45 protein-coding genes (1 of these 45 running past the window's edge) are annotated in these 57,136 nt (G+C 74.9%); 26 read left to right on the forward strand and 19 right to left on the reverse strand.

Translation table 11 applies throughout. The features are described 5' to 3' along the window. Positions 1 to 209: 209 nt before the first annotated feature. The gene (locus tag ACFCY1_RS16105; RefSeq protein WP_375874951.1) at positions 210 to 2,618 is read right to left on the reverse strand and encodes a LuxR C-terminal-related transcriptional regulator; all 2,409 of its coding nucleotides are present in this window, start codon (positions 2,616 to 2,618) and stop codon (positions 210 to 212) included. A gap of 138 nt (positions 2,619 to 2,756) precedes the next feature. Between ACFCY1_RS16105 and ACFCY1_RS16110 the strand changes: the two genes are divergently transcribed. After that, positions 2,757 to 3,671, forward strand: a complete 915-nt coding sequence (locus ACFCY1_RS16110; protein ID WP_375874952.1) for a hypothetical protein — start codon at positions 2,757 to 2,759, stop codon at positions 3,669 to 3,671. Positions 3,672 to 3,697: 26 nt separating this feature from the next. Here the strand turns inward: ACFCY1_RS16110 and ACFCY1_RS16115 are convergent, their stop codons facing one another. Beyond that, complete coding sequence (locus tag ACFCY1_RS16115) at positions 3,698 to 4,615, reverse strand: LysR family transcriptional regulator ArgP (protein ID WP_375874953.1); 918 nt, start codon at positions 4,613 to 4,615, stop codon at positions 3,698 to 3,700. Positions 4,616 to 4,684: 69 nt separating this feature from the next. On the opposite strand from ACFCY1_RS16115, the gene ACFCY1_RS16120 reads away from it, so the two are divergent. Next, positions 4,685 to 5,308, forward strand: a complete 624-nt coding sequence (locus tag ACFCY1_RS16120; RefSeq protein WP_049651185.1) for a LysE/ArgO family amino acid transporter — start codon at positions 4,685 to 4,687, stop codon at positions 5,306 to 5,308. A gap of 159 nt (positions 5,309 to 5,467) precedes the next feature. Here the strand turns inward: ACFCY1_RS16120 and ACFCY1_RS16125 are convergent, their stop codons facing one another. Then, on the reverse strand, positions 5,468 to 6,463 hold the full coding sequence (locus tag ACFCY1_RS16125; RefSeq protein ID WP_375874954.1) for a hypothetical protein: 996 nt from the start codon (positions 6,461 to 6,463) through the stop codon (positions 5,468 to 5,470). Continuing rightward, the gene (locus tag ACFCY1_RS16130; RefSeq protein WP_079272352.1) at positions 6,460 to 6,792 is read right to left on the reverse strand and encodes a PadR family transcriptional regulator; all 333 of its coding nucleotides are present in this window, start codon (positions 6,790 to 6,792) and stop codon (positions 6,460 to 6,462) included. Before ACFCY1_RS16130 ends, ACFCY1_RS16125 begins: the two co-directional genes overlap by 4 nt. A gap of 230 nt (positions 6,793 to 7,022) precedes the next feature. Here ACFCY1_RS16130 and ACFCY1_RS16135 point away from each other — a divergent pair, with 230 nt between their 5' ends. From ACFCY1_RS16135 to ACFCY1_RS16145, 3 genes are read left to right on the forward strand one after another with little or no spacing between them, the layout of a single operon-like run. Continuing rightward, a complete protein-coding gene (locus ACFCY1_RS16135; protein ID WP_375874955.1) occupies positions 7,023 to 8,486 on the forward strand; it encodes an amidase in 1,464 nt (487 codons plus the stop codon). Then, the gene (locus ACFCY1_RS16140; protein WP_375874956.1) at positions 8,483 to 9,724 is read left to right on the forward strand and encodes an MFS transporter; all 1,242 of its coding nucleotides are present in this window, start codon (positions 8,483 to 8,485) and stop codon (positions 9,722 to 9,724) included. Before ACFCY1_RS16135 ends, ACFCY1_RS16140 begins: the two co-directional genes overlap by 4 nt. Positions 9,725 to 9,734: 10 nt before the next feature. After that, the gene (locus tag ACFCY1_RS16145) at positions 9,735 to 10,436 is read left to right on the forward strand and encodes a FadR/GntR family transcriptional regulator (RefSeq protein ID WP_049657443.1); all 702 of its coding nucleotides are present in this window, start codon (positions 9,735 to 9,737) and stop codon (positions 10,434 to 10,436) included. 86 nt (positions 10,437 to 10,522) lie between these two features. On the opposite strand, the gene ACFCY1_RS16150 is transcribed toward ACFCY1_RS16145, so the two are convergent. Further along, positions 10,523 to 11,821: a styrene monooxygenase/indole monooxygenase family protein gene (locus tag ACFCY1_RS16150; RefSeq protein WP_375874957.1), complete on the reverse strand. Its 1,299-nt coding sequence runs from the start codon at positions 11,819 to 11,821 to the stop codon at positions 10,523 to 10,525. Between the two features lie 145 nt (positions 11,822 to 11,966). After that, complete coding sequence (locus ACFCY1_RS16155; RefSeq protein ID WP_375874958.1) at positions 11,967 to 12,719, reverse strand: thioesterase II family protein; 753 nt, start codon at positions 12,717 to 12,719, stop codon at positions 11,967 to 11,969. A gap of 167 nt (positions 12,720 to 12,886) precedes the next feature. Here ACFCY1_RS16155 and ACFCY1_RS16160 point away from each other — a divergent pair, with 167 nt between their 5' ends. Next, entirely contained in the window at positions 12,887 to 13,093 is a 207-nt protein-coding gene (locus tag ACFCY1_RS16160) for a hypothetical protein (RefSeq protein WP_375874959.1), read from the forward strand. A 19-nt stretch (positions 13,094 to 13,112) separates the two neighbouring features. On the opposite strand, the gene ACFCY1_RS16165 is transcribed toward ACFCY1_RS16160, so the two are convergent. Beyond that, complete coding sequence (locus tag ACFCY1_RS16165; protein WP_375874960.1) at positions 13,113 to 13,850, reverse strand: AAA family ATPase; 738 nt, start codon at positions 13,848 to 13,850, stop codon at positions 13,113 to 13,115. A gap of 178 nt (positions 13,851 to 14,028) precedes the next feature. On the opposite strand from ACFCY1_RS16165, the gene ACFCY1_RS16170 reads away from it, so the two are divergent. Next, positions 14,029 to 15,579: an AMP-binding protein gene (locus ACFCY1_RS16170; protein WP_375874961.1), complete on the forward strand. Its 1,551-nt coding sequence runs from the start codon at positions 14,029 to 14,031 to the stop codon at positions 15,577 to 15,579. 167 nt (positions 15,580 to 15,746) lie between these two features. Continuing rightward, on the forward strand, positions 15,747 to 15,929 hold the full coding sequence (locus tag ACFCY1_RS16175; RefSeq protein WP_049658969.1) for a hypothetical protein: 183 nt from the start codon (positions 15,747 to 15,749) through the stop codon (positions 15,927 to 15,929). 21 nt (positions 15,930 to 15,950) lie between these two features. Here ACFCY1_RS16175 and ACFCY1_RS16180 read toward each other — a convergent pair whose 3' ends face one another. From ACFCY1_RS16180 to ACFCY1_RS16190, 3 genes are all read right to left on the reverse strand, one after another. After that, complete coding sequence (locus tag ACFCY1_RS16180; RefSeq protein ID WP_049658967.1) at positions 15,951 to 16,940, reverse strand: ABC transporter ATP-binding protein; 990 nt, start codon at positions 16,938 to 16,940, stop codon at positions 15,951 to 15,953. Positions 16,941 to 17,073: 133 nt separating this feature from the next. Beyond that, complete coding sequence (locus tag ACFCY1_RS16185) at positions 17,074 to 19,920, reverse strand: hypothetical protein (protein ID WP_375874962.1); 2,847 nt, start codon at positions 19,918 to 19,920, stop codon at positions 17,074 to 17,076. After that, on the reverse strand, positions 19,917 to 23,258 hold the full coding sequence (locus tag ACFCY1_RS16190) for an ABC transporter permease (RefSeq protein ID WP_375874963.1): 3,342 nt from the start codon (positions 23,256 to 23,258) through the stop codon (positions 19,917 to 19,919). The genes ACFCY1_RS16185 and ACFCY1_RS16190 overlap by 4 nt, the downstream gene beginning before the upstream one ends. 430 nt (positions 23,259 to 23,688) lie before the next feature. Here ACFCY1_RS16190 and ACFCY1_RS16195 point away from each other — a divergent pair, with 430 nt between their 5' ends. Continuing rightward, positions 23,689 to 24,420: an ABC transporter ATP-binding protein gene (locus ACFCY1_RS16195; protein ID WP_049656422.1), complete on the forward strand. Its 732-nt coding sequence runs from the start codon at positions 23,689 to 23,691 to the stop codon at positions 24,418 to 24,420. A 123-nt stretch (positions 24,421 to 24,543) separates the two neighbouring features. On the opposite strand, the gene ACFCY1_RS16200 is transcribed toward ACFCY1_RS16195, so the two are convergent. From ACFCY1_RS16200 to ACFCY1_RS16210, 3 genes are all read right to left on the reverse strand, one after another. Further along, positions 24,544 to 26,166 carry an FAD-dependent oxidoreductase gene (locus tag ACFCY1_RS16200; RefSeq protein WP_375874964.1) on the reverse strand — a complete coding sequence of 541 codons (1,623 nt, stop codon included), beginning with the start codon at positions 26,164 to 26,166 and terminating at the stop codon, positions 24,544 to 24,546. A gap of 355 nt (positions 26,167 to 26,521) precedes the next feature. Further along, positions 26,522 to 28,141, reverse strand: a complete 1,620-nt coding sequence (locus ACFCY1_RS16205) for an alpha/beta hydrolase (RefSeq protein WP_198959396.1) — start codon at positions 28,139 to 28,141, stop codon at positions 26,522 to 26,524. Between the two features lie 406 nt (positions 28,142 to 28,547). After that, positions 28,548 to 29,153, reverse strand: coding sequence for a TetR/AcrR family transcriptional regulator (locus ACFCY1_RS16210; protein ID WP_375874965.1), 606 nt, complete (start codon positions 29,151 to 29,153; stop codon positions 28,548 to 28,550). Positions 29,154 to 29,353: 200 nt separating this feature from the next. Here ACFCY1_RS16210 and ACFCY1_RS16215 point away from each other — a divergent pair, with 200 nt between their 5' ends. The 9 genes from ACFCY1_RS16215 to ACFCY1_RS16255 all read left to right on the forward strand — a co-directional run bounded on the left by ACFCY1_RS16215 (position 29,354) and on the right by ACFCY1_RS16255 (position 41,972). Continuing rightward, on the forward strand, positions 29,354 to 30,619 hold the full coding sequence (locus ACFCY1_RS16215) for an FAD-dependent monooxygenase (protein WP_375874966.1): 1,266 nt from the start codon (positions 29,354 to 29,356) through the stop codon (positions 30,617 to 30,619). Positions 30,620 to 30,676: 57 nt separating this feature from the next. Then, complete coding sequence (locus ACFCY1_RS16220; RefSeq protein ID WP_375874967.1) at positions 30,677 to 31,198, forward strand: MarR family winged helix-turn-helix transcriptional regulator; 522 nt, start codon at positions 30,677 to 30,679, stop codon at positions 31,196 to 31,198. A 114-nt stretch (positions 31,199 to 31,312) separates the two neighbouring features. Continuing rightward, on the forward strand, positions 31,313 to 31,801 hold the full coding sequence (locus ACFCY1_RS16225) for a hypothetical protein (protein ID WP_375874968.1): 489 nt from the start codon (positions 31,313 to 31,315) through the stop codon (positions 31,799 to 31,801). Continuing rightward, on the forward strand, positions 31,798 to 32,664 hold the full coding sequence (locus ACFCY1_RS16230; protein ID WP_375874969.1) for an NmrA family NAD(P)-binding protein: 867 nt from the start codon (positions 31,798 to 31,800) through the stop codon (positions 32,662 to 32,664). Before ACFCY1_RS16225 ends, ACFCY1_RS16230 begins: the two co-directional genes overlap by 4 nt. Positions 32,665 to 33,055: 391 nt before the next feature. Next, entirely contained in the window at positions 33,056 to 37,018 is a 3,963-nt protein-coding gene (locus tag ACFCY1_RS16235; protein ID WP_375874970.1) for a Pls/PosA family non-ribosomal peptide synthetase, read from the forward strand. 47 nt (positions 37,019 to 37,065) lie between these two features. Further along, positions 37,066 to 38,391 (forward strand): M1 family metallopeptidase, encoded by a 1,326-nt coding sequence (locus ACFCY1_RS16240; RefSeq protein ID WP_049658093.1) that lies wholly within the window; start codon positions 37,066 to 37,068, stop codon positions 38,389 to 38,391. 141 nt (positions 38,392 to 38,532) lie between these two features. Then, a complete protein-coding gene (locus ACFCY1_RS16245; RefSeq protein ID WP_375874971.1) occupies positions 38,533 to 39,912 on the forward strand; it encodes a serine hydrolase domain-containing protein in 1,380 nt (459 codons plus the stop codon). 405 nt (positions 39,913 to 40,317) lie between these two features. Further along, positions 40,318 to 41,154, forward strand: coding sequence for a GNAT family N-acetyltransferase (locus tag ACFCY1_RS16250; RefSeq protein WP_375874972.1), 837 nt, complete (start codon positions 40,318 to 40,320; stop codon positions 41,152 to 41,154). Continuing rightward, positions 41,151 to 41,972 carry a lysophospholipid acyltransferase family protein gene (locus tag ACFCY1_RS16255; RefSeq protein WP_375874973.1) on the forward strand — a complete coding sequence of 274 codons (822 nt, stop codon included), beginning with the start codon at positions 41,151 to 41,153 and terminating at the stop codon, positions 41,970 to 41,972. Before ACFCY1_RS16250 ends, ACFCY1_RS16255 begins: the two co-directional genes overlap by 4 nt. Before the next feature lie 76 nt (positions 41,973 to 42,048). On the opposite strand, the gene ACFCY1_RS16260 is transcribed toward ACFCY1_RS16255, so the two are convergent. Continuing rightward, a complete protein-coding gene (locus ACFCY1_RS16260; RefSeq protein WP_375874974.1) occupies positions 42,049 to 43,614 on the reverse strand; it encodes an MFS transporter in 1,566 nt (521 codons plus the stop codon). A 124-nt stretch (positions 43,615 to 43,738) separates the two neighbouring features. On the opposite strand from ACFCY1_RS16260, the gene ACFCY1_RS16265 reads away from it, so the two are divergent. The 3 genes from ACFCY1_RS16265 (at position 43,739) to ACFCY1_RS16275 (ending at position 46,601) form a co-directional block, all read left to right on the forward strand. After that, a complete protein-coding gene (locus tag ACFCY1_RS16265; protein ID WP_375874975.1) occupies positions 43,739 to 44,437 on the forward strand; it encodes a TetR/AcrR family transcriptional regulator in 699 nt (232 codons plus the stop codon). Positions 44,438 to 44,567: 130 nt separating this feature from the next. Beyond that, positions 44,568 to 45,530, forward strand: coding sequence for a prolyl aminopeptidase (gene pip, locus ACFCY1_RS16270; RefSeq protein ID WP_375874976.1), 963 nt, complete (start codon positions 44,568 to 44,570; stop codon positions 45,528 to 45,530). Positions 45,531 to 45,602: 72 nt separating this feature from the next. Continuing rightward, a complete protein-coding gene (locus tag ACFCY1_RS16275; RefSeq protein ID WP_049654556.1) occupies positions 45,603 to 46,601 on the forward strand; it encodes a YdcF family protein in 999 nt (332 codons plus the stop codon). Positions 46,602 to 46,778: 177 nt separating this feature from the next. Here the strand turns inward: ACFCY1_RS16275 and ACFCY1_RS16280 are convergent, their stop codons facing one another. Further along, positions 46,779 to 47,327 carry a PaaI family thioesterase gene (locus ACFCY1_RS16280; RefSeq protein WP_375874977.1) on the reverse strand — a complete coding sequence of 183 codons (549 nt, stop codon included), beginning with the start codon at positions 47,325 to 47,327 and terminating at the stop codon, positions 46,779 to 46,781. Positions 47,328 to 47,527: 200 nt separating this feature from the next. Here ACFCY1_RS16280 and ACFCY1_RS16285 point away from each other — a divergent pair, with 200 nt between their 5' ends. Then, a complete protein-coding gene (locus ACFCY1_RS16285) occupies positions 47,528 to 49,009 on the forward strand; it encodes a PHB depolymerase family esterase (protein WP_375874978.1) in 1,482 nt (493 codons plus the stop codon). 113 nt (positions 49,010 to 49,122) lie between these two features. On the opposite strand, the gene mca is transcribed toward ACFCY1_RS16285, so the two are convergent. Both mca and ACFCY1_RS16295 read right to left on the reverse strand, forming a co-directional pair. After that, positions 49,123 to 50,052, reverse strand: coding sequence for a mycothiol conjugate amidase Mca (gene mca, locus ACFCY1_RS16290; protein WP_375874979.1), 930 nt, complete (start codon positions 50,050 to 50,052; stop codon positions 49,123 to 49,125). A 28-nt stretch (positions 50,053 to 50,080) separates the two neighbouring features. Continuing rightward, positions 50,081 to 51,526 carry an MDR family MFS transporter gene (locus tag ACFCY1_RS16295; protein WP_375874980.1) on the reverse strand — a complete coding sequence of 482 codons (1,446 nt, stop codon included), beginning with the start codon at positions 51,524 to 51,526 and terminating at the stop codon, positions 50,081 to 50,083. A 195-nt stretch (positions 51,527 to 51,721) separates the two neighbouring features. Between ACFCY1_RS16295 and ACFCY1_RS16300 the strand changes: the two genes are divergently transcribed. The 3 genes from ACFCY1_RS16300 (at position 51,722) to murQ (ending at position 54,428) form a co-directional block, all read left to right on the forward strand. After that, a complete protein-coding gene (locus ACFCY1_RS16300) occupies positions 51,722 to 52,369 on the forward strand; it encodes a TetR/AcrR family transcriptional regulator (RefSeq protein ID WP_074003609.1) in 648 nt (215 codons plus the stop codon). A 118-nt stretch (positions 52,370 to 52,487) separates the two neighbouring features. Then, positions 52,488 to 53,168 carry a DUF6445 family protein gene (locus ACFCY1_RS16305; protein WP_375874981.1) on the forward strand — a complete coding sequence of 227 codons (681 nt, stop codon included), beginning with the start codon at positions 52,488 to 52,490 and terminating at the stop codon, positions 53,166 to 53,168. 354 nt (positions 53,169 to 53,522) lie between these two features. After that, entirely contained in the window at positions 53,523 to 54,428 is a 906-nt protein-coding gene (gene murQ / locus ACFCY1_RS16310; RefSeq protein ID WP_375874982.1) for an N-acetylmuramic acid 6-phosphate etherase, read from the forward strand. 58 nt (positions 54,429 to 54,486) lie between these two features. Here murQ and ACFCY1_RS16315 read toward each other — a convergent pair whose 3' ends face one another. Next, positions 54,487 to 54,999 (reverse strand): isochorismatase family protein, encoded by a 513-nt coding sequence (locus ACFCY1_RS16315; protein WP_375874983.1) that lies wholly within the window; start codon positions 54,997 to 54,999, stop codon positions 54,487 to 54,489. 50 nt (positions 55,000 to 55,049) lie between these two features. Beyond that, positions 55,050 to 55,763 carry a TetR/AcrR family transcriptional regulator C-terminal domain-containing protein gene (locus ACFCY1_RS16320; RefSeq protein WP_375874984.1) on the reverse strand — a complete coding sequence of 238 codons (714 nt, stop codon included), beginning with the start codon at positions 55,761 to 55,763 and terminating at the stop codon, positions 55,050 to 55,052. A gap of 127 nt (positions 55,764 to 55,890) precedes the next feature. Between ACFCY1_RS16320 and ACFCY1_RS16325 the strand changes: the two genes are divergently transcribed. Continuing rightward, positions 55,891 to 57,136 carry the 5' portion of an MFS transporter gene (locus ACFCY1_RS16325; RefSeq protein WP_375874985.1) on the forward strand. The gene runs 104 nt beyond the window's last position, so only the first 1,246 of its 1,350 coding nucleotides appear in the window; it begins with the start codon at positions 55,891 to 55,893; the stop codon falls past the right edge of the window.

The raw sequence follows: 57,136 nt of genomic DNA on the forward strand, positions 1-57,136 counted from the left end.
CTCGGTCCACCGACTCGGTCTGTCGGCTCGGTCCACCGACTCAGTCTGCCGGCTCGGTCCACCGACTCGGACCGTCGGCTCGGTCTGCTACTTCAGTCCGGCGGCTGGGTCGAGCAACCCAGTCCGGCGGCTGGGTCGAGCAACCCAGTCCATCGGCTGGGTCGAACGACAAAGTCCGGCGGCTGGGTCGAACAACCCAGTTCTCCGACTCAGTCCGCCGGCGACCGCTCCGCGGGCCCCCGGCGCCGCGGGCCCCGGGCGGGACCGCCTCGCTGCTCGTACGTCCACACCGCCAGCTGCGTGCGCGAGGCGAGCCCCAGTTTACCCAGGATGCGTTCGACGTGGTTCTCCGCGGTCCGCTGCGCGATGGTGAGGCGCGCCGCGATGTCCTTGTTGGTGAGGCCCTCGGCGACCAGTTCCGCGACCTGGCTCTCGCGCTTCGTCAGGCCCGGCACCCCGGCCGGGTCGTCGAGGACGTGGGCCATCGCCTCGTCCACGGTGGCGCGCGCTCCGCGGCGGAACTCCCGGTCGAAGGCGGCCGCGCCCAGCGCCTCCCGTACCGCGGCGTCCAGGCGCAGGTGCTGGGTGCGCATGAACGGCGCCGCGCCGAGCCGCCCGCCCAGTGACTCCCACAGCAGGTGCAGTACGCCCAGGAGCCGGGCAGTGCGCCGCGGGTCGTTCCGGGTGCTCCAGGCGACGACCTCCACGCACATGGCCACGTCCCACCAGTCCTGGAACGGGCGCAGCCGGGCGATGGCCGCCCTGGCGTGCGTGGTCGCGTCGGCGGGCGCGTCCGCGCGCAGGGCCAGCAGGGCGCGGGCGAGCAGGGCCATGCCGTGCAGCCATGACTCGCCGTGCGTGCGGGCGGCCGCCTCGACCTCGCCGCACGCCTCCTCGGCCACGGCGGCCTCGCCCCCGCAGGCGTGCGCGATGGCGAACTTGACCCGGCACTCGAGGGCCGCGTCGAGGCAGCCCAGCGCGCGGAACTCGGTGCGCGCCCGCGCGAACAGTTCGGCGGCGCTCGCGTAGTCCTCGCGCCAGACGGCGAGGATCCCGTGGTGGTGCCACACCCACGCCGACTCCCGCCGATGGCCGCCCTGTTCGGCCGCCGCCTCGCACGCGGCGAGCGCCTGCCGTACGTCGGCGTCCGGGTCGCCCTGCAGGATGCGCAGGTACGTGTCGGTGACCCGGGCGAGGACACGGACGGCCGTCTCCGGCCCCGTCGCGCCGTCACCGCGACTGTCACCGTCACCGCCGTCCTGCGCGTGGTCGGCGGCGAGCAGCTGCGACAGCCAGTGGCGCCCCTCGGACAGCAGGCCCGCGGTCATCCAGTAGTGCCGGGGCGACACGGCCAGGGCCAGACCGGCCCGCGCCTGCCCGGGCCGCTCCAGGCAGAATCCCAGAGCGGCGCGCAGGTTCGGGTGGTCCAGGCGAAGGCGCGTGAACCAGTCGACCTGCCGGGGCCCGAACCACTCCCGCGCGGCTCGTGCGGTCAGTTCGGCGTACCGGTCCCGGTGGCGGCCGCGCAGGGCGTCGAGCGAGCCGGACGCGGCCAGCCGCTGGTACCCGTACTCCCGTACCGTCTCCAGCATGTGGTAGCGCGAACGTCCTTGCACATGGCGGCAGTTGACGATCGACCGGGCCACCAGGCCGTCGAGGGCGTCGAGCAGGGCGGCGGGCGACAGTTCGGCGTCCGCGCAGACCCGTTCGAGGCTCTCCAGGTCGAAGCCGCCGCGGAACACCGAGGCCCGCGCCCACAGCAACCGCTCGCGCTCCGTGCACAGTTCGTGGCTCCAGTCGATCAATGCGCGCAGGGTGCGCTGCCGGTCGGCGGCGACGCTGCTCCCGCCGGTGAGCAGCGCGAACCGGTCCGTGAGCCGCTCCAGGATCTCCTGCGGCGTCAGGCTCCGGATGCGGGCGGCCGCCAGTTCGATCGCGAAGGGCAGCCCGTCCAGGCGGCGGACAAGCTCGGCGACGGCGGCGGCGTCCGGCCTGGTCAGGGTGAAGCCGGGCAGCACGGCGGCGGCCCGGTCGACGAACAGCGCGACGGCCGGATTGCCGTTCAGGTCGCGCAGGCCGTGACCCGCGCGCGCCTCCGGCACCGGCAACGGCTCCACGGGGAAGACCTGTTCGCCCGCGATGCCGAGCGGCTGCCGGCTCGTCGCCAGGACGCGCAGTCCGGGCGCGGCCCGCAGCAGCGCGTCGGTGAGGCGGGCGCACGCGTCGACCAGGTGCTCGCAGTTGTCCAGGACCAGCAGGGCGCGCCGCTCGCGCAGCCGGGCGGCGAGGACGGCCGCCGCGCCAGCGCCGGGGTGCCCCGGATTCGCCACGTCGAGGGTGCCGAGGACGCTCGACGCGAGCAGCTCCGGGTCCCGGAGGTCGGCGAGTTCGGCGACGTACACGCCGTCGGGGAAGGCGGAGCGCGCCGCGTCCGCCGCCACGCGCAGCGCCAGCCGGGTCTTGCCCACGCCTCCGGTGCCGCTGAGCGTCACCAGACGCGCGCCGGACAGCAGCCGGGCGATCCGGACCGTGTCCGCCCGCCGCCCGATCAGCGGCGTCAGTTCGGCGTCGAAGCCGCCGAGGCCGGCGAACGTCCCCGCGGCTGCCCCCGTTCCCATGGGTGGTCATCCTACGGACGCGCGCTGACGGTACCGGCACGGAAAGCGTGCGGGAATTGAGTAGTTCTCCCGTTGTCCCCCGCACGCACCCGCCCGAGACTCGACGACGCGGTATCGGACGGCTATGCGAGGTGTGTGGTGACGGCAGGCACGGCGGCGGGGTCGGAGCGGAGCGGGCGGCTGCTGGGGCAGCGGGTGTGGACCTACCAGGGGGCCTACGTACGCAGGCCGACGACCGCGCTGGTCGTGCTCCTCATCCTGTTCGGCGTGCTGTGCTCCCTCGTCGGCAAGTACTACGACGAGGACTCCTCGTTCCGCCTCGCGTTCTGGGCCCTGCCCGTGGCGGCCCTGGGGTGCCTCGCCCTGTGCGTGCGGCACGCCCGGATCCGGATCCGGGAGTACGAGCACGGCTTCGAGCTGCGCCGGCCGGGGCGCCGCACGCTGCGGTACGCGTGGCAGGAGATCGCCTCCGTCGAGTCGACCCGGGTGTCCGTCCACTTCAACTCGGCGCACTCGCACGACGTGCTCAAGACCGTGATCCGCCCCTACGCGGGCGGCCGGATCCGCCTCCGGGGCCTGGACTACATCAGGGTCCAGGAGGAGTGCGGCTTCTGGCGGATGATCACGAAGGCGCACCCCACCACCGGCGCGCGCTTCGTCTCGGACGCGACGCAGTCCGTCGCCGTGGCCCGTGCGCAACGCCTCCTGGACGAGCTCGGCGCGGGCGGGTCGTTCCGCTGGGGCGCCCTGACCTTCACCGCCGAGGGGATGACCCTCTCCCCGTTCCCCGCGCCGATCGCCTGGTCCCGGATCGCCCTCGTCTCCGCGCGCCCGGCGGACGGTGTCCGGCTCGACGTCCGGGGACTGGCCTCGCACGTCGGCAGCCGGGCCCTGTCGGGGCGCGCGACGAAGGCGGGTTACCGCACCGAAGGGGACCGGCTGGAGGTGTTCGTGCCCGTCCGCCGCCCCGGATCGGACTACGTGGCGCTGAGCGTCCTGCTCGCCCACGGCGCCGCCCTGCGGAACGGGCAGGACCAAGGACACGAGGGATAGCGAGGGCGGGCCGAGCCCCAAGCGGTCTACGGCCGGCGGCGGGTGGGCCCGGGCCGCAGGGCCTCGGCGGCGGCCGCCGCGACGGCCTCGGCGACCGTGGACAGGGCGGGCGAGTCCAGCTTCCACTGCTGCCAGTACAGGGGGACGTCCATCGGCCGGGCGGGTGCCAGCTCCACCAGCCGCCCGGAGCGCAGCAGCGGCTCGGCCTGGGGTTCGGGCACGAGGCCCCAGCCGAGACCGGCGGCCACCGCGTCCCGGAACCCGTCCGAGGCGGGCACCAGGTGGCGGATCCGCCCGGCGCCCGACCGCCCCCGGGTGAGGGACCGGACGAACTCGTCCTGGAGCTCGTCGCGCCGGTCGAAGGCCACGGTGGGGGCCCGGCCCAGATCCTCGGCCAGGTCCCCGGTGAGATGACGGGTCGCGAACTCCGGTGTGGCCACGGCCAGGTAGCGGGCCAGCCCGAGCCGCCGCACGGTGCAGCCGGCCACCGGGTCGGGCGAGGAGGTGACGGCGGCCATCACCTGGCCCTCGCGCAGCAGGGCGGTGGTGTGGGCCTCGTCCTCCCGGTGGAGCTCGAAGCAGATCGGCGGGTCCTGCGGCACCCGGGTGAGCGCGGGCAGGAACCAGGTCGCGAGGGAGTCGGCGTTGACCGCGATCGGGACCCGGGCCGGGCCCTGCTCGGCCGCCAGGCCCAGTTCGGCGCGGGCGTCGCGTTCCAGCCGGGCCAGCTGGCGGGCGAACCGGACCACCACCTCGCCTGACTCGGTGGGCCGCACCGGCTTGGTGCGCATCAGCAGGACCCTCCCGGTGCGCTGCTCCAGGGCCTTGACGCGCTGGCTGACGGCGGAGGGGGTCACGTGCAGTGCGGCGGCCGCGGCGTCGAAGGTGCCCTCGTCGACCACCGCGAGCAGGGTCCGGACCTGGTCCAGGGGAAGCTCGTCCATAAGTACGGCTAAGGTTACTTTAGAATCTTTAGCTGTACTCATCTATACGCGGTCCATACGGTCGGACCCATGACCAGCAGCACCATCGCCGCCGCACTCGCCGGATTCGGTACCGGACTCTCCCTCATCGTGGCCATCGGGGCCCAGAACGCGTTCGTCCTGCGCCAGGGCGCCCGCAGGCACGCCGTCCTCGCGGTCGTCGCCATCTGCGCCGTCTCGGACGCGGCGCTGATCGCGCTCGGCGTGACGGGGGTGGGCACGGTGGTCACGGCCTGGCCCGCGGCGCTGACCGCGGTGGGCCTGGTCGGCGGGGCGTTCCTGCTCTGCTACGGCTTCCTGGCGGCCCGACGGGTGCTGCGCCCGGATCCGGCGGCCGCGCTCACCGGCGGCGGACCGGAGACCGGGTCCGTCCGGCGAGCGGTCCTCACCTGCCTGGCGATGACCTGGCTGAACCCGCACGTGTACCTCGACACCGTGCTCCTACTGGGCTCGCTCGCCTCCGACCGCGGCGACCTGCGCTGGGCCTTCGGCGCGGGCGCGGCGCTGGCCAGCCTGTGCTGGTTCGCCGCCCTGGGCTTCGGCGCCCGGCTGCTGAGCGGCGTCCTGTCCCGGCCGAGGGCCTGGCGGGTGCTGGACGGACTGGTCGCGGCGACCATGCTGGCGATGGGCGGGATGCTCCTCGCCGGGGCGTAGGGCGCCCTGACCTACCGGCCCCGGCTGCCACCCGCGTGGGTGGCCGGCCATGGTGGCATCCGACCCGACCAGGCCGGATGCCATCCTTCGTCCGACGCCATACGGACCCGCGGGCGTACGCGCGGGTTCACGACGCGGGGCCGGGGCCGTGCCCGGGGGTCAGGGCTGCTGCGGGTCGGTCCGCGGGCCGAACCGGCCCGTCAGCCGGACCGCCGCGAGGGCGACCGCGTACCCGACGGTGAACAGCACCACCAGGAACAGGACAGCGGTCGCGTTCATGACGTAGTAGCCCGTCAGCGTGGGGGCGACCACGGGCGGCACCCCCAGGACGACGGCCGTCAGGGCCGCCGAGCGGACCGTACGGGTGGTGCAGGCGACGGCCGCGCCGACGACCACTGGGGCGACGAGGGGGAATCCGGTCCGGAAGAACACTCCCTCCCCCGGGCCGGAGACCAGGACGAGGGCGACGTCCGAGGCCGTGGTGGCGAGCACGACCGCCCACGGTACGGCGGAGCGCGGTCGCGTGGTGCGGTCCGGCGGGGCGGCCAGCAGCACCAGGGCGTTGAGGGCGAACAGCACCGTGTCCGGGCCGACCAGACCGTAGGTCAGCGGGCCCCGCGCGTGCGCACCGGGCAGTTCGGGTCCCGCGAGCAGAACGAGCAGCGGGGCCACGACGGTGGCCGCCGCCAGGGCGCGGGCCGCCGTCCAACGGCCGGTCAGCGCCGCGACGGCCATCAGCACCGCCGGGACGAGCAGCGCCATCGTGGCGCCGAGCGACCCGACGCGCATCCCGCCGTCCGGGTCGGTGGCGGCCCGGACCGCCCAATAGAGGTGCACGGCCGCGTAGCCGCCGGCCAGTGCGGCGGCGAGCGGGGCCGCGGTGGCCAGGGCCCGGCCCGCCGGCCGGTGGGAGACCAGGCCGAGCCGGACCCGGACGCCGTGCCCCGCCACATCGGCCACCTCGCGCAGAGCGGCGAGCGGACTCGCGGTTCGGACGCGGCGCTCGGCGTGATCGGCGACCTCCGCCAGCGCGTGGGTGCCGTAGGAGGCCGGGTAGAGGGCGAGGGCGCGGCGCAGCAGGTGGGCCGTCAGGCGGCCCTCCCTGACCTGCTCCTGGTGATCCTGGTGGTCCTGGTGGTCCTGGTGCGCGGTCATGCCGGGCCTCCCGCGAGCCTGTTCCGGGTGATGGCGAGGCGGCGGTCGGCCTCGCGGAGGGCGGCCCGCAGCCGCCGGCTCTCGTCGGTGAGGGCCTGGGTGCCGGTCGGGGTGAGGGCGAAGACGCGGCGGGGTCGCCCGTCGACCGTCTCCTCCCGTTCGACCCGGATGAGGCCTTCGGCGAGCAGTCGGTCGAGCGTGCCGTACAGGCTTCCGGCGCCGAGCCGGACCCGGCCGTCGGAGATCGCGGCGACCTCGTCGCCGAGCGCGTAGCCGTGCCGGGGCTGGTCGGCGAGGGCGGTGAGCAGCAGGAAGGTGGGCTCCTGCATGGAGCGTTTCTTCGTCACGCCGATCACCATAGTACGGTCACCGTAGTGTCCGGAAGAGCGGGTGCGATCGGAGGCGAGGAAGGGGCGCGCACCGCCCATCCGCCAGGACCAACGCACACCCGGGCAGCCGGTAAGGCTTGCCTTGCCATGGAGTCGGGCCCGCCTCTATGGTGAAGTCCTCAGAGGACCTGAAGACCTGGGGACCTGAGGACTACTTGGGGAGAGTGATCATGTCAGACCTCCATGCCCTGACGCTGGCCGAACAGGCGGCGGCGATCCGCGGGCGCACCGTCTCGCCGACCGAACTCGTCGACCACCACCTGCGCCGGATCGAGGAACTCGACGGCGTGCTCGGCGCCTACCGCACGGTCGACGCGCCCGGCGCCCGCCGGGCCGCCCGTGCGGCCGAGGCCCGGCTGGCCGCCGCCGGGGACGGCCCCGGGCTGCCGCCGCTGCTCGGCGTGCCGCTGTCGGTGAAGGACACCTGGCCGGTCGGCGGGCTCCCGTTCACCGCGGGCTCCGCCGCCTTCGACGACCGCACCGCTCCGCAGGACGCCGCCGTGGTCGGCGCCCTCCGGGCCGCGGGCGGCGTACTGCTGGGCACCACCACGGCCGCCGAGTTCGGCTGCTCCGCCTACACGGAGACGGTCCACGCGACCGCGCGCAGCCCGTACGACCCCGGCCGCGGCGCCGGGGGTTCCAGCGGCGGGGCGGCCGCCTCGGTCTCCGCCGGGCTGGCCGCCGGGGCCCTGGGCAGCGACGGCGGCGGCTCGGTCCGGATCCCGGCCGCCGCCTGCGGCGTGGTCGGCCTCAAGCCCAGCCGGGGCCGGGTGACGACCGCCCCCGGCACGGACGCCTTCGGGCTGGCCACCGCCGGCCCGCTGGCCCGGACGGTACTGGACGCGGCCCTCCTGCTGGACGTCATGGCCGGCAGCGTCCCGGGCGACGGCAGCACCCTGCCCGCCTCCCCCGCCGGCCACTTCAGGTCCTGCGTCGAACGCGAGCCCGGCCCGCTGCGGATCGGCGTCCTGCCCCGGACGGACGGGTGGCACCCGGAGGCCGCGCTGGCCTCCCGCCGCACCGCCGACCTGCTCGCCGACCTCGGCCACCGGGTGGAGGAGGCCCCGCCGTTCGACCCCGCCGAGTACGTGCCGGACTTCACCGTGCTGTGGAGCATGCTGGCCGCCGCCGTGCCCGTCCCGCCGGAGCGGGAGGACCGGCTGCTGCCGCTGACCCGCTGGCTGCGCGCCCGGGGCAACGAGCACAGCGCGGGCCGGCTGGCCGCCGCGATGGCCTCGCTGACCGCCACCGCCCGGACGATCTGCCACCGGTACGACCGCTTCGACGCGGTGCTGAGCCCCACGACGGACCAACCGCCGCTGCCGGTCGGGTCGTTGGCCGACCCGGACGACCCGGAGCGGACCTACGCCCGGATGCTCGCCGTCACCCCGCGCACGCCGGTGGCGAACCTCACCGGCCGGCCGTCGATCAGCCTGCCGCTGCACTGGACCCCGGACGGACTGCCGATCGGCGTGATGCTGACCGCCCGGCTCCACCAGGAGGGCCTCCTGCTCTCCCTCGGCGCCCAGCTGGAACGGGCCCGGCCCTGGCACCACCACGCCGCCCGGCAGGCGGCCGTCCTGGAGCGGGCGACCGGGCAGAACACGGCGCGGCCCGAGCGGGGGACGCGGTGAAGCGCGGACAGCTGGCCTTCCTGACCGGCACCCACATCGTCAACGACCTCTACCAGGGCGCCGTCCCGGCGCTGCTGCCCTTCCTGATGTCCCAGCGGCACTACAGCTACACCGCCGTCTCCGGCATCGCCCTGGCCGCGAGCGGCCTGTCCAGCGTGGTCCAGCCGCTGTTCGGCCTGCTGGTCGACCGCCGCCCCCGCGGCTGGCTCATCCCGGCCGGCTTCCTCACCGCCGCGGCCGGGATCACCGGTGCGGCCCTCGCCGACAGCTACCCGCTGACCTGGCTCTTCGCCGCGCTGGCCGGCATCGGCATCGCCGCCTACCACCCGGCCGCCACCAACCAGGCCCGGGTCGCCGGCGGACAGTCCCAGCGGGCGATGAGCCTGTTCTCCGTCGGGGGCACCCTCGGCGCCTCGCTGGCACCGGCCCTGGTCACCCTCGTGGTCGGCTCGTACGGCCTGGGCGGCAGCTGGCTGCTGGCCGTCCCGGCGCTGGTGACGGCCCTGCTGTGGGCCGCGCAGGGCCGCTGGCTGCGGTACCGCGGCCACACCCCGGCGACCCCGGCCGCCGCCCGGGGCGCGGCGACGAGCGCCCACCGCGACGACTGGCGGGCGTTCGGACGCCTCGCCGCGACCACCGTCGCCTGGTCGATCCCCTACGTGACCGTCACCTCGATGCTCGCCCTCCACATCCAGCGCGACCTCCACGGCTCGACGGGAACCGGCGCCGCGGCGCTGACCCTGCTCACCCTGGCCGGGGCGGCCGGCACCCTGCTCGGCGGCTGGCTCGGCGACCGGCACGGACGGATGACCCCGATCCGCACCGGCTACCTGCTGGCCGTCCCCGCCCTGGCCGCCGTGGCCTTCGCACCCTCCGTCGCGGTCGCCATGGCCGGCGCGGTGGCGTTCGGACTGGCCATGTTCCTGCCCTTCGCCCCGCAGGTGACACTCGCCCAGGACTACCTGCCCACCCGGCCCGGCACCGCCAGCGGGCTGACCCTCGGACTCGCCATGTCCGTGGGCGGCCTCGCCGCACCGGCGCTCGGCGGCCTGGCCGACGCCCACGGCCTGCGGACCGTCCTCGCCCTGGTCCTCGGCGTGCTGGCGCTCGGACTCGGCTCCGCGCTGCGGCTGCGCGACCGCGTACTGCCGGAGGCGGGGCCGGAGCAGGGGCCGGAACCGGCCCCGGAACGGGTGAACGAGCAGGCCGCCACGGGTGCGGCACCCGGAGGACGATAGGGTCGTCCTCATGACTGTTCGCCCGGTACGCCATCGCTCACTGGTGGAGGAAGCCACGGCCGAGCTGCGCCGACTGATCGGCACGGGCGAGTGGCCGGTCGGCAGCAAACTGCCCGGTGAGGTGGAGCTGAGCCGACTCCTCGGAGTCGGCCGGACCACCTCCCGCGAGGCCGTCCGGGTGCTGATCGCCGACGGCCAGCTGCGCGCCCGTCAGGGCTCGGGCACGTACGTGGCCGCCGCCGCCCCGGTCTCGGAGTTCGACCGGGAGCTGCGGCGCTCGGAGGTCTTCGACGTGTACGAGGTCCGGGCGGCGCTGGAGGTGGAGGCGGGCCGGCTGGCCGCGCAGCGGCGCACCGAGGCGGACGTCGCCGCGCTCCGGGCGGCGCTGGCCGCCCGCGACGCGGCCGCCGACCCGGCCGAGCTCGTCGAGACCGACCTGGAACTGCACCGCCAGGTCGTCCGGGCGGCGCACAACCCGGTGCTCATCCGCCTCTTCGACTCCTTCGTCGACGCGCTGCGCGAAGCGGCCGGCCACGTGGTGGCCGACAACCGGCTCCACGACGGCGTCGAAGCGGAGGGCATCACCCATGCGCACCGCACCCTGGTCGAGGCGATCGCCGCGGGTGACCCGGACGCCGCCGTCGCGGCGACCCAGGCCAACCTGGACCACACCCTCGACAGACTGCGCGCCACGGGCACCGGACCACGCTGAGCCGGCCGCACCCGCGCCCGACCGCCTCGGGCCCGGAAGGCCGGTGTCCGGTCGTACTGTCGTTAGGCCCCCGGGTCCGGCGGTTCCTACCGACAGGAGCCGCCGGACCCGTCCTCGTCGCCGAGCCGAACCTGGCTCCCCGCTGAGGAGTTGCCCACCGAGGCCAGGTAGGCGGCGGTCAGCTCGGGGGTGGCCAGCCAGGCGGCATAGTCGCGCGCTTCGGCGTAGGTGTTGGCGAGCCGGCGGCCGACCTCCGGGTGTTCGGCGGCGGCCGCGAACACCCCCTGGAGGTGGTCCGGCACGGTCAGCATCGCGGCGGTGAACTCGACGCTGTGGCGGGCCTGTTGCTGCCAGAACCGCTCGGCGGTGCGGCACATCCAGTCGGCCGTGTACGGGGCGTCGCCGTGCTCCACGACGGCCCGGCGATAGGCCTCGGCCGCCCGGGCGGCGTTGTTGGCGCCCTGCCCGGCGATCGGGTCGGTCACCACCACCGCGTCGCCGAGGCCCAGCACGTGGACGGCGTCCACGCCCGAGCCGAGCTCCGCCACCGCGCGCCGGACCACCGGGGTGACCGCGCCGAACAGCCCGGCCCCGGCGTCGGTCGGCTCGGCCCCCGTCCAGAGCTCCGCCTCCCAGGGCAGGTACTCGGCCAACAACTCGCGGATCCGGGCCAGTTGGACGTCCGGCGGCGGGGCGTCGCCGAACGCGTCCAGCGGGCCGCCGGGCAGCGCCTCCCAGAGCAGGATGTCGCAGGGGCCGGAGAGGGTGAGCGCCGGCTGCAGGTACAGCTCGCCGAGGCCGGGCAGGGCGTTCATCCGGGCCCTCGGCCCGGCGGCCGGGTCCGGCGAGCCGACGCCGTGCGCGTACAGGCAGGACAGGGCCCGCTGCGGCCCGTCGAACGGTGAGCGGACGGCGTCGCGTTCGAAGATCCCGGACAGGGCGCCGCGGCCGGCCGCGACCACGGTCAGCTCGTGCCGACGGGCCAGCTCGTGCAGCCCGCCGCGGTCCAGCGTGCGGTACTCGACCACGCCGCCGCGCTCGGCCAGCAGTTCCAGCCAGCCGGCCAGTTTGAGCCGCTGGTCCACCGACTGGGCGGGCTCGTCCAGCGTCATGGTGTACTCCAGCGCCCGCACGCCGGGGGGCGCCGCCAGCACCGCCTCCACCGAGGAGACGGCCGGCGCCTGCTCCGCCCAGAGGTCCAGCCCGGCCGCCGCCTCGATCCGCAGGGCGGGGCCGAACATCGCCTGGGTGGACAGCACCCGGCCGCCGCGCAGCTGCTCCGGGGTGCGCTCGGCGACCAGCGTCACCCGGTACCCGTCCGCCACCAGCCCGAGCGCGAGTTGGAGGCCGGCCTGGCCCGCTCCGACGACGGCGATCCGGCGCACGCTGCCTCCTGGTGGTCTGTTGACGGTCCGTCAAGCAGGCACAGTAGTCGAGCGAGCGCGCTCCGGTCACCGGTGGCGGGCGCATCCGTTCGAAGGAGGCGGCGGCGTGCGGACCGCGCCGCCGCCCCGGCCGCCCCGGGCCGGCTCAGCCGCGCAGGTGCGCGGTGAGCACCTCCACCACGTCCTGGGTCCGGTCGGCCAGGTAGAAGTGCCCACCCTGGAAGACCCGCAGGTCGAAGGGGCCGGTGGTGTGCCGCTCCCACTGGCCGACCTGGTCGACGGTGGCGTGCGCGTCGGACTCCCCCGCCAGGGCGGTGATCGGCAGCGACACGGTCGCGTCCGGGGTGCTGCAGTAGGTCTCGACGGCCATGTAGTCGGCCCGCAGGCTCGGCAGGACCAGCTCGCGCAGGCCGGGCACGGCGAAGATCCGGTCGTCCGTGCCGCCGAGCGCGGAGATCTCGGCGAGCAGTTCGTCGTCCGGCAGCTGGTGGACCCTGGTCGTCCGGGGCAGCGAGGGCGCGCGGCCGGCCGAGACGACCAGCCGGTCCGGCCCCCGTACGCCGTCGCGCTCGAAGCAGCGGACCGTCTCGAAGGCGACGGCCGCACCCATGCTGTGCCCGAAGAAGGTGAGCGGCCGGTCCGCCCACTCCCGCAGCTCCCGGGCGAGCTGCTCGGCGAGGCCGGTCACCGAGCCGATCGTCGGCTCGCCGATGCGGTTCTGCCGGCCCGGGTACTGGACGGCGAGCACATCGGCGTGCGGCGCCAGCGCGTTGGCGTACTCCAGGTAGTAGCTGGCCGAGCCGCCGGCGTGCGGGAAGATCACGATCCGGGCGGGCGCGGAGTCGGACGGGTTGAATCTGCGGAACCACGGATTCTCGACGACGGCGCTGCTGGACATGCGGGGTGCGACCTCTCTCCGTGACGGACTCTGCAGGCCCCAGTCTGGCAGTGCCGGGCCCCGCCGCGGGCGCGAAGTGACGATCATGACCCTCCGGCAGGCCGGTTCTCGCCGGTGCCCCACCGGCCGCCCTCCGCGCTTGACTGCGTGACCGGGGCATCGACTGGATGCCCATCGCCGCGGAAGCGGTGCGCAGTGACCTGCTCTGCGGGGTCGGACCGGACGGCCGGTGGCACGGCTGGTTCGACGTCCGGGTCCACGCCGACGCCCTGCGGACGATCGGGCTGCACCCCGAGCAGGCGTCCGCGGTCGTCAACGGACCTTCCCCGCCCGGCTGGTGGCACGCCGAGGCCGAGCGCCGGGCCCGTCGGTGACGGCGGCCGCCGGCCCGGCTCAGCCCGCCGCGCCGAAGCGGACCGTCTCGGCGCGGGAGCGGGAGGCCGCGTCCAGCAGCAGGACGGACGAGGCCTCCGGGGTCGGCATCGGGCCGCCGGTGCGCACGTGCCGGGTGAAGGCGGCCAACAGCCGCTCCAGGCCGCGGCGGTGGCGGGCGAAGACCCGGCCGGAGGCGTGCCGGCCGCGGGCCCGCTGGCCGTCCAGCGCGGTGGCGGCGCCGACGTCCAGCAGCACCAGGTGCAGTTCGCGGCCCCGGCGGGCCGCTTCCCGGGCGAGCCAGCGCCGCATCCAGGCGCGGCTGCCGCAGTCGTGCACCAGCAGCGGGCCGCCGCCGCGCACCGAGGAGCGCAGCAGCCGGAAGTGCTCCAGCCGGGCCCACGGCCGGTACACCGCGTACGGCAGGGCGGCGGGCATCACGGCCTCGCAGGCCTCGTGCACCGTCCGCGGGTCCACGGCCCGGACCGCCGCCCCGGACCAGCGCCGCAGCAGCGTGCTCTTCCCGGCCCCCGGCAGCCCGGACACCACCACGACGGCGTCGGCCGGGTAGGCGGTGACGAACCCCGCCCCGGCCTCGCCCCGCAGATCGACCACGCCGCGCGGCGCCACGACCGCATCCACCCCGCCGCCCACCAGTCCGAGCCCCCGTTCACGTCCGACCGGGAACCCTAACAACAACGCCCGGCCGGCCGCTCGGCGGATCCGGCCGGACCGGGCCTCGGCGTCGGGCGTACGCACCTCATGGAGAGGAAGCGGGGGCGCCCTCCGGCCGGGGACCGAGGGGACCCCGCAGGCCCGCACCGGCCCGTCGGCGCCCACCCGCGCCCGTCGGGACTCCTGGGCCCCCGGCGACCGCAGTGCACCCGTGGGCCCGCCGTCCACTAGGCTGACGAGCCGTCAGACAGGAGGACGGGCCATGGCGGAGGCGGCTCCGACGTACACCGCGCTGGTGCTGGACGGGCTCGCCCGCGATCCCGCCCGGGTGGCGCTCCGGTACGGGGACGAGGAGTGGACCGGGCAGCGCTGCCTGGACCTGGTGCACCGCGCCGCCCGCGCGCTGGAGCGGGCCGGGCTCGGGCGCGGGGACGGGGTGACGGTGCTGGCCGGGAACCGGCCGGAGGCGCTGCTGGTGCGGCTGGCCGCGAACCTGCTGGGCTGCCGGGTGGCGATGCCGTTCCCGGACGGGCCGGTCGCCGAGCAGGTGGCGCTGGCGGAGTTCGCCGGGACGTCCGCGCTGGTCTTCGACCCGGTCCGGTGCGCGGCGGCGGCCGACGGGGTCGCGCGGGCCGTGCCCTCGGCCGTCCTGCTCTCGCTGGGCCCGTCGCCGCTCGGGCTCGGCACGGACCTGCTGGACCTCGCCGCGGCCCGCTCCCCCGCCCCGCTGGCGCCCCGTTACCGGCCCGAGGACGTGATGGCGGTGCGGTTCACCGGCGGCACGACCGGGCGCCCGAAGGGGGTGCTGCGCCGCTTCGCCCGTCCGCCGCGCCCGCCGCTGCGGGCCGGCTCGGTCTTCCTGCTGTGCACCCCGCTCTGCCACGGCGGCGGCACCACGGCGGACCTGGCGCTGGCGGCGGGGGGCATGGTGGTGATGCAGGACGGGTTCGACGCCGGGGCCGTACTGGCGGCGGTCGAGCGGCACCGGGTGTCCCGGATGTACCTGCCGCCGCACCTGCTGTACCGGCTGCTGGACCACCCGCTGCTGCCGACGACCGACACCGGCAGCCTGCGCCGGGTCGGCTACACCGGCTGCGCGCCCTCGCCGCGGCGGCTCGCCGAGGCGACCCGCCGGCTGGGCCGGGTGCTGCACCAGACCTACAGCCTGACGGAGTGCGGGCCGGTCGCCCGGCTGGGCCCGGACGAGCACCTGGCACCGCGGCTGCTGACCACCGCGGGCCGCCCGTACCCGGACACCGGGCTGCGCGTCCTGGACGAGGACGGCGCCGAGCTGCCGCCGGACCGGACCGGGGAGATCTGCGTCCGGACGCCGACCGCGATGGCCGGCTACTGGCGCGACCCGGAGCTGACCGGGCAGGTGCTCCGGGACGGCTGGCTGCACACCGGCGACCTGGGCAGCCTGGACGCGGCCGGCTATCTGACGGTGGCCGGGCGGCGGGACCCGATGGCGGTCGTCGAGGGGCACAATGTGTTCCCCCGCGAGATCGAGGAGCCACTGCGCACCCACCCGGAGGTCCGCGAGGCGGTGATGTTCACGACCACCGACCCGGACCGCCTGGAGCGGGTGCACGCCGCCGTCGCCCTCGTCCCCGGCTCGCGGCTGACGGCCGGGCAGCTGCACCGCTGGGCCCGGGCGCACGGCCTCGGCCGGTGCGCCCCGGACTCGCTCCTGCTGCTGCCCGCGATCCCGCTGAACGGTCTCGGGAAGCCGGACCTCGCCGCCCTGCGGGCCCAGGTGGACGCCGGGAGCGGACGGGCGGCCGCCACCGCGGGGGCGCGCGACGGGGTGTGACGCGCCCGACGAGTGCATCGAGCGCCTACGCGGGCGACCTCTCGTGCGCCACCCGGCGGGAAGAACCGTCCGTGGGCACTCGATCGTGCGGCCCGACCTGCCGATACATCCCCGGCAGCGCCGTGCACGTCGCTGTAGGCCGCACCGTCCCCCCAGGAGGCACTCCCTTGACCTGGCTACGCGTCCTGACCGCACTGGGCATCCTCGCCGTGGCGGCCAGTGCCCTGATCGTCTTCGCCCTCTGCACCGCCACCTCGCGCGGCGAGCGCGCCGCGGAGGAGGCGCCGCCCGACCTCCGGGCGGACGCCGAGGGCAGCGGCCTCTTCCAGCGGATGGGCGGCGACAGCTGACGCCGCGCCGCCCACCGCCGGTCAGTGCCCGGCGATGTCGTCCGGCCGGACCTCGATGTGGTCGGCGGCGAGATCGACCGCCACCCGGTGCTCCATGCCGAGCGACTCCAGGAACTTGACCGGCAGCTGCACCCGGCCGCTGCGGTCCAGCATCACGTACTCGCGCTCGTTCACCGACTCCTCGCCGTGCTCGTCCGTCACGGTGCGGCGCAGCACCTCGCTGGCGGTCCGCCCGTCCCGGATCGCGACCGTGCGACGGACCTCGCCCGCGACCATCGGGTCGTGGGTGACGATCACGACGGTGGCGCCCAGTTCGCGGTTGACGGTGCGGAAGGACTCGAAGATGATCCCGGCGGTCTCCGAGTCCAGCTCGCCGGTGGGCTCGTCGGCGAGCAGCACCGGCGGGTTGTTGGCCATCGCCACCGCGATCGCCACCCGCTGCTGCTGGCCGCCGGAGAGCTCGTTGGGCTTGCGGTGGGCGAGCTCGCCGATCTCCAGCGCCTCCATCAGCTCCGCGACCCGGGCCGCCTGCTGCCGGGCCCCGCCGGCGCCCGAACGACGGCCGCGCAGCTGCATCGGCAGGGCGATGTTCTCGGCGGCGGTGAGGAAGGGCAGCAGGTTGCGGGCGGTCTGCTGCCAGATGAAGCCGACCACCTCGCGCCGGTAGCGCAGCCGCTCCTTGACCGACATCTCCAGCAGGTCGCAGCCGGCCACGGTGGCGGTGCCGGCGGTCGGCACGTCCAGCCCGGCGAGGATGGTGAGCAGCGTGGACTTGCCGCTGCCCGAGGCGCCGACCAGGGCGACCAGGTCGCCCTGGCGGATGGTCAGCTCCAGGCCCTGGAGCGCCTGGACCTCGACCCCCTCCGCGCTGAAGATCCGGACCAGCCGGTCGCAGACGATGGCCGCTCCCTCGCCGTACGCCTTGGGCGAGGCGGCGGCGAGGGCCCGCTGCTGGAGCTCCTGGAGGCTGGGGGCCTCGGTGACCGTTCGCTCCTGGGGAGTGCTCTTCACCGGTGGTCTCCTGTCTCGACTGTCTGCTTCATCGCACCGCTCTCCACTGTCCCGGCGGACCGGGCCGCTGTCACGGCCCGTGCACCGCCCCCGCCCGCCGCTCCCGGCGGGTCCGCCGCTATCCGTGCCGGCCTCATTGCCGTTCCCCCGCTCGCAGTTCGGTGGCGATCTGGCGCCGGCCGGCGACCAGGGTCTCCAGCACCACGCCGAGGCCGACCACCAGGGCCAGACCGGCGGTGGGCAGCAGCACCGGCAGCACCGCCGGGGCCAGGGTCTCGCCGACGGTGGCACCGACCAGCGCCGAGAGGTCGAAGGCGCCCCCGAGCAGGGCGACCGCGGCCAGCGCGACCAGCCCGCCGCCGACGGCCGCCGCCAGGGTCTGCGGCAGCGCCTCGGCGATGATCAGCACCAGGCCCTGCCGGGGCCGCAGGCCCATGGTGCGCAGCCGGGCGAGCACCGCCGTACGGTCCGGCGCGGCCCGCAGCAGCGTCAGCAGCACGGCCAGCAGGGCGAACCCGGCGGCGGCGAAGCCCGAGTACCAGAACAGCCGCCCGGCGGCGTGCTGCACCGGGTCGCCGGCCAGCTCGGCGACCTTCTCGCGGCTGCTGTGCACCACGTAGCCGGGGGGCAGGCCGGCGGTGGTCTTCCCGGCCGCCGTGGCCTCCGCGTCGATCAGCTTGGCGACGCGCCCCAGGAGCTCGCCGCTGCCGATGGCGCGCTCCCGCAGCAGGGCGCGGACCCGGTCCGGGTCGACGTCGCCGACGGCGAACCACTTGTTCACCCGGTTCGACCGCTTGAGCTCCGGCAGGTGCTCCGCGGCGGGGCCGGCCGGCACCACGACGAAGGGCTTGCCGGGGTCCGGGAAGGCGGGCGTGGCGGTGACGATCCCGGCGACGCTGGTGACCATCTGGCTGCCGGAGGGCGTGCGCACCTGCGGTGCGCCCGAGGCCAGGTGCGCGGCCAGGTCCCGGCTGAACAGCGCGGGGACCGGGCCGTCCTTGCCGCCCGGGGCAGCGGTCAGCCTGGCCGGGTCGTACCCGCCGACCCCGACGGTGCGGGAGATCTCCGCGTAGGCCTCGGGCTCGACCACCACCAGGACGGCCTCGGCGGTCTCCCGGTCGGCGCCGACGAAGGTGGCCCGCTCCTCGATCCACGCACCGGTCGCCGCCCGGACGCCGGGCAGTTCGCCGGCCGCCTTGGTGAAGGCCTCCGGCAGGTTGGCGTAGAGCGGGACGGAGACGGACACGTCGCCGCCGGTGGAGAGCCGGGCGGCACGCGCCCGGGAGTGGTCCACCGTGTCGAGCACGGTGGCCCCGAAGCCGGTGGCGGTGACGGCGATCAGCAGAGCGAGCAGCGGCAGCGCGGAGGGCCGCCGCCGGCCCGAGTTGTCGCGGGCGGCCCGGACCAGGCCGAGGAAGCCGACCAGGCCGCGGCCGCGGCCGGCGAGTGCGGCCAGCCAGCCGACCACGACCGGCTCGATCCTCGCCAGCAGCAGGCCGCCGGAGACGGCGAGCAGCAGCGGGGCGGCCACCAGCAGCGGGTCGACGCCGCTACCGGGGTGGCCGACGCCGCGACGTCGGACCTCGGCCACGGCCGCGGCGGTGACGGCCAGCACGGCGAGTTCGCCGACCATCCGGCGCCAGCCGCCGGCCGCCCGCGGGCGCGCCCAGAGCAGCGCGGCCCGGACCGGGAAGACCAGGATCGCGAGCAGGGTCACGGCGAGCGCCAGCAGCACCGGGGTGCCCCAGCGCGGGGTGGGCAGCAGCACCAGCGCGAGGGCCGTGCCGAGCACGGCGGCGGGCAGCACGGTCACCGCGCCCTCGCCGAGCAGCCGCAGCAGTACCCCGGTTCGCGAGCCGCCGCGGGCCTGGAGCAGCCGGATCTCGGCCGTGCGCCGGTCCGTGCTGAGCGCCGCGGCCAGGCAGAGCACCACGACCGCGACGCCGGCGACACCGGCCGGCCCGATGGCGCCGAGCGGGGCCGCGGCCTGGTAGCGGGCGGTGGCCCGGGCGAGGACGTCCGGCATCAGCGAGGTGGCGTGCAGGTCGGCCCGGAGGGTGGCGTCGATCAGGGCGGTCATGCCGGGGCCGGCCGTGTACGAGCCGAGGACCTCGCGGGTGTGGTCGAGCTCGTCGGCGCGCAGCGAGCCGGGGTCGACGGGCAGCCGCCAGAAGTTCTGGCCGCTCGAACCCCAGCGGGCCAGCGCGGTCAGGCTGCCGCCGTCGACGAAGCCGCTGGTCCAGTACCACGCGTCCTCGCCCTTGACGCCCAGGCAGGCCCTGGACGGGCAGCCGAGTCCCTCCCAGAACGGGTCCTGGGGGTCGTTGACCCGGTAGAGGCCGGTCACGGTGGTGCGCAGCGCGACCGGTCCGTCGGTGCCGCTCTCGATGACGTCGCCGACCTTGATGTTGATGGCCTCGGCGGCCTGCTGGCTCAGCGCGATCGGCAGCGGGCCGTCGACCGGGGCGGGGCCCGGCCAGGTGCCCGCGGTCAGCGTCGCCCGGTCGGCGAGGCCGTGCAGGTAGAACAGGCCGAGCCCCGGGACGGCCCGGTCGGAGAGCCGGGTGAACCCCGGGTTGAACATCTTCCGCTCGGTCTTGATCCGGGTGCCGTGGACCTGGGCGGACGCGCTCAGCGGCAGCTGCCGTCCGATCTGCGCGTCGAACTTCCGCTGCAGGGCTTCGAGGGCGGCGCCGTCGTCGCCGGGGGCCAGCCCGGAGGTGACCTCCAGGTTGGTGACGTTGGTGCCCAGGCCGCGCGTGAACTCCTGGAGCGCGCTGTCCGCGTTCCGGTCCGCGATGCGCGGGAAGGCCGCCGCCAGGAAGACGGTGACGAGCGCGAGGGCTGCCGTGAGCAGCGCGGCCAGCGGCATCGCGCGCAGCCGGGTGCGCACCCAGGGCGCGGGCCGGTGGGCCCGCGCCGGTTCGGGCGCCGGCGGCGGCGCGGGGGTGGGCACGGTGGTGCCGGCCTTGGTGGTCACATCTCCTCCACGTGGCGCAGCCGCGCGGCCACGTCTCGACGCCGGCGGCCGATCAGGAAGGCCGACAGCAGCGGGACGACGGCGATCGCGCCCGCGAACAGCAGCGCCTGACCGAACGGCAGCTCGACCAGGGCCTCCGGCACCGGGCGGCGGGCCGCCGGGGTCAGCACCACGAAGGGCACGATCAGCCGGACGAGCAGGGCTCCGAGGGCGAGGCCGACGATCCCGCCCAGGCCGACCAGCACCGCGTTCTCGGCGGCGACGGTCCGGGTGACCTGCTTGCGCGGGGCGCCCAGGGCGAGCAGCAGCGCGGAGTCCCGGGAGCGCTCGTGTGCCGAACCGGCCACCGCGGCGGCGAAGCCGATCGCGGCGAGCACGGCGGTGACGATCGCGATGGCCATCAGCGCGCTCTGCGGGGCGGCGCCGACCGGGTCGCCGAGGAGGCCCTCGGAGACCTCCTCGTAGAGCGCGAGGTCCTGGCTGCCGGGCGCGCCGCGCAGGGCGGCGGCGGCCTCGGCCGGGATGCGGTCGCCCGGCCCCGTGGCGGGCAGCCACCACTCGGTGCGGGACGGCAGGTTGCGGTCCTGGACGGACAGCATCCGGGCGACCGAGCCGAGGTCCAGCAGCAGCGCCCGCTGGCCGGCCACCGGGAGGGCCTCGACCGCGCCGGTCACCTTGACCGGGACGACGACCCCGCTGAACGGCACCTGGAGGGTGTCGCCGACGGAGGCTCCGACGGACTTCAGGTAGTCGTGGGTGGCGACGCCGTTGACGGCGGCCGGCAGGGGCGCCCCGGTCGGGCTCAGCACCGCGCGGATCGGGTCTCCGATGCCGCCCGCGGGGTGGTAGCGGACCGTGAACAGGCTGTCGGGGGCGGCCGCTTCGGAGGCGAGCGCGGCCACCGGCGAGCCGCCCGCGCCGTTGCGGGACTCCGGCGGCTTGATGGTCCAGCCGGCACCGGACGGCACCGGGACGGCGGTGGACGGTCCGTCGGCGGTGTCCGAGACGGCCAGGTTCCGCAGGGTGACCTCGCCCTCGCTGCGGTCGCCGAAGGCGACGTTCGCGCCGACCACTGTCAGCGGGGCGGCGACCGAGCCCACCGGGGCGTCGACCAGCGCGCCGAGCCGGATCGAGGAGTGGACCTGGCCGTTCATCGGGAGCTCGCCGAACGGGACCTTGTGGACCAGGCCGAAGCGGTCGCGCAGCAGCAGCCGGACCTCGGGCTGGATCGGGACGCTGGTGAACCGCGAGTTCTTCGGCTCCTGCTGGCTCACCGCGATGTCCGCGTCGATCCGCAGCGGGCTGCCGGGCAGCGGGATGCCGGCGGGGGCGGGGGAGGCGAGCGAGCCGAAGACCTCCGTACCGGTGCGGCCGTCGAGCAGGTCGGAGCGGACCGGGACGCGTTCGGCGAAGGCGGCGGCGTCCACGGCCATCAGCTGGCCGGAGCCGCCCTGCAGCGGCTGCTCGTCGCGCACCACCGCGACCAGCCGGTCGCCGCCGGGCAGGCTGCCGTAGCGGCCGCCCTGACCCATCGGCGCGTTGTGCGAGCCGGAGATGCGCAGGCCGCCGGCCGTGGCGAAGGCCGCCTGGTCGCGCTGGGAGGCGGTCCAGGTGGCGTGCTGACCGAGCGCCAGGACGCCGGTGGCCACGGCCATGACGAGGAGCAGGACGGGGCCGGTGGCGCGGCCGGGCCGGCGGGCCAGCTGCCAGCCGACCATGGCGGGGCCGAGGCCGCTGCCCCGGGCCGCCGCGCGGGCGCCGAGCCGGGCGACGACCGGCAGCAGCCGCAGCACCACCAGGGTGCCGGCGCACAGGGCGAGGGTCGGGGTGGCGACCAGCAGCAGGTCCACGTCCAGCCGGCCGGTGGAGTCGGGGGACAGCCCGCCGCCGTACTGGTCGAGCTGCTGGTAGGCGAGCGCGGCCAGGGCGAGCACGGCGATGTCGCCGCCGTTGCGGGCGACGCCGGAGACCACCGCCTGGCGGCGGCCGGCCCGGCGGCGCAGGGCGGCACCGACGCCACGCACCACGCTCGGCACGGTGGCCAGCAGGATGCAGGCGAACGCGCAGACCACGGCCACCGGCCAGAGCGACCAGCTGATGCCGGTGTCCAGGGCGACCTGGTGGGCGCTGCCGAGGCCGGCCAGCGCGCGGACCAGGAACGGGGTCAGCAGCGGCGCGAACACCGCCGCGGGCAGGGCCAGCAGCAGCGACTCCAGCGCGGTGAAGGAGCCGAGCCGGACGGCCGAGGCGCCGCGCGCGGCGAGCATCTCGTTCTCGGACTCCTGCCGCGCGGCGATCAGGTGCACGACCAGCAGCAGGGCCGCCGCGGCGAGCACCGCCAGCTGGAGGGCGCCGATCAGCAGGGTGGACCGGGCGACCACCATGCTGTCGGACAACTCGCGCATGATGTCGGGCAGTTCGGTCTTCGCGGCGAGCGAACCGGAGGTCCGCAGCTCATCGGAGAGGCGCTGGGCGCGGTCGCCGACGGCCTGCGCGGCGGCCCGGTCGACGCCGGAGAAGTCGGCGTCCAGCGACCAGCCGCGGCTGCTCTGGACCAGGCCGGCCGTGGTGAAGGCGCTCTGGTCGACCATCATCGGGCCGAAGGTGGTGAAGCCGGCGACCTCGATCTCGTGGCCGCCGACCGGGTCGATCCGCCAGTACGGGGCGGCCGGGTCGGTGGCCCGGTAGACGCCGGTGATCCGGACGGTCAGCGGCTTGCTGTCGTTCCGGTCGACGAGCCGGACCTCGGCGGGCAGGGCCTGCTCGGTCAGACCGAGCCGGCGCAGCAGGCTCTGCGGGACGGCGGCCTCCGGGGCGGCGGACTGGGCCGGCCCGGTGGCGGCGCCCGGCCAGGCGCCGGCCACCAGTTGGACCCGGCCGCGGTCGAGGTCGGCGAGGACCGTCAGGTCGAGCTGGGCGCCGGGGGCCTGGCCGGCGGAGGCGCCGGCTGCGCCGGTGCCGCTCGCCGGGCTGCCGTTGGCCGCGGTGCCGTTGGCCGGGCCGCCGTTCGCCGCGCCCCCGGAGCCGGGCAGGCTGTAGGAGCGGCTGCGCATCACGCTGTCGGTGTGCACGGGCAGGTCGCCGAAGAGCTTCTGCCGGTAGGAGGCGAGCGCCTCCTCGTCCTTCGTCCGCTGGTCGAGCCCGTGCTCGCCGGTCACCGTCACCGTGGTCCGTGCGTGACCGGGCCCTTGGAGCGCCTGTCGCAGGCCGGCCTCGCCGACACTGCTGTTGAAGGCGACCAAGGCGGTCAGCACGGATGTGGTGATCAGCACCGCGAGCAGGACGGCGGCAGCCAGCGGCACTCGTCCGCGCAGTCGGCGCACGACGAAGCCGAGCATCAGGTTCCTCCCCCGGACTTACGTCCCCGGTTGCATCCCCGGGCCCCGCTCGTCGGTCCGATCCGAGTGCCGATCCGCGTGCAGATCGGTCACAGATGGACACACCGCGGGCACACCGGCGCATTGATCACCGGCTATCGGTCGCCGGATAGCGGACGATGCTGTCAGATTCGATCCAGGAACGGAAGGGACTTGCGCGAATCAAGTAAGCAGTGAGCAAATTCCTTTCATTGGTAGCATCCCGGCCGGGGATGCCCTACTTGAAATGCCATGAACACCTCACAAATCCGGCTTCGGCGCACTCCTTTGGCCCGGGACACCGACTTCTCGGATTCCCGCCCGGGAACGTGAACCGCCGGAGCACTCATATCCGTAGAACCGGACGGGACCCGGATGGAACCGGGCCGCCACGCCCACAGGGGGACGCCGCATGACGCAGCCTCAGGCCGCCACCGCCGACACCACCACCCAGCCGATGGTGGCCGTCACCGACCTCCGCCGGAGCTTCGGCACCGGTGAGCGGACCGTGCACGCCCTGCGCGGCGTCTCGTTCACCGTCGGCCGTGGTGAACTCACCGCGCTCAAGGGCCGGTCCGGCTCCGGCAAGACCACCCTGCTGAACCTGGTCGGCGGCCTGGACGCACCGACCGGCGGCAGCATCGCGCTGGACGGCATCGACCTCGCCTCGCTGGACGAGGACGGCCGGCTCGCCCTGCGGCGGGAGCGGATCGGCTTCGTCTTCCAGTCCTTCGGGCTGATCCCGATGCTCACCGCCGCCGAGAACGTCGGCGTGCCCCTGCGGCTGCGCAAGGCCCCGGCCGCCGAGCGCGAGGAGCGCGCCCACACCCTCCTCGCCCTGGTCGGCCTCGCCGACCACGCCAACCAGCGCCCCGGCGAGCTCTCCGGCGGCCAGCAGCAGCGCGTCGCCATCGCCCGTGCGCTGGCCAACCAGCCCAGCCTGATCATCGCCGACGAGCCGACCGGTCAGCTGGACTCCGAGACCGGCCGCTCGATCATGGAGCTGCTGCGCGCGGTGGTGCGCAGCGAGGGCGTCACCGTGCTGGTCGCCACCCACGACCCGACGCTGATGGGGCTCGCCGACCGGGTGATCGAGGTCCGGGACGGACGGATCGTCGAGGAGGAGGCGGAGCAGGCCGCCTAGCGGAACGGGCCCGGGCCCCGGGGCTGATCCCGGTGTGCGCTACGGGTGCGCGTGACAGGACTGCTTTACGGGGGTGGGGATGCGGGGTGCCTCCCCGCCCCCGTGGGGCGCCGGCGCTCGGACTCAGGGCCCGGCCGGGACGATCGATTGGGCGTGGTGGAACACCTCCTCCCCGTCCCAGTAGGCCTTGGTGCGTTGCAGCCGTGGGTAGTTGCCCTTGTAGTAGAGGCGCGGGTAGTCCGGGTCGGGCTGGTCGGCGGTGCCCAGGTCGGTGTCCGGGTAGTTGACGTAGGCGCCGTCCGTCGCGGTGTCGACCTCCGGGACACCGCCCGTCTCCCGGTAGACGTCGCGGTACAGCCCGCTCAGGTAGGCGAGGTGCTTCTCGTCCTCGGCCGGGTCCGTCCAGTGCGTCTGGTACTGCAGCTTCATGATCGAGTCGCGCTGCGGGACAGCCGTCTCCTCGGGGCGGCGGGCGTTGATCCGGCAGCCGTAGGAGTCGATCTGGACCACCGTGTTCGAGAGGTCCGCCCCCTCGACGTCCCGCGTCAGCCAGTCCCAGAAGGCGGCGATCTGCGCCGGGGAGAACGGCTCCCGGTGGTAGGCCGACTTGTGCTTGCCCCGCTCGTTGTCTCCCGAGGGGTTGAGCGTCATGGTCGCCTGGAACCACGGCATCCGGCGCCGCTTGTCCGGGTAGGGCAGGAACAGCCCGCCGGCCGAGCGGGTCTGCACCACCGGGCGCGTCGTCATCCCCTGTTCGACGGCGGCCACGAAGGCGTCGAGCGGGGCCGGGTCCGCTCCGTCCCACTGGCTGAACAGGACGACGTTCCCGTTGGAGTGGTGGGTGAGCTTGAGGATGGCGAACAGCCCCTGGTACACCGCCTCCCGCGGGCCGCTGTGCTCGGCCATGAAGGCACCGAAGTTGGCCACCAGGGTCTCGAAGTCGGCCGGCTGCCGGAGCAGTTCGGCCCAGGGCCAGGCCACGCTGCTCAGCCAGACCCGGGGCGGCGGCTGGGGCACGTCCGACGCGAAGTGGTACCGCAGCACCACCCCGAAGTTCCCGCCCCCGCCGCCGGTGTGGGCCCAGAAGAGGTCCTGCTCGGGCGAGCCCGGCGCGTCCTCGCGGTGCGCCTTCGTCACCACCGCCCGGCCGCCCCGGACGGTGACCACGTCGACCTGGACGAGGTGGTCGACGGTGAGCCCGTGCCGCCGGGAGAGCAGGCCGTACCCGCCGCCGCAGACGTGCCCGCCCGCGCCGACCGAGTAGCAGGACCCGGCGGGCAGGGTGACGGCGTACTCGCGGAAAAGCGTGGTGTAGACGTCCCAGTTGGTCGCGCCGCCGTCGACGCCGTAGGTGGGCCGGCCGAACTTGTCGGTCGAGGCGGCGACGCCGCGCATCGTGCCGAGGTCGAGGATGACGCCCTGGTCGTTGTCGACGAAACCCTCGTAGCAGTGCCCGCCGCCGCGGACCGTTGGCCGTAGCCCGGCGTCCAGCGCGCGGTTCACCTCGGCGACCGCGTCGGCCTCGTCGCCCACCAGCCGGATGTAGGCGGGACTGCTGCTCCACCGCTGGTTGAAGCCCTGGGCGAGGGTCTGGTAGCGGGGGTCACCGGGGAGCACCGACCGCCCCTTCGGCAGCTCCCGGCGCGCGCCCTCGGCCGCCGCCGCGCCCGTGGAAGCGGCGGTGATCCCGGCGGCCGCCGCGCCGGCACCGCCCAGGAATCCCCGCCGGGAGAATTCGTACCGCATGTTCCGTCCCCACTTTCCCGATTCCGAGAGAAGCCGGCGGCCCGCACGCTAACACGGATATCCGGCCACGGGAATCGGTTAATGAAAAGTGTGACAGTACGTCATTCCTGCTGGTCCGGCCTGGTCTTGACCGTCATCTTGACGCCGGAATCCCATTGTCAGTGGCATGGGCTATGGTCGCCGACGAATCGCAGGAATCCGCTCCACGGGAGGTTCGATGACGATCCGTCTCCGCGTTCTCCGGGCCCTCCCGGCCCTCCGGGAACTCGCCCGGAAAACACGGTCGTGGTGGCCGGCTGCACCGCCGACCACCACGACCGTCAAACCCTCCCCCGGATCACCGGGGGCCGTTCCGTCAGACCGCCGGGAAGATCTCCGCGTCCGGCTTCAGCAGCTGGCCGGCCGCCGGCGCGGTGCCGTCGACCAGGTAGCGGGTGACCATCTTGTTCAGCGCCTGGCTGCGGCCGACCGCGCAGTGCTCGATCGAGTCGACGCTGACCAGCACCGCGTTGCCCAGCTCCTGCTGCATCCGCTGGGCGAACTTGTACTGGGTGGCCGGGTCGTAGAGGTTGCCGATCACCATCACGGTGTTGGAGGTCTTCTTGTTCCACGGGCCGGAGAAGCGCTCGGCGTCCCGGGCCGGGGCCGGCCAGCTCGCGCACGCGGGCGCGTCGAAGGCCTGGTAGCGGCCGAAGGTCGGCATCTCCTTCTCCCAGGCCTTGGCCGCGTTCGCGAACACCCGGTCGTTGGAGGGGTACGGCTTGTCCTGGCAGTTGACGGCCATGTAGGAGTCGTCCGCGGTGTACTCGGAGTCGACCGGGGCCTCCCGCAGCGCCGTCCGCGGGACGTCCACCGAGAGCAGGTTGGCGTCCTCGTCCGAGACGTTCGCCTGCGGGGCCAGCAGAGCGGCCGCGGCCGGCTTCTGGAACACCTGGTAGGTCGCCTGGAGGGACTTGGCCAGCGGGGCCAGCTTGGCCTGCGAGTACAGGGCGCTGGCCACCTCGCCGGTGAAGCTGCTCAGCGTCACCTTGGAGCCGTTCGGCAGCGTGATCGGGCTGGTCCGCAGGTGGTCGCGGAGCTGGTCGAACTTGGCCCGGGTGTCGCCCTCGCCGAAGGCGCAGCGCGGGGCGCCGGCGGTCTGGCAGCGCTTGAGGAACTCGTCCAGGGCCAGCTCGAAGCCGTTCGCCCGCTGGCGGTCGTACTCCAGGCCGTTGTGCAGGCGCAGGTTCGGGTCGACGTTGCCGTCGACGATGATCGCGCGGACCTTGTTCGGGTACATGTTGGCGTACGTCGAACCGATCAGGGTGCCGTAGGAGAACCCGGCGAAGGTGAGCTGGGCGTCACCGACGGCGCGGCGCATCCGGTCGAGGTCGCGCACCACGTTGATGGTCGACATGTGCTCGATCAGCGGGCCGGCGTTCTTGCTGCACGCGTCGGTGTAGTCCTGGTCCGCGTCCAGCGTCTCGTTGATCTCGGCCTTGGTGACCGGCACGCCGACCATGCGGTTGGTGACCGCGTCGGCGTCCTCCTGGGTCTTGAAGCACTTGAGCGGGTTGCTCCGGGCCACGCCGCGCGGGTCGAAGCCGACCAGGTCGAACTTCGACTGCACCTCGGTGCCGAAGCGGGCGGTCGTCGCCCACAGGTAGCCACTGCCGCCCGGGCCGCCCGGGTTGAGGAACAGCGAGCCGATCCGCTTCGACGGGTCGCTCGCCCGCCGCCGCATCATCGCGATGCCGACCTTCTCGCCCGACGGCTTGTCGTAGTCCAGCGGCACGGGGTAGACGGCACAGTCGTAGATGCCGGGGTCCGGCTTGGTCGGGTCGGGGTTGCACGGCGTCCAGGCGACGGGATCGACCTTCGCCTCGGCCAGGCTCGGGGTCTGGTCAATAGGCGCTGCCGAAGCGGCGGCGGCGGTGCCGGTGACAAGTGCGAGAGCGCAGGTGACCGCTCCGGCCAGCGTGGATATGCGGGACAAGGAACCTCCTCCGTACTGAAAGGGCGGCCCCAGCCTGTCAGTCGGAGATCTCCGTGGGAAGACCTGGGAGCGGCGTAAATCATCCACCCGTCATGTGACACATCGCGAAATATTCTGTGAATGAACCAACTTGACGGTTGATTGACCTGAGATTTCGTCATCCCGCGTTGCCGATCGACCGTCGGCCGTCCGGGTTCGGTGGGGGCGGGCGGCGTCCGGCGGGGGGCCTGCGCAGCCGACCGAGGGCGCGGATTTCCCGCGCGGCCGAACATCCGGGGCTCCCGCTATTGCGCGATCGGCATCGAGGGCACGGCGCTCCCCGCCGGTGCTCGGCGGCCCGTGGACGGGAGATGGTCCCACGCCTCGCAGGCGCGAGCCGGGTCGCGCCGGCGAGGAGCGGCACGCCTCAACTCGCGGCCGCTCCCCGCAGGGCGGCCGCCACCAGCCCCTGGATCGCGTCGGCACCGGGCTCGCCGCCGCCCACCAGGTGCTCGAAGACCAGACCGTCGACGCAGGCCAGCAGTGTGGCGGTCCGCCCGTCGGGGTCGCTCACGCCCCGGTCGGCGAGGAACGCGCGGACGGCGGCGCGCCCGGCATTCTCCCGCGGGACGAGGATCTCGCGCAGTTCGGGATCGCGCACGCTCTCCACCGCGCAGGCGTACCGGGCCAGCGAGCGCCGCCGCCCGTCGCCGGACAGTCGTTGCCGCATCAACTCGGCGATGCCGTCGGCCAGTTCCTCCGACGAACGGACCGGCACCCGCTCCCCCATGGCGTGCAGCTCGCCCTGGTCCAGCTCCACCAGCCGCCGCACCAGCGCGGTGAGCAGGGCCTGCCTGGTCCGCAGGTAGGCCGAGGTGGTTCCAACCGGCAGCCCGGCCGCCGCGTCGACCGCCCGGTGGGTCAGTCCGCGCACCCCGAGGTCGGCCAGCACCCCGATCGCGGCGTCCGCCAACACCGTCCGGCGGTCCGGCCGCCCCGCATCGTCCCGCTTCTGGCCCTCGTGTCGCCGCATCCCTCCTTTTTACCGGGGCCGCGGCACCCGGCGCGCACCACCTCGGTCCGAGCCGACCGCCGACCGCCACCCCACCACCCCGAACCGCCCCGGCGGACCCCGTCGGACCCGCCCCCACCCCCGTCCACCTGCCGACAGCCCCGTAGTACGCTCCTTCTACAGATGTAGAAAGCGGCGCGGCAACACGGGAAGGACCGGGCATGAGCAGCAGCAGCGCGGTGGTGGTCGGGGGCGGCATCGGCGGACTGGCGGCCGCGATCGGGCTCCGACTGGCGGGGTGGGATGTGACCGTGGTCGAGCGGGCGGCCGTCCTGGACGATGCGGGCGCCGGCATCTCGCTGGCCGCCAACGGGATGCGCGCGCTCGCCGCCCTGGGGGTCGGCGAGGCGGTCGAGGCTGCCGCCCGCCGCCAGTACACCGGCGGCACCCGGACGCCGGATGGCCGCCGGCTCGCCGCGATGGACGGTGCGGCACTGGAACGCGAGCTGGGCGCCCCGATCGTCGGGATCCCCCGCGCTGCTCTGCACCGCATCCTGCGCGAGGCGCTGCCCGCCGAGTCCCTGATCGTCGGCGCCGAGGTGACCGAGCTGGACACCACCCGGCCGTTCCGGGTCCGGGCCGGGTTCGGCGGCACCACCCCGGCGACCGACACCCAGCAGGCCAACCCCCGGCAGGCCGACCCCCAGCACGCCGACCGCCCGAAGGCCGACCGCCCGAAGGCCGACTTCCTGGAGGCCGACCTCCTGGTCGCGGCCGACGGCATCAACAGCAGGCTCCGGCGCCGCCTCTTCCCCGACCATCCCGGGCCGGTCTACAGCGGCTCGACGGTGCTCCGCGCGATCACCGAGCGCCCGGTCGACGGACTGAGGGCCGACTTCGAGATCACCTGGGGACACGGCGCCGAGTTCGGCCACATCGCCTTCCCGGACGACACCGCCGAGTGGCACGCGGTCCTGAACGCCCCGGCCGGGGTCCGCTACCGGGACCCGCTGGCCGAGGTCCGCCGCCGCTTCGCGCCCTGGCACGAGCCGATCCCCTCGCTGCTGGCCGCGACCCGGCCGGAGGCGGTGCTGCACCACGACATCAACGAGCTGACCACCCCGCTGCCCTCCTACGTCTCGGGGCGGGTCGCACTGCTCGGCGACGCGGCGCACGCCATGACGCCCCACCTCGGCCAGGGCGCCTGCCAGGCCCTGGAGGACGCGGTGACCCTGGCGGCGGCGCTCGCCGAGGCCCGGACGGTCGAGGGCGCGCTCGCCCGGTACGACGCGGCCCGCCGTCCGCGCAGCCAGACCGTGGCCCGGGACGCCCGCCGGGCCGGCCGGATGGGCCAGCAGCTCGCCCACCCCCTGGCGGTCGGCCTGCGCAACGCCGCGATCCGGCTCACCCCGCCCGGCGCGATGGTCCGGACCGTCCTGCGGCACGCCGACTGGACGCCGCCGCAGATCGCTCCGCGTGCCGCCTAGGCACAAGCCCATGGTCCCGCTTGACGCGGAATCAAGTTAGGCGCCATATTACTTCTCGTGACCCAGTACTCCGAGGGCGGTCCCACCGCCCCCAGCCTCGACCAGGCGCGCCGCCAGATCGCCCGCTACGGCCTCTCGGCCGATCCGCAGGCGATTCTGGTCGCGACCCGGCTGATGGCGGCGGGCGCCCGGATCAACCAGGCCGGCGAGGTGCACTTCGGCCGCTTCGGCCTCTCCACCGGCCGCTACCGACTGCTGGCGGACCTGGAGGACCACGGCGGCGAGAAGTCGCCCTCCCAGCTCGCGGCGAGTCTCGGCGTCTCCCGAGCGACGGTGACCGGCCTGGTCGACGGCCTGGAGCGGGAGGGCCTGGTGGCCCGCCGGCCGTCCACCGAGGACGGCCGCGGCAACGTGGTGATCCTCACCGCGCGGGGCGCCGACCGGCTGCGGGAGCTGGCGCCCGAGCACTTCGCCCGGATGCAGGCGCTGGTCGGGGGGCTCTCCACCGAGGAGCGCGCCACCTTCCTGGACCTGCTGGGCCGGGTGGTCGCGGGCATGGACGCGCTCACCGAGGACTGATCCGCACCCAGGCGGGCCGCCGTTCGGTGGCCCGCCTCCCCTCAGCCCCAATAGTTAGGCACCTAAGCACAAATACTTAGGTGCCTAACTACCAACGAAAGGACATCCGCTCCGATGAGCAAGAAGGCCCCCGGCGCTCCCCCGCCCTTCGTCCTGTGGCGCGAGGTCCTGCTCGCCTACGCCATGCCCGCCGCCATGGCCGGGGCCGGCGGAGCCATCACCGGCCAGCCCCAGCTGGTGGCCGCCGCGCTCACCACCATCGGCGGCACCTCCGCCCTGGTGGCCGCCGCCCTCGGCGCCGCGCTGCGCCGCCGCCCCGTCCGCGCCCGGCCGGCCCGGACCCCGCGCGCCCTCGCGGCCGCCGCCCTCGGCCTGGCCGGAGCCGCGCTCGGCCTGGCCGTCGGCCTCGCCGCCGCCCACTGGCTGCCGCAGGTCCCCCGGCTGGCCGACAGCCCGTGGCCGCACCGGCTCCCCATCGACCTGCCGGTCTCCTCGGCGATCGCCGCCACCATCACCACCTGGCACTGGCGCGGCAGCCGCCCGGCCCGCACGGCACAGCACCGACTCCCCACCGCACCCCTCCCCGAAAGGCAGACATCATGATCGTCATCATGGGCGCCGGTGGCGCCACCGGCGGCGCCACCCTCCGCAGCCTCGCCGCCCTCGGCGCGCCGAGCCGCGCCCTCAGCCGCGAGCCCGCCCGACTGGCCGCCGCACTCGACGAGCGCACCCTCGCCCGCACGGCCACCCTCCCGGCGGACGCCGCCGACCCGGCCTCCCTGCGCGCGGCCTTCCGCGGCGCGCACCAGCTCTTCCTCACCATGGCCAACGGCCCGCAGCAGGTCCGGTACGAGCTGAACGCGATCGAGGCGGCGGTCGACTGCGGCGTGGAGCACATCGTCAAGGTCTCCGCGCCCGCCGCCGAGCCGGACTCCCCCGTCGCCGTCTCCCGCGGCCACCACCTGATCGAGGAGCGGCTGCGCTCCTCCGGCATCACCACCACCGTCCTGCGGCCGTACGCGTTCATGCAGAAGCTGCTGCTCCTGGCCCCCGGCATCGCCGCCGCCGGAGTGGTGCACGGCGCGCTGGGACAGGCGCGCTGCAACTACGTGGACGCCCGGGACATCGGGGACGCGGCGGCCGAGGTGCTCACCCGCCCCGAGCTCGCCGGTGGCACCTATCCGCTCACCGGCGGGCGGGCCTACAGCTACCCGGAGCTCACCGCACTGCTGGGCGAGCTGCTCGGCCGGCCGGTCCGCTACCTCGACCTGGGCCCGTCCGAGCTGCACGCCCACCTGGTCGGCCGGGCCGGGATGCCGGACTGGCTGGCCACCCACGTGGTGGAGATCCAGCAGCTCGCGGTGGTCCGCAAGGAGACGCCGGACGACACCTTCCTCCGCCTCGCCGGACGCGCCCCGCGCACCCTGGAGGCCTTCCTCGGCGAGAACCTGCACCGGTTCCGCTGAGCGCCGGGCCGTACGGCGGGCCGGGGCCGGACCGAGGGGACCAGAGCGCGAAACCCGGCCCGCCGACGGCCCGCCACCCGAAGGGAGCAGCATTCACTGTGGCGTGGATCACGGTCGAAGAATCGACCTGACGATCCGTCAATTCCACTGACACCTCGTCACATGGGTTCCAACGGGGCTCAGTTATTGACTGATGAAGCGTCAGATTCGGCCAATCCGGCGCCAGTTGGGCCGTGTGTCCGCTCCTGCCGGGTCGCCGCGCCGGGGCTACCATCGGTCGGGTTGTCCGCTCCGGCCCCGGAGTGGGGTCACCCGATCAGGCGGTGCCCCCACCGCCCCAGGGGCCGGGCATCGGTCGGAACGGGGCGAGGACGAGGAGCGCACGGCTGCCATGACAGCTGAACCGAGCCACCCGGAGCAGTACCCCACGCCACCGCAGGATCCGACGCCCCGTGCCGAACCCGTCCAGGGGTCCACGCCCCACGCCGAGCCCGCCCACGAACCGGTGCCGCAGGCCGAGCCTGCCCTCGCCCTGTTCCCCGGCCGCCCGGCCGCCGCCCCGCGCACCCTGGTCGACGTGCTGGACGCCACCGTGTCCGCCCACCCCGACGAGCCCGCCCTGGACGACGGGCGCACCGTGCTCAGCTACCGCGCGCTGGCCGCCGAGGTCGAGCAGCTGCGCCGCCGGCTGGCCGCCGCCGGGATCGGCCCGGGCGACCGGGTCGGCGTGCGCGTGCCCTCCGGCACCAACGACCTGTACGTCTCGATCCTCGCGGTGCTCGCCGCCGGGGCCGCCTACGTCCCGGTGGACGCCGAGGACCCGGACGAGCGCGCCGAGCTGGTCTTCGGCGAGGCCGCCGTCGCCGCCGTGCTCGGCGCCGAACGCGGCCTGGCGACCACCGGCGAACGCGCTCCCGCCCTGGAGCGCCGCCCCACCCCCGCCGACGACGCCTGGATCATCTTCACCTCCGGGTCGACCGGCAAGCCGAAGGGCGTCGCCGTCACCCACCACAACGCCGCCGCCTTCGTGGACGCCGAGGCCGCGCTCTTCCTCCAGGAGGAGCCGATCGGCCCCGGCGACCGGGTGATGGCCGGCCTCTCGGTGGCCTTCGACGCCTCCTGCGAGGAGATGTGGCTGGCCTGGCGGCACGGCGCCTGCCTGGTGCCGGTCCCCCGCTCCCAGGTGCGCAGCGGCGCCGACCTCGGCCCGTGGCTGGCCGAGCAGGAGATCACCGTGGTCTCCACCGTCCCGACCCTGGCCGCGCTGTGGCCGGCCGAGGCCCTCAACGAGGTGCGGCTGCTGATCTTCGGCGGCGAGGCCTGCCCGCCCGAGCTGGTGCAGCGCCTGGTCACCGAGGGCCGGGAGCTGTGGAACACCTACGGCCCCACCGAGGCCACCGTGGTCGCCTGCGCCGCCCTGCTGACCGGCGAGGGCCCGGTGCGGATCGGCCTGCCGCTGGACGGCTGGGACCTCGCCGTGGTGGACGAGGCCGGCCTGCCGGTCGCCCCCGGCGGCACCGGGCAGCTGGTGATCGGCGGGGTGGGCCTGGCCCGCTACCTCGACCCGGAGAAGGACGCCGAGAAGTACGCGCCGCTGCCCTCGCTGGGCTGGGAGCGCGCCTACCGCAGCGGCGACCTGGTCCAGGCGGACCCGGCCGGCCTGCTGTTCCTCGGCCGCACCGACGAGCAGATCAAGCTGGGCGGCCGCCGGATCGAGCTCGGCGAGGTCGACGCGGCCCTGCAGGCTCTGCCCGGCGTGGCGGGCGCGGCGGCCGCCGTCCGGACCGCGCGCGGCGGCAACCAGCTGCTGGTCGGCTACCTGGTGGTCCAGGACGGCTTCGACCGCGAGCAGGCCGTCGAGCGGCTGCGCGCCGAACTGCCCGCCGCCCTCGTGCCGCTGCTGGCGACCGTCGAGGCCCTGCCCACCCGGACCTCCGGCAAGGTCGACCGGGCCGCCCTGCCCTGGCCGCTGCCCGAGCTGGAGAACGCGGGCCCCGGCGAGGAGCTGTACGGCACCGAGGCCTGGCTGGCCGAGCAGTGGTCGGAGATCCTCGGCGTGCGGGTCGGCGGCCCGCGCGACGACTTCTTCGCGATCGGCGGCGGCAGCCTGGCCGCCGCCCGGCTGACCACCCTGCTGCGCACCCGCTACCCGAGCGCTGCCGTGCTGGACATCTACCAGCACCCGACGCTGCGCAAGCTCGCCCGGCACCTGGAGCGCTCCGCCGGCGAGAGCGCCGAGGCCCGTACCGTCGCCCTGGTGCCGACCAGGGCCAAGCTGCTCCAGCTGCTCCTGCTGGTCCCGCTGTTCACCGTCGTCGGCCTGCGCTGGACGGTCGCCCTGCTGGCCGCCGGGAACCTGCTGACCCACCTCGGCGACTACCCGTGGGCGCCCACCGCCTCCTGGTGGTGGGTCGGCGCGGGCGCGCTCGCGCTGTACACCCCGGCGGGCCGGCTGGCCCTCGCGGCGGGCGGCGCCCGGCTGCTGCTGCGCGGGGTGCGCCCGGGCAGCCACCCGCGCGGCGGCTCCGTCCACCTGCGGCTGTGGACCGCCGAGCGGCTCGCCGAGCTGAGCGGCGCGGACTCGCTGTCCGGCGCCTGGCTGACGCGCTACGCCCGGGCGCTGGGCGCCAAGGTCGGGCCCGAGGTGGACCTGCACTCGCTGCCGCCGGTCACCGGGATGCTGAAGCTGGGCCGCGGCTGCGCGGTCGAGGCCGAGGTGGACCTGTGCGGCTACTGGCTGGACGGCGACCGGCTGCTGATCGGCCAGGTCAAGATCGGCTCCGGTGCCGTGGTCGGCACCCGGTCGACGCTGCTGCCCGGTGCCCGGGTCGGCAAGCGCGCCCAGGTGGCGGCGGGCTCCAGCATCACCGGGCAGGTGCCGACCGGCCAGCGCTGGGGCGGCGCGCCCGCCGTCAAGCTGGGCCGCACCGAACGCGCCTGGCCCAAGGAGCGCCCCGCCCGCCGGGCCCGCTGGGCCTCGCTGTACGGCGCCAGCGGTGCCGTACTCGGCCTGCTGCCGGCACTGCCGGCGCTCGCCGCGCTGGCCGTGCTGTCCCGGTTCGTCGAGCAGGGCGCGGCGCTCGGCCCGGCGCTCGGCGGCGCGCTGCTCGGCCTGCTGCCCGCCACGCTGGCGTTCGGCGCGGTGTACGCGGCGCAGCTGGTGGTGCTGGTCCGGCTGCTGAGCACCGGCCTGGTGCCCGGGACGCACCCGCTGCACGGCCGGGTGGGCTGGCAGGCGTGGACCGTCACCCAGCTGATGGACCGGGCCCGCGAGGTGCTGTTCCCGCTCTACGCCGGGCTGGTCACGCCGCTGTGGCTGCGCACCCTCGGGATGCGGGTCGGCCGGGGCGCGGAGGTGTCCACGGTGCTGGCGCTGCCCAGCCTGACCACGGTCGGCGACGGCGCGTTCCTGGCCGACGACACCCTGATCGCCCCGTACGAACTCGGCGGTGGCTGGGTGCGGCTCGGCGAGGCGAAGGTCGGCGAGCGGGCGTTCCTCGGCAACTCGGGGATGACCGCGCCGGGCCGCTCGGTGCCCAAGCGCGGCCTGGTGGGCGTGCTGTCGGCGACGCCGGCGAAGGCGAAGAAGGGCGGCTCGTACCTGGGCATGCCGCCGATGCGGCTGCCGCGCTCGGCGGACCTGGCCGACCAGAGCCTGACCTACGAGCCGCCGGCCCGACTGCTGTGGGCGCGCGGGCTGGTCGAGGTGGCCCGGCTGGTGCCGGTGCTGGCCTCGGCGGCGCTGGGCCTGCTGACCGCGGCGGCGCTGTCCTGGCTGGCGGCCGGCTCGCCGCTGACCGCCGCGCTGCTGTCGGGCCTGGTGCTGCTGGCGGCCGGCGCGCTGGCCTGCCTGGTCTCGGCCGCCGCCAAGTGGCTGCTGGTCGGGCGGTTCCGGGCGGTGGAGCACCCGCTGTGGAGCGGCTTCGTGTGGCGCAACGAGCTGGCGGACACCTTCGTGGAGATGCTGGCGGTGCCGTGGCTGGTCGGCGCGGTGCCGGGCACCCCGGTGCTGAACCTGTGGCTGCGCTCGATCGGCGCGCACGTCGGGCACGGGGTCTGGTGCGAGAGCTACTGGCTGCCGGAGGCGGACCTGGTCACCCTCGGCGACGGGGTCACCATCAACCGGGGCTGCGTGGTGCAGACGCACCTCTTCCACGACCGGATCATGCGGATGGATACTGTGGTCCTCCGCGAGGGCGCCACCCTGGGCCCGGGCGGCATCGTGCTGCCCGGCAGCACGGTGGGCGCGCGCAGCACGCTGGGCCCGGCCTCGCTGGTGATGCGCGCCGAGTCCGTCCCCGCCGACACGCGGTGGCTGGGCAACCCGATCGAGGCGTGGCAGAGCACGCCGTGACCACCTCCCCGTCCCCCCGTCCCGGCCCGCAGGAAGCGCACGTCCCCGTGAAGCCCAAGCACGTCCCGGCGGCCGCCGGCGCCCCGGACCCGTACTTCCCGAACAGCGGCGACCACCGCTACCGGGTGCACCGCTACGAGCTGGCGCTGGACTACCGGCCCGGGCCCAACCGGCTGGCCGGCTCGGCCCGGCTGAGCGCGGTCGCGGACGCGGCGCTGGCCGAGTTCGCGCTCGACCTGGCCGAGTTCCGGATCGGCCGGGTGCTGGTCGACGGCAAGGCCGCCCGCTACACCCACCGCGGCGGCAAGCTGCGGATCCGCCCCGCCAGGGCGCTCGCGCCGGGCGCGGCGTTCACCGTCGAGGTGCACTACGCGGGCAACCCGCGCCCGGTGCGCAGCCCGTGGGGCGGCCTGGGCTGGGAGGAGCTGACCGAGGGCGCGCTGGTGGCGAGCCAGCCGGTCGGCGCGCCGTCCTGGTTCCCGTGCAACGACCGCCCCGCCGACAAGGCGACCTACCAGCTGGCGGTCACCACGCCGTCCCCGTTCACGGTGGTGGCGAGCGGCCGGCTGCTGACCCGCACCACCCGGGCGTCCAGCACCACCTGGGTGTACGAGCAGAGCGCGCCGACCCCGACGTACCTGGTGACGGTGTCGATCGGGCACTACCGGCCGGTGCCGCTGGCGGTGCGCCCGGCGGTGCCGCAGACCGGCTACGTGCCGGAGCGGCTGGCCGCCGCCTTCGCCCGGGACTTCGCCCGGCAGCCGGAGATGGCGGCGTACTTCGGCGAGGTCTTCGGCCCGTACCCGTTCGGCGAGTACGCGGTGGTCGTCGCGGACGAGGAGCTGGACGTCCCGGTGGAGGCGCAGGGCGTCGCCACCTTCGGCACCAACCACCTCGGCGGCGGCTGGGAGCGCGAGCGGCTGATCGCCCACGAGCTGGCCCACCAGTGGTTCGGCAACAGCGTCACCATCGCCGACTGGCGGCACATCTGGCTCAACGAGGGCTTCGCCAAGTACGCGGAGTGGCTCTGGTCCGAGCACGCCGGCGGCCCGGGCGCGGCCGTGCACGCCGCCGCCGCGCACCGGCTGCTGGCCGGGCTGCCGCAGGACCTGACGCTCGGCGACCCGGGCCGCAGGCTGATGTTCGACGACCGGCTGTACCAGCGCGGCGGGCTGGTGGTGCACGCGCTGCGGCGGGCGCTCGGCGACGACGCGTTCTTCGCGATGCTGCGGGACTGGACGGGCGCCAACCGGCACGGCGTGGTCGCCACCGCCGACCTGCGCGCGCACGCCGCCCGGTACACCGCCGCGCCGCTCGGCCCGCTCTTCGAGGCCTGGCTGGAACGGCCGGAACTGCCGCCGCTGCCGGGCTGATCCGGTTCACCGGGCCCGGCCTGATCCGGTCACCGGGCCCGGGCGCGGGGGTTATTGGGCCCGTGCGCGGGATTATTGGGTCGGCGTCGCGGCCGGGCTGGACTACTGTCCGTGCACATGTCGATGAGTCCAGAAGCCCACATGACCGACCTCCCCTCCGAGCTGCTGCCCGCCACCCGCCGAGCCCTGCTGCACCGGCTCGCCGTCGCCCAGGCCGAGGGGCGCACGCCCTCGATGGTCGCCGGGGTGCTGCGCGACGGGCGGCCGGTGTGGAGCGGCGCCCGCAGCATGGTCGACGGGCACGCGCCGACCCCGGACGTCCAGTACCGGATCGGCTCGCTCACCAAGACCTTCGTCGCCGTGCTGGTGATGCGGCTGCGCGACGAGGGCCTGCTCGACCTCGCCGACCCGCTCTCCCGCCACCTGCCCGGCACCCCCGCCGACGACGCGACCGTCGCCCAACTGCTCGCGCACTCCTCCGGCCTGACCGCCGAGACCCCCGGCCCGTGGTGGGAGCGGACCGAGGGCTCGCTGCGCCCCGGCCTCGACGACGTCCTGGAGGCCGACCGGCCGCTGAAGCACCCCGCCGGGCGGGTGCACCACTACTCCAACCCCGGCTACGCGCTGCTCGGCGCCCTGGTCGCGAAGCTGCGCGGCGAGCCCTGGGGCGAGGTGCTGCGCCGCGAGGTGCTGGCCCCGCTCGGCATGGACCGCACCACGCTGCTGCCCGAGCACCCGCACGCCGGGGGCTTCGCCGTCCACCCCTGGGCCGACGTCATGCTGCCCGAGCCGCTCACCGACACCGGGCTGATGGCGCCGGCCGGCCAACTCTGGTCCACCATCGCCGACCTGGCCCGCTGGGCGGCCTTCCTGACGGCCGGCGACGACAGGGTGCTGTCCGCCGACACCGTCGCCGAGATGCGCCGCCCGGCCATCGCCCCGGACGACGCCGAGTGGACCAGCGGCTACGGCCTCGGCCTGCAACTGCGCCGCGACGAGGGCCGGCTGCTGTACGGGCACACCGGCTCGATGCCCGGCTTCACCGCGGGCCTGTGGATCAGCGAGGCCGACGGCCTGGCCGCGTACGCCCTCTCCAACGCCACCAGCGGTGCCAGCGCCGCGTCGCTGGCCGCCGAGTTGATCGCGCTCACCGCCGAACTGGAGCCCCGGCTGCCCGAACCGTGGCGCCCGCTCGCCGAGGTGGACGCGGAGCTGCTGGAGCTCACCGGCCCCTGGTACTGGGGCGCCGCGCCGGCCGCCCTGCGGCTGCGGCCCGGGCGGGTGCTGGAGCTCACCCCGCTCACCGGCCGCGGCCGCGGCTCGCGCTTCCGGCCCGAGGCGGACGGCACCTGGACCGGTGTGGAGAACTACTACGCGGGCGAGACCCTGCGGGTGGTCCGCCACCCCGACGGCACGGTCAGCCACCTCGACGTCGGCTCCTTCGTCTACACCCGCGAGCCGTACGGCCCGGCCGGCGCCGTCCCGGGCGGGGTCGACCCGGAGGGCTGGCGGACGTTCTGAGCGGCGCGCCGCTCTCCTCACGACAGCGGTACGTCGGATCGTCACGACGGCGACGTGACGCGAGCGGCGTGACGGCGCGATCGTGACGACAGCGGCGTGACAGCAGCCGCGTGACGACCGCGGGGTCGCGACAACGGGGGCGTGCGGTGCGGCCGTACGCCCCCGTGGTGCGTGTTGTCCACCCCCCGCGAACGAGCGCCCGGTGCCGGGCAGATGACCGCCGGGCCACGGGTGGTGCCATTCAACAGGTGCACATCTGCGGTCCTCCGGGCCGCAACATGAATGCCAACCGATTCGGAGAGAAACACGGGGACCGGTTCGCGTCCATGCCCAACCGCCTGCGGACCGGGACGGTGCCCTGGCGATCCACGGCACCGCCGATCGTGCTGCCCTGGAGGGTCCGCCATGACCACCGTCCCCACGTACGCTCCGTCCGCAGTCACCACCACCCACGACGCCCCGGCGGTCCCCGCGCCCCGCCCCCACCGGCCCGCCGCCCCGGCCTCGTACACCGTCTCCCTCGCCCGCGACGAGGACGACGTGCGCGCCGCCCAGCGGCTGCGCCACCAGGTCTTCGGCACCGAGCTGGGCGCCGAACTGCACAGCCCGGTCGCGGGCCTGGACGTCGACCCCTTCGACGAGTTCTGCGACCACCTGCTGGTCCGCGAGGGCGAGCGGGGAACCGTCGTCGGCACCTACCGGCTGCTGCGCCCCGAGGCCGCGCGCCGGGCCGGACGGCTGTACTCCGACGGCGAGTTCGACCTCTCCGCGCTCGCGCCGGTCCGCCCCGGCCTGGTCGAGCTCGGGCGCTCCTGCATCCACCCGGACCACCGGGGCAACGGCGCCGTCATCAACCTGATGTGGGGAGGCATCGCGCGCTACCTGGCCGACACCGGCAACACCTGGGTCGGCGGCTGCTGCTCGATCGAGCTGGCGGACGGCGGCGCCACCGCGGCCCGGGTCTGGGACACCGTCAGCGCCAAGCACCTGGCGCCCGAGGAGTACCGGGTCACCCCGCACCGTCCCTGGGACGCCACCGGGGTGGCGCGCGCCGAGCGGGGCGCGCTGCCGGCCCTGCTCCGCGGCTACCTGCGGCTCGGCGCCTGGGTCTGCGGCGCGCCCGCGTACGACCCGGACTTCGACTGCGCCGACCTGTACGTGCTGCTGTCGCTGGAGCGCACCGACCCGCGCTACCTGCGGCACTTCCTGTCCGGCGGACCCGCCTCGGGCTCCTCGTCGTGAGCGTCTGGCTGCCCACCGCGACCTGCCGGCCCGAGACCTGCCTGGCCGACGTCCCGCCGAGGGTCTCCCACCCCCGGCGGGCGCTGCGGCTGACGGCCTGTCTGGCGGCGGTGCTGGCCGGGGTCGTGCTCCTCCCGCCGGTCCGGCTGCTCCCGGACCGCGCCCGGAACCGGCTGGCCCGGCTCTGGGCCCGGGTCGTGCTGCGCACCCTCGGGGTGACGGTCCACCTCGCCGGGCCCGACGGCTGGGGGCCCGGCGCGGACGGCGGGGTGCTGGTGGTGGCCAACCACGTGTCCTGGCTGGACATACCGCTGCTCGCCGCCGGGCGGCCGGGCCGGTCGCTGGCCAAGACCGAGGTCCGCCGGTGGCCGGTGCTCGGACCGCTGATCGCCTTGGGCGGCACCGTCTTCCTGGACCGCGACCGGCTGCGGACGCTGCCGGACACCGTCGCGACGGTGGCCGAGGTGCTGCGCTCCGGCCACCCGGTGATCGTCTTCCCGGAGGGGTCGACCTGGTGCGGGCGGGAGAGCGGCCGGTTCCGGCCCGCGCTGTTCCAGGCGGCGGTGGAGGCGGGTGCCGACGTCCAGCCGGTGACGATCCGCTACCGGCTGGCGGACGGGCGGCCGACCAGCGTGCCCGCCTTCATCGGGGACGACGGGCTGTTCACCTCGCTCGCCCGGGTGGTCGCGGCCCGCGGGCTGGTCGCCGACGTGACCTTCCTGCCGCCGATACCGCCGCCCGGGCCCCGGCCCGGCCGGGCGGGCGCCCGGCGCGAGCTGGCCCGCACGGCGCAGGCGGCGGTGGAAGGGATCCGCTGACCTCGCGCGACCTCCTGTGACCACGCGCAACCTCCCGCGACCTCCTGACAGCACCTCACCGGTCGGTCCCGGCGGCTCAGGCGACGCCCGCCCCGGCCAGGTCCTCCGGCCGCGGCTCTTCGGAGGCCGCCGGGGCGAGCGGGCGGGCCCGGCCGACCAGGACGGCGACCAGGACCGCGGTGACGGCGAGCGCGGCCGAGCCGCAGCGCAGCGCGAGGTGGATGCCGTCGACGAAGGCCCCGTCCACCGCCTGGCGCACCGGCTCGGGCAGTGCGCCGGCCGCGCCGCCACCGCCGTGGGCCGCGCCGGTCGGCGCGTCCGCGATCGGGCCGACGGCCTCCGGCGGGACGCCGAGCCGGTGCAGGGCCGAGGTCAGCCCGTCGGTCATCCGGTTGGTCAGGACGGCGCCGAGCACCGCGATCCCGAGCACGCCGCCGAGCTCGCGCAGGGTGTTGACGGTCGCCGAGGCCATCCCGGTCTGCGCCGGGGCGACCCGCTGGAGCACCGCGACCGAGACCGGGGTGAAGGTCAGCCCCATGCCGAAGCCCATCGTGAACAGCGTCCACAGGTACTCCGGGTAGCGGGCGTGGTCGCCGTACAGTGACAGCCCGCCGAGACCGAGCGCGCACAGCGCGAGGCCCAGCACCATCGGCGGCCGGGGGCCGTACCGGGCGGCGAACCGGCCGGACAGCGGCCCGGCGACCACCAGCATCGCGGTCATCGCCAGCCCGGCGTACCCCGCGCCGGACGGGGACCAGCCGAGCACGCCCTGCATCATCAGCGGCAGGAAGAACAGCGCCCCGAACATCCCGAAGCTCACCATGAACCCGCTGAGCAGCGCGCCGCTCAACGCGCCGTCCCGGAACAGCCGCAGCTCCAGCATCGGCTCGGCCAGGCGCAGTTCGAGCAGCAGGAAGGCGGCCAGCAGGACGGCGGCGGCAGCGCCGCAGCCGGTCACCCGGGGGTCGGTCCAGCCTCGCGTGGGGCCCTCGATCAAGGCGTAGACGAGCAGGCCGAGGCCCGCCGCCGAGAGCGCGAACCCGCCGAAGTCGATCCGCCGGGCGCGCGGCGGGATCTCCGGGAGGACCTTGGCGGCGAGCAGGACGCCAGCCACGCCGATCGGCACGTTGATCCAGAACACGCTGGCCCAGCCGAAGTGTTCGACCAGCGGGCCGCCGATCACCGGGCCGATCGAGAGGCCGATCGCGGACACCCCGGACCACACGCCGATCGCCTTGGCCCGCTCGCGCTCGTCGGTGAACACGTGCCCCAGCAGGGTCAGGCTGCCGGGGGTGAGCAGCGCGGCCCCGACCCCCTGGACCATCCGGCCCGCGACCAGGACGCCGATCGTTCCGGCGAGCGCGGCCACGGCGGAGCCGAGCGTGAACAGGCCGAGCCCCAGCACGAACATCCGGGTACGGCCGTGGCGGTCGCCCAGCGCGCCGCCGGTCAGGACGAGTGCGGCGTAGACCAGGCTGTAGCCCTCCGCGACCCACTGGAGACCGCTGATCCCGGCGTCCAGCTCCTGCCCGATGCGGGGCAGGGCGACATTGACGACGACGTTGTCCAGCATGGCCATGAACATGGCGATGCAGAGCGTGAGCAGCGCGAGCCGTTTGCGGCGGGCGCTCGACTTCTCCATGGGTTCCCTTCCGATCATGAGCCCCTAACAGTGTTAGGGGTCGGCGCGACAGCCACAGAGTGCACCTAACGGTGTTAGATTGCAAGCGGGAATCGACCGCACCACCGGAGGCGTCCGCACAGCCATGCCGCAGAACCACACCGACACACCCGGAACCGACGACGCGACACCCGCCCTGACCAGGGAAGCCCTCGCCCAGGCCGCACTGCGCGTGCTGGAACGGGACGGCCTGGCCGGGCTGTCCATGCGCAAGGTCGCCGCCGAGGTCGGCGTCAAGGCGGCCTCGCTGTACTGGCACGTCCGCAACAAGCAGGAACTCCTCGACCTGCTCACCGACGCGGTGATGGGCTCCGCCGAGCCCCCGCCGCGCGAGGGCGACTGGCGCGAACAGTTCCACGCGTACTGCTGGCGCTACCGCCGCCTGCTGCTCGACAATCGGGACGCGGCCAAGGTCGTCGCCGGCCGGCTCGCCCCCGGACCCAACCTGCTCGGGCTCATGGAGGACCAGCTGGACCGGCTCCGCGCGGCCGGCTTCACCGACGCCGACGCCGCCATGGCCAGCTACCTGCTCGGCGCCTTCGTCCAGGGCTTCGTGCTCCAGGAGCAGTCGCCGATCTCGGCCTCCGAGGTCCTCGGCACCAGCCGCCGGGACATCGCCGACGCCGCCGGAGACCTGTTCCGCGCCCTGCCCGCCGAGACCTTCCCCAACCTGGTCGACCTCGCCGACGACCTCACCGAGCCGAACATGGACGCCCGCTTCGAGTTCGGCGTCCAGCGGATCCTCGACGGCCTCGCGGCCCTGCTGCCGCCGGACCTGCGCTGAGCCCGGGACCCGCAGCCGCCCCTCCCGGTCCTCGGCCTCCTTCCACGCCGCCTCCCTCGGGCCGGACCTCGGCCTCCGGCACCGGGTAGGCTCACCGGGCCCCGCCCGTACGACCACGGAGGAGTCACCGATGCCCGAGCCGTACCCCCTCTACGAACCCTACGCACAAGGCCTGTTGGACGTCGGCGACGGTCAGCTGATCCACTGGAACGCCTCCGGCGACCCGGCCGGCAGGCCGGCCGTGGTGGTGCACGGCGGGCCCGGCTCCGGCCACAGCCCGGGCGCCCGACGGTACTTCGACCCGGAGCGCTACCACCTCGTCCAGTTCGACCAGCGCGGCTGCGGGCTCAGCCGGCCGCACGCCGCCGACCCGTCGACCAGCCTGGAGCACAACACCACGGCGCACCTGATCGCCGACATGGAGCGGCTGCGCGAGCACCTCGGCATCGACAAGTGGCTGCTGTACGGCGGCTCGTGGGGCTCCACGCTGATCCTCGCGTACGCGCAGGCGCACCCGGAACGGGTCTCCGCGATCGTGATCTGCGGGGTCACCATGACCCGCCCCGAGGAGACCGACTGGCTCTACCGGGGCGTGGGCCGCTTCCTGCCCGGGCCCTGGGAGGAGTTCCGGGACTTCCTTCCGCCCGCCGACCGGGACGGGGACACCGTCGAACTGCTCGCCGCCTACAGCCGGCTGCTCAACAGCGCCGACGAGTCCGTCCGCCGGGCCGCCGCCAACGCCTGGGCCACCTGGGAGGACGCGGTCATCTCCCACGAGTCGCTGGGCAAGCCGAACGCGTACACCGACCGCCCCTCCGAGGCGCTGATGGGCTTCACCCGGATCACCGCGCACTACTTCTCGCACCAGGCCTTCCTGCCGGACGGCCAACTGCTGCGCGACGCCGGACGGCTGGCCGGAATCCCCGGCGAGCTGATCCACGGCCGACTGGACCTCGGCGGACCGCTCGCCACCGCCTGGCAGCTGGCCAAGGCCTGGCCGGACGCGCGGCTCACGGTCATCGACGAGTCCGGGCACACGGGGAGTCCGCGGATGCGGGAGGCAGTCCTGGCCGCGATCGAACGCTTCGCCTGAGCGCTCCGCAGCCCTGGGGTCGGGCCGTTCCGGCCAACGGCCCGGCCCTACGGCAACCGTAGAATACGGCGCATGATCGCCTATGCCCCAGCCGCCCTGTTCTTCGTCCTGTTCGGACTCGGGGTACTACGCGACCGTCGCCAGTTCAGCAACGCCATCCTGCTCGGCATCGCCGTCTCACTGCTCTCCCTCGCCGTGCTCGCCGAACTGCGCAGAGCCCCCACCCTGGTGGTGGAGATCGCGATGGTGGCGATCTTCCTCCTGCCGACCGTCGGGACCGTGGCCCTGATCTGGTTCCTCATCGCCAACGGCCTGACCATGATCCGCAAGGAGGGCAGACGGCCGGCCAACCTGCTCTCGCTGCTCGCCGGTCTGGGCATCGTCGCCGTCATCCTGATGCTGTTCGTGGCCCTCGCCCTCCGCTCGGCCCGACTGGGCATCGTGGTCGGCACCCTGCTCCTGGTGATCGGCTACGTCTCCTTCCTCTTCACCTGCTTCATCGGCTACGCCTTCCTCTACGGCCGCCACCGGCCCCGCCAGGACGTGGACTTCGTGGTCGTGCTCGGCTCCGGACTGATCGGCGGCGAGCGCGTCCCGCCGCTGCTCGCCAGCCGACTGAACCGGGGCCGCGAGGTGTACGAGAAGCAGGCCGCCCGCGGCAACCCGCCGGTGCTCATCACCTCCGGCGGCCAGGGGCCGGACGAGAAGCTGCCGGAGTCCCACGCGATGGCCGACTACCTGGTCGAACACGGCTTCCCCGCCGAGCACATCGAGCGGGAGGACCGCTCGCGCACCACCGAGGAGAACCTGCGGTTCAGCAAGGCCATCATGGAACAGGCCAAGCCCGACTACCGCTGTGTCGTGGTCACCAACAACTTCCACGCCTTCCGGGCCGCCCTGCTCGCCCGCGAGACCGGCGTCAACGGCCACGTCTTCGGCTCCCCCACCGCCCGCTACTACTGGCCGAGCGCGACCATCCGCGAGTTCGCCGCGATCTTCCTGTCGCACAAGCTGGTCAACTTCGGCATCTGCGGCCTCATCGCCCTCTGCGGCCTGCTCGGGGCACTCTGAGCGGCTCCTGCCGCTCTGACCTCTCCGGCTGCTCCGAGTACCAGGTTCGGGCCCCGGTCGCCACAGCGGCCGGGGCCGACCGTTTCCGGGGCGGGTACGGCGACCACCCGGCCGGGCCACCCGCTCGGCCGGGCCACCCGCTCGGTCAGGCCTCCGGGCGGTCAGGCCTCCGGGCGGTCAGGCCTCCGGGCGGGGAGCCAGGATCGCGCAGGTGGTGGTGGCGTGCGCGTAGAGCCTGCCGTTCTCCGCGCCCACCACCCTGGCCTCCGCCGTCGCCATCGTCCGGCCCAGGTGCAGCACCACGCCCTCACAGCGCAGCGTCCCGGAGTCGGCGAACAGCGGGCGCAGCATGTGGACGTTGAGCTGGGTGGTGGTGTATCCCACCCCGGCCGGCAGCCTGCTCAGCACGGCGCAGCCGAGGGCCGAGTCGAGCAGGGCCGCCAGGTAGCCGCCGTGCACGGTGTTCATCGGGTTGTGGAGGTGGTCTCCGGGTTCGCCCCGGAACACCGCCGTCCCCGGCTTCACCTCGGTCAGGTGGAAGCCCATGGTGCCGCAGATCGAGGGCTCCGGGATCCGCCCGGCGATCCACTCCAGCAGGATCTCCTCTCCGCTCAGGTGGGTGAACTCGGCGATCGGCGGGCCGGGCGTCCAGGTGTGGGTCCGGGTCCGCCGCTCCGGGCCGTTCGTGGGCTGCGGGCCTTCGGCGGCGATCTCATCGGTGGTCATGGGATCAACCTGCCTGGTCCGGCCGCCTGCCTCAAGTGCCTTACGGCGCGCGGCGGGTACGGGGCCGCGGCCGCCGGACCATGGCGGCCCGTGCCATGCCCGGGCGGCGGACCCCGGATGACCGCCACATGGCACCGGGGCTCCTGGCGCGCCACGCTGCACGGGACCGGCCCCCACTCCTCCCTCACCCAGGAGTCCCCATGCCCCTGCGCCCCACCGCCGCGGCGCTGTTCACCGCCGCCGTCCTCGCGCTCGGTACCGCCGCACCCGGCGCGGCCGCGGCCTCCGACACGGTTTCCACCCTGCCGTCCGCAGCCGCAGCCGTAGCCGCGAGCGGCAGCTTCCAGCAGGTCACCGGGTTCGGCACCAATCCGGGCAATCTCGCGATGTACACCTACACCCCCGCCGGGCTGCCCAGCGGCGCTCCTCTGGTGGTCGCGCTGCACAGCTGCGTCCAGAGCGCCACCGACTACTACCGCAGCTCGGGCTGGACCAAGTTCGCCGACCAGTACGGCTTCGCGGTGGTGTTCCCGCAGACCAGCAGCGTCAACAACAGCCTCTCCTGCTTCAGTTGGTTCGACGCGGGCAAGGCCGCCCGGGGCGTCGGCGAGGCCAGGTCGGTGGTCGAGATGGTCACCAAGGCCGAGTCCCTGTACGGCTCGGACGCCCGCCGGGTGTTCGTCACCGGGCTCTCGGCCGGCGGCGGGATGGCCGCCGACCTGCTGGCCGACTACCCCGACGTGTTCGCCGGCGGGGCGATCGACTCCGGACTGCCCGCCCACTGCGCCGCCACCCAGGCCGCCGCCTCCGGCTGCCAGAACTCCGACCAGGGGCTCACCCCGGCCCAGTGGGGCGACAAGGTCCGGGCCGCGTACCCGGGTTACACCGGACCGTGGCCCAGGGTGGCGATCTGGCAGGGCACGGCCGACACCGTGGTCAGGCCGGTGAACGCGACCGAGCTGCGGGACCAGTGGACGAACGTCCAGGGCGTCGGCCGCCAACCGACCGGCACCCGGAGCCTCCCCGGCGGCACCACCCAGGAGCTCTACGCCGACGCGAGCGGAAAGCCCGCGGTGGCCGTGTTCACGATCAGCGGGATGGGCCACGGCCTGGCCGTCCACCCGGGCTCCGGGGCCGACCAGTGCGGAGCGACCGGCGCCTACTTCCTCGACACCATCTGCTCCGGCTACTACACCGCGCAGTTCTGGGGGCTGGACGGCGGTTCCGGCCCCACCGACCCCGGGCTGCCGGCCCCGACCGGCCTGACGGCGAGCGCGACCGCCGGTTCGATCTCCCTCGGCTGGCAGGCCGTCAGCGGCGCGGCCTCCTACCAGGTCTTCCGCAACGGCGGCCAGGTCGGCACCGCGACCGGCACGGCCTTCACCGACACCGGACTCGCGGCCGGCACCACGTACGGCTACACCGTGGCGGCGGTCGACGGCTCGGGCACGGTCGGCGCCCGCTCGGCGGCGGTGACGGCGACCACCCCGGGCGGGGGCGCGCCCCAGTGCTTCACCGCCAGCAACTACGACCAGGTCCTGGCCGGCCGTGCCACCCAGAGCGGCGGCCTGACCTTCGCGCTGGGCTCGGGCCAGAGCATGGGGCTCTGGAACACCTTCGTCACCCACACCCTGAAGCAGACCGGCCCGGGCTTCTACGTGCTCGCCGACGGCCAGTGCTGAACGGACGGCAGCCCGCCCGTCACTGAGCAGCACCACGACCACCCGCCCCACAACGGCCCGCAGCACGACGGCCCTCAGCACAACGGCCCGCACCGCCACACCGACCGTGAGGCTCATCCCGCCCCCACCTCCCCCTCCACCTCCGCCCGGAGCCCGGCGAACAGGTCGGTCTCGATCCCGCCCGCCGCGGCCGCCGCACCGGCCTCCGGCAGCAGACTCCGGGCGAGGTGGTAGTCCTCCGTCGGCCAGACCTCGCGCTCGATGTCCCGCGGGTGGGCCATGAAGGCCACGCCCGGCTGCACCTGGGTGGCGTGCGCCAGCATCGCCGCGTCCCGTACGGCGAACTGCTCGGCGCACGCGATCCGGGTGGTGGTGGCCAGGGCGGGCGGGGTGTCGGGCCAGCCGGCCAGCAGTTCGCCCATCCCCGAGGGGACTCCGCGTTCCGTCATGGCCGTGTGCAGGGCCTGGAACCAGGGCCGGGAGAGCGCCAGGTGGTAGTAGAGCTTGGACACCTGCCAGGGCTCGCCCTGCCCGGGGTGGCGCTGCGGGTCAGCGGCGGCTTCTACGGCCGCCACGGTGACCTGGTGGGTCATCACGTGGTCCGGGTGCGGGTACCCGCCGGTCTCGTCGTAGGTGACGACCACCTGGGGGCGGAACTCCCGGATCAGCGCGACCAGCGGCGCCGCCGCCAGCTCCACCGGCCGGGCCGCGAAGCAGTCCTCCGGGAGCGGTTCGCCCGGCCCGGGCATCCCGGAGTCGACGAAGCCGAGGAACCGCTGGCGCACACCGAGGATCTCCCGGGCGGCCGCCATCTCCTCGCGGCGGACGCGGGCGATGTCGGCCCGGACCTCGGGCCGGTCCATGGCCGGGTTGAGCACCGAGCCGCGCTCGCCGCCGGTGCAGGTGGCGACCAGGACGTCCACGCCCTCGGCCGCGTACCGGGCGAGGGTGGCCGCGCCCTTGCTGGACTCGTCGTCGGGGTGCGCGTGCACGCTGAGCAGGCGGAGAGCGCCGGGGTGACGGGTGGACACGGGTACCTCCATGCTTGGGTGGTCGGAAGCCGCTCGGCGGTCAGCGGGACGGGCGGGTGTTCGGGTAGAGCAGTGCCGGGGCGATGGCGAGTGCCGACAGGGCCAGGACCCACCAGAAGGTCTCGCCGAAGGCCGCACCCGGCTGGTCGGGGTGCCCGCCCTGCGCCTGCTGGAGCGCCAGCGTCAGCACCGCCGTGCCGAGCGCCCCGCCGAGCCGGTTGAGCACGTTGACCGCGCCCGCCGCCGCCGGCACCTGGGCCTTCTCGACGCTCCCGTACACCGCCGCCAGGCCGGGGATCGCGATCAGCCCCATGCCCGCGCCGCGCAGCGCCAGCGAGCCGGCGATCAGCCAGGCCGCCGGTTCGGAGCCGCTGCCCAGCCGGGTGAACGCGAGCGTGCCGACCAGGGAGCAGGCGATGCCGATCATGATCAGCGGACGCGGCGCGAAGCGGTCGGTGATCCGGGCGGCCAGCATGGCGGTGACCGCCGTACCGAGGGCCTGCGGCGCCAGCAGCAGACCGGCCTCCACCGCCCCGGCGTGCTTCACCTGCTGGTAGTACAGCGGCACCAGGAACATCGAGCTGTAGAGCGCGGCGCCCTGGAGGAAGCTGTTCGCCGTCGCCACGGAGAACCCGCGCCGGGCGAACAGCCGCAGGTCGATCAGCGGCGCCCGGCCGGCCTTGCGGCCCACCCGCAGCGCGCGCCAGCCGTAGACCGCCACCAGCACCGTGCCCACCACCAGCGCGACCCAGCCGGCCGTCGCGCCGTCACCGATCGTCGAGAGCCCGTAGACCAGCCCGGTCAGACCGGGCGAGAGCAGCACCAGCCCCGTCACGTCCAGCCGGGGCTTCGGTATGTCCGACGCCTCGTCAGTCGGCAGCCAGCGGGCGGCGAGCAGCAGGATCACCAGCCCGACCGGCACGTTCAGCAGGAACATCCAACGCCAGTCGAAGTGCTCCAGCACCAGCCCGCCGAGGATCGGCCCCAGGACCGGGGCCAGGCTGATCGGGAGCATCAGCGTGCCCATTACCCGCCCGACCCTGGACGGCCCGGCCGCTTGTATGATGATCGCCTGGCCGAGCGGTTGAATCATCCCGCCGCCGATCCCCTGCAGCACCCGGAAGGCGATCAGACTGCCCGTCGACCAGGCCAGGCCGCACAGTGCCGATCCGAGCACGAACAGGACGACCGAGGCGAGCCACGCCCGCCGCCCCCCGAAGCGGCCGGCGGCCCAACCCGAGAGCGGCATGGTCAGCGAGATCGCCAGCAGGTACCCCGTGGCCACCCACTGCATCTCCGCGATCGAGCCGTGCAGATCGCGGCCGACGGAGTCGATGCCGACGTTGACGATCGTGCTGTCCAGCAGCGCGAGCACCGGCCCCAGCGCGAGCACCGAGGCCATCTTCCACAGGCCCGCCGGAATCGGCTCCGGTGCCCCCTCCCGGACTCCTCCCGGCTGGTCCTTCGCGGCGACGGATGTCGTCATGCGCCCCTCCCCTAGTCGCAGTCGGGCCAGCGCCCCCCGAACCCGCGTGCGGCACCCCGACGCTCGCTCGGCACACTCTCGGACGCTCACCCGGGCAGCCGCTCCGGCCGCCCGAGAAGAACTTAGGCCGGACCCACTGATTAGGTCAAGCCTAATTCCTGTACCCGACCCAGCAACCTGCGCTACGCTCCCGGCATGACCGAGAACGCGACCACGCCGAGCCTGCGCGAGCTCAACAAGCGCCGCACCCGCGAGGCGATCTCGCACGCCGCGACCAGACTCTTCATCGAGCAGGGCTTCGACCGCACGACCATCGCCGAGGTCGCGGCCGCCGCTGGCGTCGCCAAGATGACCGTCACCAACCACTTCCCGCGCAAGGAGGACCTCTTCTTCGATCTGCACGAGGAGCTCGTCGTCCGGCTCGCCGCGACCGTCGCGGGGCGCGCGCCGGGCGAGTCCGCGCTCGCCGCGCTGCGCCGCGACTGCCTCGCCGGGCTCGACCGGCACGACGCCCGGCTCGGCTTCTCCGGCCCGGAGTTCGCCCGCACCGTCTTCGACAGCCCCGCCCTGGGCGCCCGGCTGCGCGAGCTGCACGAGCAGGGCGAGACGGCACTCGCCGAGGCGCTGGCCGAGGCGGTGCACGAGAGACCCGTCGGCTTCGAGTGCCGCGTCGCCGCCGCGCTGCTCGCCGCCGTCGACCGCGCGGTGTTCGCCGAGGTGTTCCGCCGCACCCTGGCGGGCGAGGAGCAGGCGGCGATCGCCACCGCCGTCCGCCCCTCGGCGGTCCGGGCCTACGACCGTCTGGAGGGCGCCCTCGGGAGCTTCGCCGTACGGGAGGCCTAGGCCGCGGGCCCGGCCTCCGACCAGGGGCTGAACCACGTGTCCGGGCCGGAGCACCCTTGACGAAAGGTTGACCTGCTCACGGCAGAAGGTTGGCGATGGCCGCCTCTATCGTCGGCCCATGCCCTCACAGCCCATCAGGCCCACCACCCTGCCGATCCTGCCCTACCGCAAGCCCACCCGGGGCCGTGACTACTGGGTCCTGGACAACGTGCTGCCCGACCCGGACGCCGTCCGGGAGCGCTGTCTGGCCCGTGGGGACTGGACCGAGGGCTACCCGCACCGCCCCGAGACCTGGCCAGGGCTGCGCACCATGCCGGGCCTGGAACCCGGGGAACTGGCCCGGGTCGAGTCGCTGGTCCGCAAGGCCACCGGCGCCTCCCGGCTCTGGGTGCAGAGCACCCCGGGCGGCGGCACGCTCAACCACAACTGCGTCCAGGTCGTCGGTGCCGGGGAATCGGAATCCCGCCCCCACACCGACTCCCGCGCGCTCTGTCGCTACGCCGCCGTCCTCTACCTCAGCCCCGGCGCCCCGAAGGACGCCGGCACCAGCTTCTACCGCCAGCAGTTCCCCGGCGGCCGCCTCGGCGGCAACCTGGTCAACACCCCGCACAACAACCTGGTCGAGGCACTCGGCACCCGCCACGTTCCCGGTGACCACTTCACCGAGGACGTCCGCGTCCCCAACCGCTACAACCAGTTGCTCCTCTACCACGCCAACCTGATCCACAGCGCCACCGGCTACTACGGCACCGACCTGGCCGAGCGGCGGATGACGGCGGTCTTCTTCTGGATGGCGTGACCCCCACCCACTCTCCGGACGACCCACCCCTCAGCCGGCGCCCACGTGCGCCAGACTCGCCCTGGTCAGCGCCGCCGCCAACCGGGCCTGGTCCGCCGGCCCGACCAGCGCCCCCAGTGCGGCCGGTTCACCCGGCAGCCCGAGCGTCCGGGCCTCCGCCGGCACCCGCTCGCCGAAGTACGGCCGCAGCGAGGGCCAGACCGCCTGCGCCTCCCTCCGGCCCCCTCATGCCCTCCATCCACGCTTGCCCGGATTCGGGCACCCCGCACCCGGGGAGGCTGGCCGCATGAACGAGCGAATCATCGGACGATGTGCCTGGGCGAACAGCACTGCCGCGCGAAGCGAGGCGGGCGCATGAGTCGTGACACCGTTCCCGCGACCGAGACCATCCGCCCCGAGTGGGCCGCGATCGACGAGTTGCCCACGGTCGAGCTGCTCCGGCTGATGAACGCCGAGGACCGTACGGTGCCCGAGGCCGTCGCCGGGGAGTTGGAGCGGATCGCCGCCGTGGTCGACGCCGTGGCCGCCCGGATGGCGCGTGGTGGCCGACTGGTCTACGCGGGCGCCGGGACGGCCGGGCGGCTCGGCGTGCTGGACGCCGTCGAGTGCCCGCCGACCTTCGGCACCGATCCGGCGCTGGTCGTCGGCCTGATCGCGGGCGGGCGCCCGGCCGTCACGGCGGCGGCCGAGGGCGCCGAGGACCGCACCGACCTCGCCGAGGCCGATGTGACCGCACTCGCCCTCACCCCCGCCGACACCCTGGTGGGCGTCTCCGCCTCCGGCCGCACGCCCTACCCGCTGGCCGCCGTCCGCGCCGCACGCGCGGCGGGGGCGCTGACCGTCGGGCTGGCGTGCAACCGCGGCTCGGCGCTCGCGGCCGCGGCCGAGCTGGGCATCGAGGTGGAGGTCGGCCCCGAGGTGCTGGCCGGATCGACCCGGCTCAAGGCGGGCACGGCGCAGAAGCTGGTGCTCAACCTGCTGTCCACGGCGGTGATGGTCCGGCTCGGCCGGACGTACGGAAATCTGATGGTCGACCTCCGCGCCACCAACGACAAGCTGCGCGACCGCGCCCGACGGATCGTCGCCGAGGCGACCGGCGCCGACGGGACCGCGGTCGACCGCGCCCTGAGCGCGACCGGCGGCCGGGTCAAGGACGCCATCCTCTCCCTGCTCGCGGACGTGGACGCCCCCACCGCCGCGCGCCTGCTCACGGCCTCGGAGGGACGGCTGCGCGAAGCCCTCCGCCTCGCCCTGCCGTAACAACCCTCCATCGAGCCCGGCTAAAACCCGCCTGGCCGTAGCCCCGTCCCCCGCCGACTCACCCCAACCGCACGTCCGCCGCCACGACGACCTCTCCGAGGCGCGGGAAGTCCAGGTCCACCGACGCCCGGTGCTCCTCCGCCGTGAGCGCGGCCATCGCGTCCTCGACGAACACCAGCCGGTACCCGTGGTCGCCGGCGGCCCGGGCGCTGGACTCCACGCCGAGGTTGGTGGCGATCCCGGTGAACACCAGGGTCTCCACGCCCCGCGCCCGCAGCAGCCCGTCCAGGCCGGTGCCCTGGAAGGCGCCGATGGTGCGCTTCACCACGACCTCGTCGGCCACCGCCGCGACCTCCGCGACCAGCCCGCTCCCGGGCGGCTGCTCGGCGACGTTCGGCCGCTCGACCCGCACCGCGACCACGGGCGCGCCCGCCGCCCGGAACTCCCGGGCCAGCTCCAGCGAGGCCTCCACTACCTCCGAACCGGTGCGCGGCGCGAGCGGGTTGGCGACGATCCGGTCCATCAGGTCGATCAGGACCAGGGCCGTACTGCGGGGATCAAGGGTGGTCATGGACGTCACGCTAGTCCAGTCACGCCGGCCCGTCCGACAACCGGCCCATCCTACGACCGCCCCTCCTGGGCCCGACCCTCCGAGGCCCGGACCTCCGACGCCGGAGCGCCCTCCGCCGTCACCGGAGCGCCCTCCGCCCCCGCCTCCCGCGCGATCTCCGCCCGGAACCCCTCGATCAGCACCCGCAGCCCGTACTCGAAGTCCGCGTCGTGGTCGGTCATCCGCAGCACGTCCACCGCCTCGCGCAGCAGCGGCAGTTCGCGCAGCGCCTCGTCCGGGAACGGCGGCCGGTCGCGGTCCGCGGTGTCCTGCCGCCAGGCCTGCTCCTCGGTGACCCAGCCCATGATGTACCGGTCGACGGTCAGCAGCAGCCGCAGCGCCGTGCGCGGGCGCAGCCCGGCCCCGCACAGGGCGGCCAACTGGGCCTCTACCGCCGGGAGTTCGTCCTCACTGGGCAGGGTGCCGGCGTGCACCCGGGCGCCGTCGCGGTAGGCGAGCAGGGCGCCGCGCTTGGCGCGGGCGTCGGCGGCGATCCACTCGGGCCAGTGCGCCGGGTCCGGCTCGCGGTCGGGCGGGAGGGCCTCGGCGAGCATCGCCTCGGCCATCAGATCGAGCAGTTCCCGCTTGTTCTTGAAGTGCCAGTACAACGCCGGTGACTGGACGCCGAGTTCACGGGCGAGCCGGCGGGTGGTCAGCCCGTCGATGCCCTCCTCGTCGAGCAGGCGCAGCGCCGTGCGCACCACCTCGTCGCGTTGCAGCGCCATCCGATCGCCCTCCTGGGTTATCCGCTTGCCAGACCCACCTTATCGCCGATAAGTTCCCGAGCTGGAATTTATCAGCGATAAGGACGGCCGTCGCGACGCCGACGACCGCGAAGGGATCCCACCCCTCGTGACCTCCGACCCGAACCCCACCTCCGGACCCGACCCAAGCCCCGACCAGAACCCGACCTCCGGACCAAACCCCACCTCCAGCCCCGACCGCCCCTGGTCCCGCCTGCTGCCGAACACCGCCCCCTGGCGCTCCTCCCGGGACTTCCGGCTGACCTGGACCTCCGGCACCGTCACCCTGCTCGGCTCGATCTTCACCATGACCGCGATCCCGCTCCAGATCGCCGACCTCACCGGCTCGCCGCTGGCCGTGGGCGCGGTCGGCGCGGTCGAGCTCGTGCCCGTCATCCTGTTCGGCCTCTACGGCGGCGTCCTCGCCGACCGCGCCGACCGCCGCACCGTCGCCCTGGCCACCGAGGTCGCCCTGGCCGCGCTCAGCGCCTTACTGCTGGCCAACGCGCTGCTCGGCACCCCCGCCGTCTGGCCGCTCTACGTCGCCGCCGGGGTGGCGGCGGCGATCCAGGGCATCCAGCAGCCCTCGGTCGAGGCGATGGTCCCCCGCCTGGTGCCCCAGGACCAGCTGGTGGCGGCGGGTGCCCTGCTCTCCCTGCGCTGGAGCATCGGCGGCGTGGCCGCCCCGGCGGCGGCCGGCCTGCTGATCGCGACCGCCGGCGTCCCGGCGGCCTACCTGGTCGATCTCGGCACCTTCCTGCTCTCGATCGCCCTGCTCGCCCGGGTCCGGCCGGTCCCCTCGGAGCGGGACGCCGAGGCGCCGCGGCTCACCGAGTTCCTCGGCGGCGCCCGGTACGCGGCCCGGCGGCCCGATCTGGTCGGCACCTACCTGGCCGACCTCGCGGCCACCGTCTTCGCCCTGCCCACCGCGCTCTTCCCGTTCCTGGCCGCGGAGTTGGACGCCACCTGGGCGCTCGGCCTGCTCTACTCGGCCGGTGCGGCCGGCAGCCTGATCGCCGCCGCGACCGGCGGGTGGGCGGAGCGGGTGCACCGGCACGGCCGGCTGGTCCTGCTCTCCGCCGCCCTGGTCGGCGCGGCGACGGCGGCGGCCGCCTTCGCCCCGGGCCTGTGGGCCGTCCTGCTCTGCCTGACCGTCGCGGGCGGCGCGCACTGGGTCGGCGACACCTTCCGCAGCGCCATCTGGAACCAGTCCATTCCGGACGAACTCCGGGGCCGAGCGGCCGGGTTGGAGATGCTGATCGGCTCCGCCGGGCCGGCCCTGGGCGACCTGCGGGCGGGCGGGCTCGCGGCCCGCCAGGGCATCCGGGCGGCACTGCGCACGGGGGGCCTGCTCT

This window comes from Kitasatospora sp. NPDC056273 (assembly GCF_042268845.1).
Taxonomy (GTDB): domain Bacteria; phylum Actinomycetota; class Actinomycetes; order Streptomycetales; family Streptomycetaceae; genus Kitasatospora.

Bases quoted from the DNA above. Each gene is read 5' to 3' on its own strand.
- ACFCY1_RS16105 (WP_375874951.1), bottom strand. From the start codon at position 2,618: ATGGGAACGGGGGCAGCCGCGGGGACGTTCGCCGGCCTCGGCGGCTTC.
- ACFCY1_RS16115 (WP_375874953.1), bottom strand. From the start codon at position 4,615: ATGGACGAGCTTCCCCTGGACCAGGTCCGGACCCTGCTCGCGGTGGTC.
- ACFCY1_RS16120 (WP_049651185.1), top strand. From the start codon at position 4,685: ATGACCAGCAGCACCATCGCCGCCGCACTCGCCGGATTCGGTACCGGA.
- ACFCY1_RS16125 (WP_375874954.1), bottom strand. From the start codon at position 6,463: ATGACCGCGCACCAGGACCACCAGGACCACCAGGATCACCAGGAGCAG.
- ACFCY1_RS16130 (WP_079272352.1), bottom strand. From the start codon at position 6,792: ATGCAGGAGCCCACCTTCCTGCTGCTCACCGCCCTCGCCGACCAGCCC.
- ACFCY1_RS16135 (WP_375874955.1), top strand. From the start codon at position 7,023: ATGTCAGACCTCCATGCCCTGACGCTGGCCGAACAGGCGGCGGCGATC.
- ACFCY1_RS16145 (WP_049657443.1), top strand. From the start codon at position 9,735: ATGACTGTTCGCCCGGTACGCCATCGCTCACTGGTGGAGGAAGCCACG.
- ACFCY1_RS16155 (WP_375874958.1), bottom strand. From the start codon at position 12,719: ATGTCCAGCAGCGCCGTCGTCGAGAATCCGTGGTTCCGCAGATTCAAC.
- ACFCY1_RS16160 (WP_375874959.1), top strand. From the start codon at position 12,887: ATGCCCATCGCCGCGGAAGCGGTGCGCAGTGACCTGCTCTGCGGGGTC.
- ACFCY1_RS16170 (WP_375874961.1), top strand. From the start codon at position 14,029: ATGGCGGAGGCGGCTCCGACGTACACCGCGCTGGTGCTGGACGGGCTC.
- ACFCY1_RS16190 (WP_375874963.1), bottom strand. From the start codon at position 23,258: ATGCTCGGCTTCGTCGTGCGCCGACTGCGCGGACGAGTGCCGCTGGCT.
- ACFCY1_RS16195 (WP_049656422.1), top strand. From the start codon at position 23,689: ATGACGCAGCCTCAGGCCGCCACCGCCGACACCACCACCCAGCCGATG.
- ACFCY1_RS16200 (WP_375874964.1), bottom strand. From the start codon at position 26,166: ATGCGGTACGAATTCTCCCGGCGGGGATTCCTGGGCGGTGCCGGCGCG.
- ACFCY1_RS16210 (WP_375874965.1), bottom strand. From the start codon at position 29,153: ATGCGGCGACACGAGGGCCAGAAGCGGGACGATGCGGGGCGGCCGGAC.
- ACFCY1_RS16215 (WP_375874966.1), top strand. From the start codon at position 29,354: ATGAGCAGCAGCAGCGCGGTGGTGGTCGGGGGCGGCATCGGCGGACTG.
- ACFCY1_RS16225 (WP_375874968.1), top strand. From the start codon at position 31,313: ATGAGCAAGAAGGCCCCCGGCGCTCCCCCGCCCTTCGTCCTGTGGCGC.
- ACFCY1_RS16230 (WP_375874969.1), top strand. From the start codon at position 31,798: ATGATCGTCATCATGGGCGCCGGTGGCGCCACCGGCGGCGCCACCCTC.
- ACFCY1_RS16235 (WP_375874970.1), top strand. From the start codon at position 33,056: ATGACAGCTGAACCGAGCCACCCGGAGCAGTACCCCACGCCACCGCAG.
- ACFCY1_RS16245 (WP_375874971.1), top strand. From the start codon at position 38,533: ATGACCGACCTCCCCTCCGAGCTGCTGCCCGCCACCCGCCGAGCCCTG.
- ACFCY1_RS16250 (WP_375874972.1), top strand. From the start codon at position 40,318: ATGACCACCGTCCCCACGTACGCTCCGTCCGCAGTCACCACCACCCAC.
- ACFCY1_RS16260 (WP_375874974.1), bottom strand. From the start codon at position 43,614: ATGGAGAAGTCGAGCGCCCGCCGCAAACGGCTCGCGCTGCTCACGCTC.
- ACFCY1_RS16265 (WP_375874975.1), top strand. From the start codon at position 43,739: ATGCCGCAGAACCACACCGACACACCCGGAACCGACGACGCGACACCC.
- pip (WP_375874976.1), top strand. From the start codon at position 44,568: ATGCCCGAGCCGTACCCCCTCTACGAACCCTACGCACAAGGCCTGTTG.
- ACFCY1_RS16275 (WP_049654556.1), top strand. From the start codon at position 45,603: ATGATCGCCTATGCCCCAGCCGCCCTGTTCTTCGTCCTGTTCGGACTC.
- ACFCY1_RS16280 (WP_375874977.1), bottom strand. From the start codon at position 47,327: ATGACCACCGATGAGATCGCCGCCGAAGGCCCGCAGCCCACGAACGGC.
- ACFCY1_RS16285 (WP_375874978.1), top strand. From the start codon at position 47,528: ATGCCCCTGCGCCCCACCGCCGCGGCGCTGTTCACCGCCGCCGTCCTC.
- mca (WP_375874979.1), bottom strand. From the start codon at position 50,052: ATGGAGGTACCCGTGTCCACCCGTCACCCCGGCGCTCTCCGCCTGCTC.
- ACFCY1_RS16295 (WP_375874980.1), bottom strand. From the start codon at position 51,526: ATGACGACATCCGTCGCCGCGAAGGACCAGCCGGGAGGAGTCCGGGAG.
- ACFCY1_RS16300 (WP_074003609.1), top strand. From the start codon at position 51,722: ATGACCGAGAACGCGACCACGCCGAGCCTGCGCGAGCTCAACAAGCGC.
- ACFCY1_RS16305 (WP_375874981.1), top strand. From the start codon at position 52,488: ATGCCCTCACAGCCCATCAGGCCCACCACCCTGCCGATCCTGCCCTAC.
- murQ (WP_375874982.1), top strand. From the start codon at position 53,523: ATGAGTCGTGACACCGTTCCCGCGACCGAGACCATCCGCCCCGAGTGG.
- ACFCY1_RS16315 (WP_375874983.1), bottom strand. From the start codon at position 54,999: ATGACCACCCTTGATCCCCGCAGTACGGCCCTGGTCCTGATCGACCTG.
- ACFCY1_RS16320 (WP_375874984.1), bottom strand. From the start codon at position 55,763: ATGGCGCTGCAACGCGACGAGGTGGTGCGCACGGCGCTGCGCCTGCTC.